Origin of the sequence: Arsukibacterium sp. (assembly GCF_036735525.1) — a bacterium.
GTDB lineage: Bacteria > Pseudomonadota > Gammaproteobacteria > Enterobacterales > Alteromonadaceae > Alishewanella.
The window spans coordinates 1-44308 of sequence record NZ_DAINOE010000021.1 but is presented as its reverse complement, the minus strand read 5'-3'; the positions used below and the strand labels follow the sequence as shown (position 1 = coordinate 44308).

Here is a 44308-nt window from a genome sequence, read left to right as displayed (position 1 = left end):
AAATGGGTGGCCGACTCATGCCGAAATCGCTGGCCGGATCATCCCGAAATACGCACCTTACGCGGGAATTCAGGTAATTCATCCAAAAACAAGATGCCATGATGTGCCAGAGAAATTTCACCGGGCCTTGGTACTGAGCCGCCGCCCACTAAGGCCACTGCTGAACTGGTATGGTGTGGGCTGCGAAAAGGCCTTTGCTGCCAGTCGGTCAGGTTGCGTTGTAAACCGGCAATAGAGTAAATGGCGGCGGTGGCCAGCGCCTCCTGTTCGGTCAAGGGAGGCAAAATACCAGGTAAGCGTTGTGCTAACATCGACTTGCCAGTACCGGCCGGCCCCAGCATTAACATATTGTGCTCACCCGCAGCCGCGATTTCCAGCACCCGCTTGGCTTGTGCCTGACCTTTGACATCGGCTAAATCGGGAAGATGTTGCAAAGGCCGCTCGGGCAGTGGCGGTATGGCCGGTAGCGCTTGCTGGGCTAATAAAAAACTGTGCACTTGCAGGATATGGGCTGCGCCATGGATACTGGCACTGGGTACTTGTTGCGCCTGCTGAGCATTAAGCATTGGCAGTACGGCGGCACGACCGGCATCGCGACAGGCAATGGCCACCGGAATTTCACCTAAAATTGGCCTGATGTCACCGGATAACGCCAGCTCGCCATAAAACTCATAACCATCAGTGCTGTGCTCTGTTAACTGACCGCTGGCGACAATGATACCCAGTGCAATGGGTAAATCGAACCTGCCGCCTTCTTTGGGTAAATCCGCCGGGGCCAGATTCACGGTGATTTTACGATCCGGAAAAGCAAAACCGCTGTTTACCATAGCGCTGCGCACCCTGTCCCTGGCTTCTTTAACCGAGGTTTCAGGCAAACCTACCAACTGAAACGCCGGTAAACCATTACTGATATGCACTTCAACAGTGACCAGGGGGGCATCCAAGCCATGGCGCGCCCGACTGTAAATAACGGCTAGTGACATCCTGTCTCCGAAATGCAATTAAAGATAATTAATAATTGCTCAAGTGTTAAATATTAGCAAGTTTTCACTGCTTTACGTTTTATCCTTGCTGACAATGGGCAGGGGTGATGAATTGTCTGTGTTGTTATAGCAAGACGCCGGTTCTGGTATACACTTGGTGAGCGAGCGGTCCGTTCGTAGCAGCGAGGAGGTGACATGAAGTCATTTTGGTTTGGGCTTACTATAGAGCGGCCATGGCGTGCCATAGTGCTCAGTTTTGTGCTGTTAGCGCTCTGTGCGACCGGGTTATCGCAGTTGTATTTTCGGGGCGACTACCGGATTTTTTTCTCGCCGGATAATCCGCAGCTGCTGGCGTTTGAGCAAATGCAGTACGACTTTAATAAAAGTGACAACATGCTAATTGGTATCGCACCACAGGATGGCGATATCTTTAGCCCAAAAATGCTGCGGTTGATTCAGCAATATACCGAAGCCGCCTGGCAAACACCTTACTCAACCCGAATTGATTCCATTACCAATTTTCAGCACACCGAGGCGATGGACGATGACTTGCTGGTGGCAGACTTGGTTGATGATGCCGCTGCACTGGATCAGGAGGCGGTTGAACGAGTACGTCGTATTGCCCTGGCTGAGCCGGCTCTCATTAACCGACTGGTTTCAGCTAGTGGCCAGGTTGCGGCAGTTAATATTACAGTGCAACTGCCTGAACTGAATCAAAATCAGGAGGTGTTGGATGTTTGGCAATTTGTCTCGCAGCTGTCTGCAGACTTTTCTGCCCGCTATCCTGAGGTAACGTTTCATCACACCGGGGTTATTGCCATGAATTATGCCTTTGCTTCAGAGGCGGAAAACGATGCAAAAACCCTTATCCCTATAATGTTTCTGGCTATTTTGCTGATGTTAGCCTGGTTGTTACGCTCGGTGGTTGGCTCATTAGCTACGCTGGTGATTATTGTTGCCACCGTACTGTGTACCTTGGGTTTAGCCGGCTGGGCCGGTATTTTTCTTAGTACCGCTACGGTGAACGTACCCACAATTTTAATGACGCTGGCGGTTGCCGATTCCGTTCACGTGATTGCCTCCATGCAATTTGCGTTGCGCCGTGGCGATGAAAAAGCAGCAGCCATTCGCTATAGCCTGGAACGTAATGCTATGCCGGTCATTATTACCAGCGTCACCACCGCCATTGGCTTTTTAACTTTGAATTTCTCTGAAGTGCCGATATTACGTGATTTGGGTAACCTTACGGCTTTGGGGGTGATGCTGGCTTGTGGCTTTTCCTTGCTGCTCCTGCCGGCCTTATTAACTGTACTACCGGTAAAAGCCCCGCAAGCGGTAAACCGGGGTACTACTGCGATGGATAGCCTGGCAGATTGGGTGATCCGCTGGCAAAAGTGGATCTTACCCCTGGGTACCTTGCTGATTGTGGCTTGTGCTGCGCTGATTAGTCTGAATAAGGTCAATGACGAAGCCATTAAATATTTTTCTCCCGCCACTGATTTCAGGCAGTCAAACGATTTTCTGGAACAAAACCTCAGTGGTTTTACATTAATCGATTTTGCGTTAGATGGTCAGCAGCCAGGGGCTATTAACAATCCAGCGTTTTTGCAAGCAGTCGCCAATGTTAGTGACTGGCTGTTGCAACAACCTGAGATCACCCATGTCAACAGCATCAGCGACGTATACAAGCGTCTGAATAAAAACATGCATGGTGATGATGAGGACTATTACCGACTTCCAGAGCAACAAGATGAAGCCGCGCAATATTTACTGATGTATGAAATGTCACTGCCTTATGGTTTGGATTTAAATAATCAGCTAAACATTGATCGTAGCGCCACCCGCATCTCTACAACCTTGTATAATTTAGGCAGCAAGCAATTGACGGCGGTTGAACAGCGGGCAGCTGATTTTGTCGCTGAACATTATCCTGACTACCGGCTTAGTGCCGCCAGTGCGGCGTTAATGTTTGCCCATATTGGCGAGCGCAACATGGCGTCTATGCTGAAAACGCTGCCGCTGGCACTGCTATTAATCTCTTTATTACTGGTGCTGTGCCTGCGCTCGTGGCGCCTTGGCGTGTTAAGCCTTATTCCGAATATTGCGCCTGCTTTGGTGGGCTTTGGTTTGTGGGGGGTGATCAGTGGAGAGATTAATCTGGCGTTGTCGGTTGTAGCAGGCATGAGCCTGGGTATTATAGTTGATGATACCGTGCACTTTTTGAGCAAATACCGGCATGCCCGTCAGGAAGGGCGCAATGCTGAAGGGGCAGTACGATACGCATTTCACAGTGTTGGCCGGGCGCTGTGGATTACAACCATGGTTCTGGTTATAGGCTTTGGGGTATTAATGTTGTCCGGCTTCCGGTTAAACTCGGACATGGGGATGTTAACCGCGCTGATTATCTTTGTCGCCCTGGTTATTGATTTTCTGTATCTGCCGGCCTGCTTGTTACGTTTTGATCGAACGCTGGTACCTGTACCAGAAAAAAAGGAGACATCTGATGCTTTATCACCGCGCTAGTCTAACCAGCCTGCTACTGAGTATTAGCCTGTTGGGCTGGTCAGTCTGCAGCGCAGCAAACGATGAGGCAAGTGCCGCCGCACGCGGTCTTGAAATCGCAACTGAGCAGAAGCGCCGTGATAGCGGCTGGGGTGACAGCGAAAGCCAGGTGTTAATGGTATTACGAAATGCGCAGGGTCGTGAGAGCACCCGTCGTATGCGTACGCTGGCGCTGGAAGTGCAAGGTGATGGCGACAGGGCGCTGACCGTCTTTGACGAACCAGGCGATGTGCGTGGCTCGGCATTTTTAACCCATACCCATACTAAGGTAGAAGATGATCAATGGTTGTTTTTACCCAGTGTGCGGCGTACCAGACGAATTGCGACCCGTAACAAGTCAGGCCCTTTTATGGCCAGTGAGTTTGCCTATGAAGATATGGCTTCGTTTGAGTTGGAAAAGTTTGATTTCCGATATCTGCGTAGTGAGGAATTAAATGGCTTGCAAACCTATGTAGTGGAACAAATTCCAACGGATAATTTTTCTGGTTATAGCCGTGTAGTGGCCTGGGTTGATCAACAACATTACCGCTTGCAGCAGGTTGAGTATTACGACAAACGAAACAGCTTATTAAAGACGCTGAGCTTGCATGACTATCAGCTATTTCTGGAGCAATTCTGGCGACCGATGAAGCTGAGTATGCTTAATCATCAAACGGGCAAGAGCACAGATTTAATTATTGAAACTATGCGTTTCAGAACTGGCCGCACCGAGGCAGACTTTGATGTGTCAGCCTTAGAACGTGCAAGGTAAGGAAATATTGATGGCCTGTCGCGTGCAGTTCGCACAAGTTTTTACACTAAGCGGTGTGTTACTGACATCCTGCCTGGCAAGAGCCGGGGACAGCATAGGACCTGTTGATGCCAATACCACACTTTGGCGCCTGGCACTATCGGCCCGGCCTGACGCGCAAGTGACCATGCCTCAGGTGATCTATGCCTTGTGGCATCACAACCCCGCCGCTTTTCGCGAACAAAATGTGCATTATTTATTGCAAGGCGCTGTGCTGCAGCTGCCCAGTCGTGAGCGCATGTTAGCGGTGTCTGCACAAGATGCGGAGCAATGGTATTACCACGAGCTGGCTCAGCAATCTCTGCCAGCAAAAATAGTACAACGCAGCATCAGCACCGCCGCAGACGATGTAACAACAGCGTCATCTTTGCCACAAAGGGAGCATGGCTCTGCAGCGCCAGAGCCAGAGCCGGGACCAGTGCCAGAGCCAGAGCCAGAGCCAGAGCGTACAGCCCAGAGCATGCCAATAGTTGCAGCGCCAGCCGAACCCACTGCGCCAAGTGCGCCAGTGGCTCAGCCGGCGAGTTTGCCCGCGGCGGCTACAGACAGCTTGCCCGTTGTTGCCCGCGGCAGTTACCGCTGGCAACAGCAATTGGCCTTAGAACAACGGTGGTTTGCGCACAGAGCAGAGCAACCAGCAGCACGTTTACACCATATAGTCAGCTACCGGGCGCTGTGGTCTTATGAAAATGCTAATCGCAACCATCAGTTTACTGCCGAACCTTTTTTAAGATGGCATCAACATGACAGCGACAGCAAGCTGCTCGATTTGCCCCAGGCGAACTGGCGTTATTTTGGCGATGGTTGGCAACTGACAGCGGGGGTCGATACGGTATTTTGGGGGGTAACGGAATCTCAGCAACTGGTTAATGTGATTAATCAGACGGATTTAACCGCCAATGTTGAGCAGGACGCTAAATTAGGTCAGCCGTTAATACAACTTCGCCGCAGTGGCAATGCGGGTACCTTGGATCTGTTTGTTATGCCCTATTTTCGCGAACGGCAGTTTCCGTCGCCTGCGGGCCGTCTTGGTCCGCCACTGCCGGTAAATCATGATGTGGCCTGGTATCAATCCAGTGACGGTAAACAGAATCTTGATCTGGCGCTGCGTTACAGTCAGCGTTTTTCTGGTGTTGATGCCGGGCTGAGCTTTTTTAGTGGTAACAATCGCGAGCCGACATTCAGACCCTTGCCCAGTGGTGAATTGCAGCCGCTGTATTGGCAGATGGAGCAATATGGGTTAGATCTGCTATGGATTAGCGGTGACTGGTTGTGGAAATTTGAGAGCATCTATCGCCGCAGTAGTCCGGCAGAGTTCGTCGCGGCAACAGCGGGTTTTGAGTATACCCAAATTGGCGTCTGGCAACAGGTCTGGGACTTGGGCTGGATTGCGGAGTACCAGTATGACAGCCGTGGTCAGGCTGCCACCTCGCCTGGGCAAAACGATCTCTTTGTCGGCTGGCGTCTGGCGTTAAATGATGTAGCAGGAACAGAGTTTTTATTGGGTGTGTTACAAGATCTTGATTATAAAAATAGCCGTAGTATCAAGCTAGAAGGTGCATTACGTTTAACTGATTCATTAAGGCTGAGTATTAATGGCTGGGTGTTTAGCAGTCAACAACCAGCAGAGCCGTTATACCTGCTGCGACGTGATGATTATCTGGCACTGCTACTGGATTACTATTTTTAAGCTACAGATGTCCTTAGTTGAACCCACAGCCTTGCAAAAGTTCTGATTGCAACAGGATATGCTTTGGTCTAGCACTGAATTGCGTTAGGATGGGGGTTTGCATGGCCGCTGCAGTAAAAGTAGCCGGCTGCTTCACTGCGACATTACATACAGGTTTGCCTAGCGTTGATAAGTCCGACAGAATCTTCCAGTACCAGCCATTTCCCGCTGTCTGAAGCCAACTTTCTACAATGGTTTGATATGGCCACGCTGCATCGTGCCAGAGCTTATTTGCAAGCGGGCAAAGTGGTTAAATTAGAATATCAGGATGACTTAAGTCAGATCAGCGCTCAGGTATGGGGTGCTGGCTTTTCGCCTTACAAGCAACAATTGTCCCTGACCGAGCATCATGGGCAATGGCAGTTAACGGGTCATTGCAGCTGCCCTGTGAATGGCAACTGCAAGCATATGCTGGCGGTGTTGCTGCGGTTAAGGCGTGATTATGCCCAGCAGCAACTGCGCATCAAACAATTGCCGATGTTACAACTGGATAACTGGTTTAACGAAGTTGAGCAGCAGCAACAACCTGTTGTCACAAACACCGACAGCATCTTGTATTTACTTAGCTACGGCCAGCAGGGGTTACAGCTTTATCCGCGTCGGGTGCGGCCAATGAAAAAAGGTGGCTATACCCGTGGTCAGCCTTTGGGCAAATATGATTTGGTCAACCCGCAAAAACCGTCCTGGTTAGATGAAGAAGATTTCCGCTTACTCACCTTGTTTCGTTCTCATAACAATGCCGATCAACACTTGCTTGAACATCGTTGGGGCTATGACATTCTGCAGCAGTTGCTGGCGACCGGGCGTTGTTTCTTCGGTGAAGCTCGTTATCTGTTAAGTGAACAGCCATCTTTGCCGTTACAGCTATATTGGCAGGTAAAAGCAGAGGGGCAGAAACTGGCCTGGCGCATTGGTGAGGATGAAAATATACAGCTTATTTTTACCGAGCCGCTGTTATATCTGGATACGGATCGGTACGTGTTTGGCCCTGTAGAGACGGCGTTGACCAGCCAGCAATTAAAATTATTGGCAAAAATGCCGATGATCCCAACCAATATGTTGATGGCACGGCTGGGTAAGTTACAGCAGTTATTTAAACAAATCAGCCTGCCAATACCTGACGGGCTTGCTGTCAGACAAATCAGTGTAGCACCGGTACCGGTATTGCAGCTGACCATGTATAAAAGTAAGCCAGGCGCTGTAGCTAAACCTTTGGCACTGCTAAATTTTGACTATGCAGGCCAGCTGCTGCCCTATAGCGCAACCGAGGCACAGAGCGAGGTCACGAGTCCCGAGGGTACCTTGTTTATCCGTCGCGACCGCCATGCCGAAATTGCGGTGATTGAACGTTTACTAGGGCTGGATTTGGTTGAGGCGGCACAGCGGCCTGAAGCCGATCAGCAGCTGTCAGCCTTTGATGTTGGGTCAGGGCCAGATAATCCAGAACTATGGCAACCGCTGCTCGATGCCCAGGAAGAGTTGAGAGGTGCGGGCTGGCGCATTGAGCAGTCAGCTGACTTTAACCTGGACATCTTATCCGCCACGCCATATTTACAAGTACAAGATAGCCAGCAATCGGGCTTTGAACTGGGTATCCAGGTGGATATTGAGGGCCAGCAGGTCCCCTTGTTACCGCTGATAAGCCAATGGTTACGCCAGCATGGCCTACCTCAGGCCGGTCAAACCATCTGGCTGGGCTTGCCGCAAGGCCGTATTGCGCTGCCGATGAGTTTAATTCAGCCGTTAATCGATACCATTGTTGAGCTGCTGAACATGCAAAAATCAGCCTTAACCTTGCATTTGCCTGACTTTAAAGCCGCTATTTTACCGCCTCCTGGCGCGGCCGAAATTCAATATCTGAATGCCAACCGGCTCAGCCAACTGACTAGTCAGTTGCATCAATTCAGCGGCATTACTACTGTTGAGGTGCCCGATGGCTTGCAGGCGCAATTACGGCCATATCAGCAACAGGGGTTAAACTGGTTAGCCTTTTTAAAACGTTTCGGCCTGGGTGGTATTCTGGCTGACGATATGGGTTTGGGTAAAACCTTGCAAACTCTGGCTTTTGTGCTGCATGAAAAACAGCAGGGTCGGCTGCAACAGCCGGTGTTAATTGTTTGCCCCACCAGCTTACTGGGTAACTGGCAGCAAGAAGCGGCCCGTTTTACGCCGCAGCTGAGTTTGTTGCAAATATATGGGCCCAAGCGGCGGCCGCTTTTTGAACAGGTGCAGCAGTTTGATCTGATCGTCACCAGCTACCCTTTACTGGTGCGCGATTTGCCCCTGTATCGCAGCCGTAACTTCAGTATGGTGGTGCTGGATGAAGCCCAGCACATCAAAAACTCGGGCAGTCAGGCGGCGCAAAGTGTGCGGGCGCTGCAGCGTGATTTTAGCCTGGCGCTCAGTGGCACCCCGTTGGAAAATCATCTGGGCGAATTAAAGTCGCTGTTTGATTTTGTGTTACCCGGCTTGCTGGGCACTGAGCAGCATTTTTCGCAGGTATATCGCAAGCCAATCGAAAAACATGCCGATACTGAGCGGGCGGCGGTACTTAGACAAAAAATTGCGCCCTTTATGCTCAGACGTACCAAAAATCAGGTAGCCACTGAGCTGCCCGCTAAAACCGAAATGGTGCAGTTACTGGAACTGGCGGCCGATCAGCGTAACCTGTATGAAAGCATCCGGCTGATTATGGAAACCAAGGTACGCGAGCTCTTTGTTAAAAAAGGCGTGGCGGCCAGCCAGATTGAGTTTTTAGATGCGTTATTAAAGTTACGTCAGGTGTGCTGTGATGCCAGGCTGGTGCCGATAGAGCAAGCGCAAAGTGTACGCAATAACGCCAAGCTGGCCTGGTTGCGCGATACGCTGCCTGAAATGCTGGAAGAGGGGCGTCGCATTTTGTTATTCAGTCAGTTTGCCAGCATGCTGCATCTGATTGAAGATGAGCTGCAGCACCTTGGCGTTAGCTATAGCAAGTTAACCGGCCAGACCAAAAATCGTCAGCAGCAAATTGATGCCTTTCAGCGAGGCGATACAGAAATTTTTTTAATCAGCTTAAAAGCCGGTGGCACAGGCCTGAATTTAACCGCGGCTGATACCGTTATTCATTATGATCCCTGGTGGAACCCGGCCGCAGAGAATCAGGCAACGGACAGAGCGCACCGCATTGGCCAGGACAAGCCGGTGTTCGTCTATAAGCTGATAGCCAGACGTACCGTTGAAGAAAAAGTGCAGCAGCTGCAAAGCTTTAAGCAAGGGTTGGCTGACCAATTACTGGGCGGTAGTAAAGGCCAGGTTTGGCAAGGTGAAGCTGCCGATTTACTGGCCTTGTTTGCCAGCGACTAAGTCACTGTGCCTGCAATCTTATTGTTCAGCCGGACGCCCTAATAAAAAATAGTATTCTGCCAACAGCGCTATATCCTGATCAGACAACCCCCGCGCTTGAGGGCTCATTAGCGCATGCTTGCGTTCGCCATCGCGGTAGGCGGTTAACTGTTGGGTGAAATACTGTGGTTCCAGCCCGGCTAAACTCGGATACATGGCCTGACGCGAAATACCGGCAGGGCCATGACAAGCGGCACAACTATGCGCCCTGACTCTGGCTTGTTGTATTATGGCTAGTTCTTGCTCGTTGTACTGGCTGCCGGTCAGTGGTGCAGCCGGTTCACTACAACCGCTAAGCAGAATGCTAATGCCGCTACTGAGCAGTGCGGCGAGTGTGACTACTTTATGTCTCATCAGTACCTCCGAAAACAGAGTCTAAGCCTGACATAAAGTGCGGCAAAATCCCAGCATAATCAGGGGGTATCTATATAGGTATAGCCTACCCCCTTGCACTGCTGCGGCTTAATCGGCATACCACATTCTGGCCTGACGTGCCGGAATGCTGAAGCTGTGATTGCTGTTGTTAATACTAAAGGTGGCGCCGCCAGTTAAGGCATCACGGTAGGTACGATACCAGTAGAATCGCTGGTTGGTATTAACGTTAAAGCTGACCTGACTCCCGCATTTGTTAATGCCGACCACACCTTGCTGGCCACGACGGAACAAAATAGCGCAATTACTGGATGCCAGGACTTCCATACCCTGGCCCTGCATACGGTTATGAAAATTAATCATCCGCTGCATAAAGGTGGCACGATAGGCGTTGACCCAACGATTATTGTCGGTGCCGGTACTGTCGCTAAATACCAAGGGTTTGCCACCGTCACGCCCCATGACATAAGAATAGGCCAGATATTCATCGGTCGGATTCATAATCAGGTAGCGAAAGCCATCATTGGTCGGGATATCATGGGTAATGGTAAAGGTAACCGCTCTGTTGTTAGCCAGCGCCTGACCATAGGCCAGTGGGTTAACCAGTTCATTCATACTGCCATTAAAACTAAAAGCCCGGCGCAGGCTTTCAAATAACGGGAAATCATAGGCTTTGTGATCAGTATATTGCAAATAGGGTGCTAAAAAGCTGTTGTATTCATTGTTACCTGCCCCACCACTGGTGATGATTTCGCCAAACACGTACATGCCATTTTTAATATCACTGGTAAAGATTTGGTTGATATGCCAGATAGTCATATGCTTGGCAGCATCTACCCTAAAGCCTTTGACACCCATATTTTTAAGGGCTTGCAAATAAGCACGCTGTTGCTGAATAACCCAGCTGTTCGGGTTTAAATCCGGTAAGCCCAGATCACCGCCACCGCCGCACAAGCGCCAGTTTTGTACCTGCCAGACATCATTGTAATTTTGAATACAATTAGCCGGGTTAAAATCCCATGAGCTGAATAAGCCCTGGCTCAAATTGCCAAATAAGCGTTGGTTATTCCAGTAAGTCGGGTTGCTGGCATAAGCATTTAACGCCGCCTGACCTGGAAAGTCAGTGGCACCGTTGCGTTCATTGGCCATATGATTCAACACGATATCGGCGTATACCGCTACCCTGCGTGCCGGATTACTGTCATTGAGGGCATTAATCATCGCCTGAAACGATTGTTTATTGCCTTTGCAGTGGTCAATCACCCTGATATCCTGCGGTTGGTAGCGTTGCCACCAGGCGCAATTACCGGCATTAGATTTTAGCGGTGGTGCCACTAAGACTGCTTTGTAACCGAGGTTTTTGATTTCATTGGCCCGTTGTGCCACTTCGTTATAATGCCAGTCGAAGGCGTGTAATATGACATCTGCCAGTGCGGCCGGGCTAAGCAGGCACAGCGTTAGCAGTAAGCCAGTGCTTTTTAGTTTTAGTATGTTTAACATCTATCTGTCCTTTCGGTGTTTTTTATAGTTTGCCATCCCTGAAAGGAGCAATGCTGTAAGGTTTTATAAGGGCCTTGCATCGCAGTGTTAATAACAACCAGGCTCCGTTAACACCAAATCAGCATAGCCGAGCAGTCTGTACAAATATTGTCCAGTTACGCCAGAATGATATTTTTGTTACACTTCGTTAAAACAGGGACGGCTGCCAGCATTGCTGGCAGCCGTTATGTGACGCGCATCAGGGTAGGCGATTAATCCGGATCGCGGATATCCTGACGGATACTGTTTTCCAATAGCATTGAACGATAACGTGCATCCAGCTGCCATAATGGCTGTTGATCATCCACGGTTATTTCAGGTTGTTGCCAGCTTAAGCTTTGCGACATCATGCCCGCCGGACAGCTGTCATTGGCGATGTAGTGCAGTGCCGTACTTAATAAACGTTCCTGTGGGTCGCCCAGGGCTTTGCTGAAATCATCAGCAGCAACACAACCTTTAACGTCAGCTTGAAATACCGGAGCTGGCGTTGGCCGGAAGCCATCGGCAAAATCGCCAAAGCCTTTAGCGTTTTCACCACTAAACTGGATGGTGAAATAAGTGGTGCCGCAGTTATCAGTAGGATAAAAACCATAGGGTTTGCCACAGGTGTTGCCACCAATCAAAATAACCTCTACATCAATACCGCGTAAACCATTAATAAAGGCTTCACTGGCAGAGCAGGTATTGCCGGTGCTGAGCACATAAATGCGGCTTAAACCGAGTGATGGCAAGCTGGTGCCTGTTGTTACACCGCGCTCGTAATCAATTTGTACGCCATAAAATGGCATTGGCGTTAAGGGACTGCCGGTAACAGGGTTGGTGTTCGGGTGCTTATCATTAAAACGGGTGCGTTCAAAGAAACGGCTTTGAATGATATTCGGGCCGCTGACCATATAGGCAAATTGCGAGGCCAATGCCAGCAAACCACCGCCGTTGTAGCGTAAATCGATCACCAGCTCCTGCACGTTTTCGGTAGAGAATTGTTGGATAGCATTAATAAGTTGCGGCTGCGCCAATGCAATATGCGTATTAAATTGCATATAGCCTACTTTACCTTGGGCAGTATCCAGAACAGTGACATTTTGTACCGGCGAGGTGCTGACGTTTGCAGATGTCAGGCTAAGGCTTTTATCAGTGCCGCTGGCTGGGCGCAGAGTAAATTGATTTGTCTGCCCGGTACTGCTTGGGAACAAGGCGTTGTTTAACACTGTTACCCCGGCATTGCTGTTGTCATTGACAAAATCAACCCCATTAACGGTAATAACTTGATCGCCTCTGGCCACTCCTTGTTGAGCGGCGGGAGAGTTAGGTTCTACATAAGCCACAGTTAACAGCCGCGGTGGCGTGTTACGACCAAATGACCAGCGAATGCCATAGCCTGAGCTGACGCCGCCTTGCGTTTCCTGCCGGTATTCAGCAGTGTTTTGGGCAAAATGAAAATCGTCTTTCAGCGCTCCTGAGTCAGTCAGTGCTGTGGTTTTTAACTGATCAAAATAAGCTAAAACACCAAAGTTAGCCGGATTAGGATCTGGCAGTTCGCGGTACCATAAATAGGTATTGTTACTCCAGGAGCGTAGCCACATTTTTTCATGCATGGCCGTGCCGGCACGATCCGGAAAAGGGGCGTTATTATTAAAAGGGTCGTTGCCAGTACGCGGGGTGGCGCAAAAATTTTTAAAGTTACTTTCGGCTGGGAATACCCCGGCTGTCCAGGTTGGCGCCGTGACACCGGTGCCGCCACTGCTACCTCCACCACCGCCACATCCGGCTAACCCCAGACAGACTATAGAAAAAAGAATGGAATGTTTAAACATGTGTCTCCCTGCCTGTTGGCGACGACTAAAAGTTGTTGTGTTAATGTTAGCAAATATGCTCGCAAAAGGTAACAGAAGTGGGCTCTTCAGACAAGGGCGATGCTATGTCCAGCTGTAACAAAATGTTGCCCGAACTGAATGATATCGCCGCCGTTCCAATTGTTTCTTAAAATGACGGCTTAACAATTTATTACGATATCTGTTGATTAAGCACACTACACTGAAGCTGATAAAACAGTGGCTGAAGTGACATTACAGCCCACCCTAAAACGGAGGAAACACGATGAGAGCATTACTTGGAGCACTATCTTTTTGCGTGCTGACTGCATGTAATGGTGGCAGCTCTGCACCAGAGCAACAATTGCCGCCGCCGGTGGCTGCTGACCCGAATTTTACTATTGTGCGCTCAGCCTTACCGCGCAATATGGCCCCTGCAGCCTCTGATAATCAATTGGAGCAATTTGTTCAGCACAATAACCAGTTTGGCTGGCAGTTATACCATCAACAAGCGGCACAGAGCGATAATGTGTTTTTTTCACCTTACAGTATCTCGACCACGCTGGCGATGTTGTATGCCGGAGCGGCTGGTCATACTGCCACTGAGATTGCCACCGCCATGCAGTTCAGTTTAGCGCCGGCGCAATTGCATCAAGCTTTTAATTTGCAAGCCTTACGCTTACAACAGGAGTTGGCAGGGCATCAGGCACCCTTTGAGTTACACAGTCTGAACGGGGCATTTGTTGAGAGGACCCGGTCATTTTTACCCGCTTATCTGGACCTGTTGGCGCAACAATACGACGCAGGTTTATATGGCACCGATTTTAAACAGCAGCCAGAGCTTAGTCGCAGCCAGATTAATCAGTGGATAGCCAAAAATACTGCAGGGCGTATCAGTGAATTACTGCCTGTAGGCAGTGTTACTGCAGATACTGCTTTGGCATTGGTGAATACCCTGTACTTTAAGGCGCGCTGGTATCAGGTTTTTGCTGAGTCTCAGACCACTCAGGCCCCTTTTTATTTAATGGATGGTAGCAGCCAGCCAGTGCCTCTAATGTATCAGACGGGGATGCGGCTGCCTTTTGTCATTACGGAAAGTTATGCCGCACTAAGCCTACCCTATGAAAACCCCGCCATTGAGATGCTGGTGGTGGTGCCTGAAACCGGCAACTTTGCAGCAGTTGAGGCGGCACTGGATGCCAGCAGCATACAAAGTATGCGTTCGGCTATGCAGGAGCGACTGGTTGATTTACATCTGCCTAGATTTAACTTATCCGCACAGCTACCGCTGGGCAGTGCTTTACAGCAGCTAGGCATGCGTGAGGCATTTATGCCAGGCACGGCAGATTTTTCAGCGATGGACGGTAGTCAGCAATTATTTTTAAGTTCAGTGCAGCATCAGGCCGTGATTAGTGTTGATGAAACCGGCACCGAGGCAGCTGCCGCTACCGGCGCTGTTGTAGGGGTGATTTCCAGCCCACAATATGCAGCACTCCGTATAGACCGCCCCTTTATTTTTATTATTCAGCAGCGTAGTACTGGTGCTATGTTGTTTATGGGCAGGGTGTTACAGCCATAAGGTCACAGCTTATTAGTGATGACGGACACAATGCTGGCAGCAGAGTTGGGGTTTTTCCGCTTTTCGCTTTGTGTTATAAAAGTGGTTACTGAACAACCTGACACACGAAAATAAAGGAATTCTGTAGTGCCGACATCATTTATCGTGGTAGATGACTTTTTGGATAATGCGCATCAGGTGCGTGATGCAGCGCTTGGCTTAACTTATCCTGATGTGCAAGGGCCTTACCCTGGCAGAAACTCAGCGCAGAGGTTAAATATTGAAGGGCTGAACAATGAAGTGTCCAGGTTGGTGGGGGAGCAGCTGATGCCAATGGCCCATAACCAGGCGCATGGTAAATTCCGCATTGCTTCAGCCAATGATATAGGTACTGCAAAAGTGCATGTTGATGCGTCACATTGGTCTGGTATTTTATACTTGTCGCGGCCGGAAGATTGCAAAGGTGGTACAGAGTTTTTTCGTCATAAAGCCACTAATACAGAGCGGGTACCTTACAATGATCAAGAGTCGATGCAGAAATTTGCGGCCCCTTCAGCTAAACAGTGGGTTACAGATCTGCTGGATAAGGATTCCAACGACGATTCCAAGTGGGAGATGACGTTACGGATCCCGATGAGATTTAACCGACTGGTGTTACTGCGGCCATGGCTGTGGCACTCAGCAGGAGAGTCCTTCGGTACCACCCTGGAAGACTCCAGGCTTATCTATCTGATGTTTTTTGCCTCTGCGCAAGCGGCCAGGCGTTAAAAGCGCCAGGCCACTAACTGGCTACTTTTTTGACCTTGCTGCATATTAATTTGTTTAATTTCAACGGCGCCCACCTGACGTGCTTTAGCCGTTAAGGCCGGCAAATGGCGCTGTTGTGATACCAAGCTGGTAAACCAGCCGACTTGCCGGGCAAAGTGTACGCTTTCTGTAATCATGTTGCTGATAAACGCCAGCTCGCCACCCAGGCACCACAATTCATGTTGCTGACCAGCAAAATTACGGGGCGTGTCACTGCTGCCCAGTTTTAAATTTTGCCGTTTACGCTGGTTGGCTGCCGTCGCTTCAGCGGCTGAACCATAAAAGGGTGGATTACATACCGTTAGCTGAAAGAACTCTTCTGCTTGAATAATACCGTCAAATATTTTACTGCTATCCGTTTGTTGACGCAGGCTTATCTGGCGGTTTAACACCGGGTTACTCTTTACAATAAGCTTGGCTGCGTTAAGTGCTGTAGCATCAATATCAGTGCCGACACAGTGCCAACCATAACTACGACTGGCAATAATCGGGTATATTAAATTGGCTCCACAGCCAATATCCAACAAGTTAATCTGTTTACCCTTAGGGATTTCTGCAGCCTTTGCGCCTCCCGTGCCAGCCAGTAAATCTGCTGCATAGTGAATATAATCAGCGCGGCCTGGAATGGGCGGGCACAAATAGCCATCAGGTAACTGCCAGTAATCTACCTGATAATAATGTTTTAATAGCGCCGCATTTAATCCCTGCACCGCAGCAGGGTCGCTAAAGTCAATACTTTGCCCGGCGCCCGGCGTCAATATCAGAAAAGCCTGCAGCGGCAGGTAGCTGGCGCTGAGTGTGGCTAAGTCATACCGGCCCTGATGGCGGTTACGGGGATGTAGTGTGGCTGATTTTTTCATAACGGCAATACAAAATGTTAATACCTGCAGTTTACGTGATCCCGCCCGGCATGTATAAAAATTCTGTGCTTGCTGTTAACATCATAGCTGTTTTGGTTGTGTCACTGATATTTGTGGTAGTGAATGAAAATATTCTTGCTGTTGTTATTGTTATGCCTGTCATTGGGCGCTCAGGCGGCACCTGCCAACTTTGAACAGGCTAAACGCTTGTCGCAACGTATTCATGCCCCTGATGCCAGGAGCTTTTACTGCGATTGTGCTATTCGCTGGCAGGGTAATAAAGGTATCCCTGATTTGCAGGCGTGCGGTTATCAGGTGCGCAAAAATGGCCCGCGCGCTAATCGTATTGAATGGGAACACGTTATGCCTGCCCACCATTTTGGTCATCAGCGCCAGTGCTGGCAGCAAGGTGGTCGCAAAAACTGTGGCAGAACCGATGCAGTGTTTCGGCGCATGGAGGCCGATTTATACAACCTGGTGCCTACAGTGGGAGAGGTAAATGGCGATCGCAGTAATTACCGTTTTGGCATGTTACCCAGTAGTGCTGCCCAGCATGGCAGTTGTCCGGTTGGGTTGATTTTAAACAGCAGGTGTTTGAGTCGGCGCTAGCTGTGTGCGGGGATATTGCCCGTATTTACTTTTATATGGCCGATAAATACAACCTTAACCTATCGCGTGCTCAGCAGCAGTTATTTATGGCCTGGCACAAACAAGATCCGGTCAGTGCAAGAGAGCGTGAGCTGAACCAGCGTATTCGCCAGCACATGGGGCACGATAACCCCTTTGTCAGCGGCGAGCAGCAATGGGTGCTGGGTTATACGCCCACCGGCTATGGTTTACATTAAACTAATGCTGTGGCGAAAAGGCCGTTAAAGCGCGCCACAGCAGGCTATCTAAAGGTGATACTGCCTGCTATTATAGCCGTCTTTACGTCTTTTGGTGCGCTACTGTGCTGTGGATCCCATTTACCTTGCTAGCCGCTTTTATGCAGGCCTGGCGTAATGCCTTTCAAAAACAACTCAGTAAAGAGGTCTCCGTTGCCGGCGTTACTCTGGCCCGCTTTATCTGGGCTTCGCCGCTGGCCTTGCTGTACCTGTTAGGGTTGTACCACTGGCAACCGGTAGACATCCCTGACTTTAGCGGCCATTTTAGTGTGTTTGTTATCGCCGCGGCACTGGCACAAATTGTGGCTACAGCATTGATGGTAAAGTTGTTTAAGCTGCGCAATTATGCCATCGGTGCCGGCCTTGCAAAAAGTGAAGCGATACTGGCGGCGATACTGGGCGTGGCTTTTTTTAGTGAATCCTTAAGCCTGCTTGGCTGGCTGGGGGTGCTGTTGGGTGCCATAGCGGTGCTGTTACTTAGTGGCGCCAGCCTAAGGCAATTATCCTGGCAAGTGTTGTTGCTGGGCTTGGCCAGTGGCGGTTGTTTTGCGTTAACCTCACTGTGGGTGCGCCAGGCCAGTTTAGTGCTGGATTTACCCTTTCCACATGGTGCCGCCTGGGTATTGTTGCTGGTCATAGTGTTGCAGACCTTATTGTTGAGTTTATATTTACTGCTACGAGAGCGCGCGACCTTAGTCGCCTTGTGGCGCCGGCCGGGCTTAACCTTAGCGGTCAGCGTCTGCAGTTGCGTCGGCTCCATTGGCTGGTTTACCGCAATGAGTCTGGAATCGGTGGCGCTGGTGAAAACCCTGGGTCAGGTAGAAGTGCTGTTTATGCTTCTGATTTCGGCTTTTGTGTTTAAAGAAAAACTGCTAAAAACCGATCATACCGGTATGGCACTGATAGTGTTGGCGGCCATAGCAGTAATGTGGGCTTAAGGCAGTGCCGTAGCCACCTGTTGCAGTGTAGCTTGCTTTAGTTGCTCAAGTTGCTGCAGCCGTTGCCGGTAGTCAGCATAAGCTGGCGACGAGCCCGCCAGCATCAGCTTGCCGGCCGGGTTGCGCAGCCAGCTGTACCAGGGGTGATTAGCCTGTTCATCGTGCTGCAATAGCTGCTGTGCATGAAAATTCTTGGTGTCTTGCAGCAGAAACAGTGGGCGAGCCAGCTTGACGAACACCGTCTCGACAACGCTTAGGTTCTCATCAGGATCACTCAGCCAGTCATTATCTAAAATATCAGCGCCAAAATGCCATTCACCCGCCATCACCAACTCAAGACTTAATACTTGATCCGTTAAGGCAGTGCTCCAGACTTCTGGCAGCGCATGAGGGCGTTGCTCCGGCGGCAGTTGTTTAATTATCTCGGCCCCAAACTGAAAATGCCATTTTAGCGCGTTGGTACTGACCATCTTGCTAATCAGACTATTGCTATTAGCCATGACAGTCGTCCAGAACTGGTAATCAGTATTAAGGGCGCTGCTAACCTCATAAACATTGCTGCCTTGAGCATTCAGCCAGGCTTGCCATAACAGTAATCGTTGCCCATGCATTAAACTCTGATAGCGAGGGATGTTCTGCAGGGTCGGTGCGGGTTCTTGCCACTGTGAGTATTGGAGTAATTGCCAATAAAATGTCTGCAGCGGTTGCTGCTCTGCCAAGAGCGCAGTTAGGTTATCTTGCTTTATCAGAAGCGAACTGCATGCATCTGCATGGTGGCATTGCTGATTCAGCTCCATTAAAGAGCCGGTTAGCAGTAGCTCATTATGAGTATTGTGAGCAATAAAATACTGATAACCATTTTGCTCTGCTGGGATCTGCTGTGGTTGCAGCAGGCTTTGCATATGCAAACTGGCGGTATTAGGCTTTGCATCCTGCCAGTTGATAATAAGCAGCAGCAAATAGCAGCTGATAATAAATAGCACTATTGCCAGCAGCGATTTACCAATAATGCGGGTGCAGGTCTTCAATAATGCCATGCGGTTTACTGGTTCCGTTGATTATAACGTGACGATCATTTTATTTTTTATTGTGGAAAGTAAAAGCGGCGACTTTGCACCGCTTTATGCTACTAACATCTTTAGTGGTTTATCATGCAGTTGCTTTTGGATTTGGTCCGTATTCGTTATCAGCCGTGCTGTCCATCACCAGAAACACGATCAGCACAATGGCACCAATGAGCGGTATCAAAGCAATCAGTTGCCACCAACCACTACGACCTGTGTCATGCAGGCGTCTAGCGGCAATAGCGATACTTGGGACCAACAAGGCAAGAGAAAAAATGAGTGCGATAAAAAAAGTACCCAGGACCGCATCAAGAATTAATGTGCCAATATAAAAAATGATATAAAACAAAAAAACATCCAGTATTGTTTGCGGCGGGCACGCCCGGTAAAGTCGGCATAGCGTTTTAACGCATCAATAAAGTATTCCATCTTTAACTCCATGATTTAATTTTTATTATCCCTGCTACAGGGCGATGATAAGGACTGCGTTAGCCTAGCTGAAAATGCAGATGCCTTGTTGCTAATTTATGGCAAGGCCACATATTTTGCAAACAGGAATATGAATAAATGCTGTATTTAACCGCAGCCTGAAAGCCGATAACTATTTTTCGGATCAGGTTTGCGGGGGCAAACGCCATGATATCCGATTATTTCTGTAATGAAGCTGTCTGCAGATATTCCCAGCCGTGGTGATCTGAGGTATAACGGCGCTATGAAAATACCGAAACGTATTCAGCCACTGGTCGATGAAGGCTTAGTGGATGAAGTGATCCGGCCGCTGATGAGTGGCAAAGAAGCTGCCGTGTATATCGTTCGTTGTGGCGAGGATATCCGCTGCGCGAAAGTCTATAAAGAAGCAGATAAGCGCAGCTTTAAGCAGGCCGTGCTGTATCAGGAGGGCCGTAAAGTGCGCAGCAGCCGGCGGGCGCGGGCCATGGAAAAAGGCTCTAAGTTTGGCCGGGCACAGCAAGAAGAAAGCTGGCAGAACGCCGAAGTAGAGGCATTATTTAAACTGGCGAAAGCCGGTGTACGGGTGCCGCAGCCCTTTGGCTGTTATGAAGGTGTGCTGTTGATGGAGCTGGTGTGTGATGATGAAGGCATGGTGGCACCGCGCTTAGCAGATGTGGCCATGGATGCGGACATTGCGCTGGCCGACCATGGCACCATGTTGCATTATATTGTGCTGATGCTGTGTGAAGGCCTGGTCCATGGTGACTTATCTGAGTTTAACGTGCTGGTGGATTCCGCCGGACCGGTAGTGATTGACTTGCCCCAGGCAGTAGATGCCGCGGCCAATAATAATGCTAAATGGATGTTTTGCCGTGACGTCAATAACATGCGTGACTATTACGGTTTGTATGCTCCTGAATTATTACACACTAACTATGCTGAAGAAATCTGGGCACTGTATGAGGCCGGTGAGCTAACGCCTGACGTAGAGCTCACCGGTGAATTTGTTGCGGATGACAGTGCTGCAGATGTTGACTCAGTACTGGAGCAAATTAAAGCCGCCTTCGCTGAAGCGGAAGATCGCAAGGCACGGATACAGGCGGCAAACGAAGACTAAAACAGGGTTAGCTAGCCAGTGTTAGTAACGGGCGCTCAAGCGTTGTACATTGCGCTGGTGATCGGCATGTGCCTGCTCGGCTAAGCGCTGTAATTCTGGCAATCTGGCGTAAGCTTCTGTGATAGCAATGTGTAACAGGTTAATTTGCTCACGGATTTTTATACGCTCTTCCCGGCTGTAGCCATCGGCAATCAGCATCTCATCCTGTTGTGCCAGCTCCAGCTCCAGTGACTGTATCTGCCGTTCCGCTTTTTGCACTTCTGCCTGGCGTTGTTGTAACTCACGGTTAGATCGGTGAAGTTGCATACCATCCGCATGGGCGGCTAAAAACGCTGGCTCTAATGCTTGCGGGCAGCTGTTTTGATAGGCGCTACCCCCCTGGCCCAACCGGAAGCCATTACTAGCAGTGCAAAACCGCTCTGAGCCTTCCTGATGACCGGCGCGATAAGCCGTTAAATCGGGTGTGACGCCATGTTTAGCACAGTTTTTACGGTACTCACTGATAGACGCTTCATGTTTGCCGCGGCTGCCATCTTCAAAGCCAATAGTACGCCAGTCTGCGGTCAGGCAGGCCGATTTGTCCATAGTGGCGCAGCTACTGAGTAGCAGCAGGCCAGGCAGTGCCAGTAACACAAGCTTTTTCATAGTGGTCATCCAGAGTAGACTTTGCAAATGCGACTATGTTTTAACATGAAGTGGCGTTACTGTCAGCTGCTAAACTCAGTAGTTTGCGTGGATGAGATTTTTGCCTTAGGAGTAACAAGATGCCGACATTGCCATGGCAAGCCAGCCTGAAACTGCTGTTGCTGATCAGTTTTACGAGCTTGGCCGATGATAGCGCGAGCCAATTACCCGGCTGTACTGAGCAGGTCGCATTGGCAACCGAGGCCGCACAGTTCTGGTGGCCACAGGGCTATCCGTTTAATCTGGCCGCCGCTAAGCAGGGGCTGCTACCAGACAGTAGCAGTTACCAGCTAATGGCGCTGGCCTATCAGTTGCTGGCACAGCGTCAGACTGAGCCGCGGATCCGCCAGCTGTTACAGCAGCGTTGCCAGCAATTTAGCCACAGTGATTTAAGCCAGCCGCAGTCATTTTTTGCCAGCAGCGGGCAAACGGCTGCCAATCTATTGGTGTGTGCCGAGCTGACCAGTGCGTTGGTGGCCAGCTTTAGACAGCTTGATAGCCAGCCAATAACTCTGCCTGGCCTGATGCGGGTCTTTGCCGGTGAAGAGCCCAAACCGGCTATAGCCGAGTTGGCGCAGCAGGCGGTGGCGCTGGCGCAGCAACGTCAGCCTGCCACCCTTATTCTGGAGCAGGTGTTTGCTTACTGTGACGACCAGCCTTTGGCATTCAAACACCAGTTGACGGCAGAGTATGGACACTAATCCTATCAACGAGCCTTGGCGTATGTTAACGGTATTAGCTGCTAAAGGCGGTGTCGATGATCCGCTCTCTGTTGTGTCTTTACCTGCTGTTACCCCTGACATGCCTGCTGATTACTTAATAGCCTTAGTGATTGCTGTTATTGGCTCTGTGCTGATTCATTTGTCGCAAGGGCTAATGAAGTTAGCTATTTTGCGCCGGCAACAAGGCGATAAATCACCTGGCCAGCGTTACCTGTACCTCAGTGGCATGCTGTTGAATTTTTCGGCCCCTTTATGGGTTATCCTGGCGAACCGCTTTGCCCCGACCGTCATTTTTACCTCTGTTTATGCGATTGGCTTGCTGGCATTATTGTGGTTTTCTTGCTGGAAACTGGGGTTGGCGCTGCGTAAGCGGGATCTACTGGGGGCGCTGTTATTAACACTCGGCGCCATCTTACTGGCCATTGGTAACATTCAAAATGGCTTAATCCACATGAGTCAGCTGAATATTGTGCCAATGTGGTGGATGCTGGCTATGCTCTGCCTGCTGGTATGGCCGGTTTCCTGGCTGTGTAAACAGTTTAGTTGGCTGCCGCAGGGGCTATTATTTGGGTTTTTAGGCGGCGCTTTTCTGGCAGTAGACTCCTTATTAAAAGGCATAGCCCAATCAGATAGCGGTGTGTCGGCTTTTTTACCCTCAACCTTGGCCGGTATGGCTATTTTTGCGCTGAGCTTTGTGGGTGCTGCAATGGCGTTTGGTATGACACAATGGGCACATGCCCGCGGCGCACCGCCATCTGCCACTATTGCCGGCTACGATGCCGCTTATATGTTAACCCCTTTACTTCTTATTTCACTTGCCTTGCCGGGCGGGCATCTGCTCAATTGGATGTGTCTGCTTGGCTTAGGCTGCACCTTGCTGTCTTTAGTGCTGTTGCATCGCCCCGCTACAGAAAAAGAAAAAAAGGGGGCTTGATACACTGGGTTTGGCGGTGTATTTGCAGCAACAACGCCTGTTGTCTGCCATTAGTCAGCAGCGTTATCAGCGAGATATCAGCAATATTCAAATTCGCGATGACTTGGTTCAACGTTTTGAGTTTACTTATGAAATCAGTCATAAAATGCTCAAGCGTTATCTTGAGCATAGTTCGGCTTCACCCGAGCAGTTTGATCAAATGCCGTTTGCTGATCTGATACGCAGCGATAATGAGCAAGGGCTATTGCAAAGTGACTGGCCTGTCTGGCGCGGATATCGGGATATGCGCCTGGCTTATTGGTTGATAACGATACGGCAGCGTTTAACTATCTGGCTCGTATTGGTTATTACCGGTTAAGCGGTTATTGGTACCCACTGCGCGTTATCGACACAGAAACATCGCTACAGCAAAACCAGCCAGTGCGCTTTGACCACTTTATGCCCGAAAGTCATTTTGAAGATGTGGTAAAGCTGTATGTGTTTGATAAAAAGCTACGTTTATTAGCACTGGATGCGCTTGAGCGGATTGAAATGGCGCTGCGGGTGGATGTTGCCCATCTGTTGGGAGCAAAAGAGCCCTGTGCGCATTTAAACCCAAATTGCTTACACGGTAATTTTGCCAAAAAAGCCATAAAAAAAGGGCCGAATAAAGGTAAGACTGAGCATCAGGTATGGTTGGAAAAATACGACACTATGCTCAATCGTTCACGACGCGAACCTTTTATTGTTCACCACCGCGAAAAATATAATGGCGGATTGCCAGTATGGGTAGCTATTGAGGTGTGGGACTTTGGGTCGTTATCAAGATTATTTGAAGGTATGCAGTACGCAGATAAAAACCGCATTGCCCAAAAGTATGGGCTTAGTGATGGCGAACAGTTAGCAAAATGGCTGAAGAGTTTGAACTTTGTGCGTAATGTATCAGCGCACCATAGCCGACTTTGGAATATCAATATATTAGAGTTATCGGCACGTCCAGCTGGCTGGCCACTAATAAACCATAGCCGCCCATTTATGTACTTTGCCATTATGGCGCATCTGCTTGCAGTAATTTGTCCCAATTCAAGCTGGACACAGCGCCTAATTACACTGATTCATTCGTTTCCAAGCTTCAAGAATGGCATACTATCTCTTCAGGATTTTGGCGTCGTTGAGGGAGCGATTGAGTGGCTAGGTCAGTTTCAGAAATGAGAACCGACGCGTACATAAATGCAGAGGCGCCGGTCATATTGTTGACAAGTTTAGGTCTTCGGCATGAGCCTGTCAATCAAGATTTATATAATGCTCCGCAAAGCCCAAACTACCAATAATTTTAGCATTAAGCGTATATCGCCACATCAACGAGTTAAAATGGGTTTAAGCTGCATGCCCTGCATATTCTGCTGTCTGAACCCCGTTAATTGCTCGCAGAGCAGCTGCGCGTAAGGTAGAAATTCGTGGCTGACGATCTTGGTTTTTATACCCGCAATAAACTGCAGCTGCTGATCCGGCAGCATAGCCGGGCTGGCCTGCTGTTGCAGTATGGCAATATCGGGCAACAGCATGGCGCTGTAGCCTTCGTTTAGGGCGATACTGACGCCTTTAGCATCAAAGTCGCCAAAGTAAAGGGTGGGCTTGCTCTGCTCAAGACAGGCTGCTTTCAAGGCTTTGCAACCTTTGCTGTATAAGGTATCACCACGATAGATAATCAGCGGCTGCTGGTAGGGTAGGTCGAGATTGAAACGCTCAAGCTGATAAAAACAATCGAGGTTTTCAACCACCAGCAGCGCATCGTAGTGCTGTAGCGGCACATGTTGCCAGTCGCTATCGATAAATTCCGCTGTTACACCCGTGCTGCTTTGGGCTGGGGTATTCAATTTAAGCAGCACCCTGTGCTGGCGCGGTGTCAGACCAATGCTTTTTAGCTCTTGCTGGTTGATAGCGGCATTATCCAGCCTGCTGTTATGGGTGATGTCATCCTGAAAACAGGCTTGTTGCAAACTACGTTGCACCGCGGCTATCTGGTTTAACAGGGCCGGGTTAAAGGTAAACTGTGGTAATTGCCGGCTGTTAGCGGGCACCAACTCATGTTCACTACACCATTGCAGCACATCCTGTACTGCTGGGGTGTGGGTTTTTACCCGCTCGCTGCCACTGGCTTTTAGCCGCTGCTGCAGTTGCTGTAAGTAGCGCAATGCCCGGGCATTAAGCGGCGGGTATAACATCAGGCCGCCTTTAAGCCAATGCTGATATCGCGGATCAGCAGCAGCTGGTTAACCTTGCTGGCCTGGGTTTCTTCGCGCGTGATGCTGAGCATGTGCTTTTCATCCAACGGCAGCGCCTGATATTCGGCGAGGATCTGATACAGCCAGATCTCGCTGTCCCACTGCAGGGCCTGCTGCTCAAGATACTCCAGCGCACTGAGTTTGCCGCCTTGATCAATCACCCGCAGGTAAAAATTCTCGACATCGGTTTTTAAGGCCTGCTGGCGTGCGGTTATGTCGTCATCCAGCGGTAAGGCACTAAAACTGGCGCTTTGCGTATCGACAAGGTTAACGGCTTTGGGGCGCGGCAGGGCCCGCACCAACTCGGCCAATACCTGACGCTCACTGGCTTTGTCCAGTGCGATGGCGGCTTGGGGCTTAATGGCGGCAGATTGATTAAACAACCCGGGCAGCTCAGAGCGATTTGGGTAATCGGCCGGCTGGTATTTCGGGTGCTGGCGTAAAAACGCCGCCATATTGCTAATTAGCATCGAACGCGATTGCTGCTGGCGGAATTTGGCTAACAGCTCAACTAAGCGTTTTTGCACCTCTAACAAGCTACTATGATGTGAGCTTAGCTGACTTTGCAACTGGCTGACTAACAGCTTACGTAAGTGGTTATTGCCTTCTGATAGCTCAATTAATTCATTAAAATCGAGTAAATCCAGGCCATCTAGCAGGCGGCGTAATTGCTTTTGCGCCCGTTCGTTTTCACGAATTTTATCATCTAAGCTACTGACAAAACCAAAGTCGCTATTTAAGCGGTGCCATAAGCTGTCGATTGCCTCTTCAAACTGGCCGCTTAAATCATGCACATGCTCAGTTAAGCGTTGCAGCTGCAGCTCGGCCACGCTGTAATCGCCTTTGTACTGGGCATCACGGTAGGCCTGCACCCGGTTGCGGATCTGCTCCAGCTTTTCGGCTACATCCGCGTTAATCTGCCGACGGTTTTCATCGGCCACCATACTGGCGATCAGCTCGCTTAGTAAAGGCCGCAGCGCCAGCGGTTGCTGCTCATCTGGCCGCCACAAAATGCGCGCGCTGATCAGCTTTTTCAGTGCCCCTTCGCTAAAGGCGTTTTCATCAATAAAGCCATCGATATAGCCCTGCATCAGCTGTTTATGGTGCTTGCCAATTAAGGCTAAACGCTCGGCGCCGATGCTAAACAGGTTAGAGGCGGTAGCATGGAGATCTGCCATCAGAGCAGCGCCTCCTGCGTTGGGGTATCGTCAACCGGCAGATGCTCCTCATCGCGGATAAAGCGGATCACATCAATCAGGTAATCAATTTTTCCGGTGACAATATAGTATTGGCGCTCGGCATGCGGCTGCAGTAAATAGCCATGCTCTTTCAGGCGGCGGAAAATCTGCTTCACCTGGCTGTCGAGCTGCTCACTCTGGCTGTTAAAAAAGCGATCGCTGGCTAACTGACTGAGCCGCTGGCGCAAGCTCTGGTTATCTTCAGTGCGCAGCACAAACTCCTGCAGCTTGATGGTATCGCCGGCGGTCAGGGCGCTGTCACGGCCCAGGGTTTCCTGTACCAGTTGCAGCCATTCCAGCAGCGGTAATAACGACTGTACTGTTAAAGCAAACTGGCTGCTTAAATGCTCGCGCGCGTCTTTATTCAGATCAAAGTAGCCCAGAAAATACACGCTGTTATCATCATTACTGACCAGCCGGCGGTTCAGCGGCCGCAGGTAATGGTTAATGTCCTGCTGAGTTTGCTCCAGGCTTAAATGGCGATAGGCATCTTCATCGGTGATCTTGCAAATAAAGTCACCGGCCAGCAGGCGCTCGAGTAAAGGTCCGTGTTGTAACATCAGCTGGCCTCCTGTTGTTTCTGGGCTAAGCGCTCGGCTAAGCGGCTGACTTTAGGCTGGATGCGCTTTAAGCGTCGCTGGTTCTGCTGATCCGGCTCAATTAAATAGCGGTGCTGAAACAGCATTAACACATCCGATTCCGGGTTCGGGAAGGCGCCGACAATAACAATATTATTACTGCTACAGGCATTAAACAGTTTTTCGACGTTGTGATAGGCCAGGGTGCCAATTTCGTCAATCGGCCAGTGAATGGTCACTTTGGCTTCACCACGCAATAAGCGGGTAAAGGCCAGTAAGTACTTACATAAAATCAAGTAAGCCATACCGTGGCTGGACGACTCCAGCAACTGGCGGTCATTTTTAATCACCAGCTCAGAGCCGCCTTCACTTAGATGTAGCTCTAAGCGTAACAGTGATTCGATACTGTATTGCTCATCGGCACGCAGTAAGTCGACCACATCGGCCAGCGCATTCAGGTATTGCTCAGACGGTAAGGCTTTACCGGAGGCGCCCCAATCATCATACAGCTTGGCAAAGTGCTTCAGCGGTTGCCAGAAGCCCAGCTCGTCGATGGTCGATAAAATGCGCACTTCCGAGCGGCTGATGCCTTCCAGTACCAGATCGTCGGCTACCGCTTCGCTTAAACGGCGGCTTTGCAGCGCTATGCGGCGGTTAATGTCGCTGAATACGGTAAAGAATTTCTTTAAATCGCCGCCGATATTTTCGCCCATTTCCAGCAGTTGTTGCTGCGCATCTTTTAAAATTTGCAGCAGGTTGTGCAAAATGGGCAATTGCTGGCGCTGGCCGGCTTGCTCGGGCAATTTGCGTTTTTCGTGCTCAAGTCGGTCTAAAAATTCCGGGCCGGCGTCTTTACTCAGTACGCTTTCAAACTGCTCCAGCGCCAGTTTTAAGGCATTATCCAGTTTACTGCGTTGCTCCAGCGCTTCATTAGCACGCGACAGCCGCTCAATGCTATCGGCTGAGCCACTTACCGTCACGGCCGTGCTGGCCAGTAAATGTAGCTCCTGTAATTTGGCCAACACCGGTTTTAATTGCAGCAGCAATTGCTCGGCCTGGCTCATCAACTCCTGTTGCTGGCGTTTGTGCTCGTCCAGCTTTTTCTGGCTGCTGCTGTAATCGGTTTTTAACTGCTCCAGCGCCTGCTTAATGCTGCGTTGCTGCTGTTTCAGCTCGGTTTCCCGCGCCAGTAATTGCGGCCGTAACTGTTGCCAGTCCAGTGCGACAAACTGCTGCCAGGCGCTCAGCTCATCCTGGCGGTTTTCGGTGGCTTTAATGTCGGTTTTCAGCTGCTCCTGCTTCTGTTTCAGCTCGATCAGGCGCCGTGGATCTATGCCTTTGGCCGACAACTCTTCATTAAAGGCCTGTTGCAGCTCTTTGATCTGGCTTTTATTGTCTTCAAGCTTATGCGCTAACTGCCGCTCCAGCTCATCTATTTGCTCATCAAACACCTGCAGCTCAGCCTGCCAGTCGGCTTTGAGTTCCATTTTCTGGCTGTGGTGGTCATCTTTTAGTGCCTGCAAATCCTGATGTTGCTGTGCTTTTAGCTTATCCAGTTGCTGCTGTTGACTGCTCAGTTCCTGACGCACGCTGCTCTGGCGTTGTTTTATCAGCTCGCGCTGCTGCGCCTGTAAACGGTTGCGGGCATCGCGGGCGTAGTCAATATTTTGCTCGGCTTGCGTCAGCTGCCATTCGGCTTGCTCGGTCTGGGCACGCAGCAGCTCGGCCTGCTCAAAGCGTTCTTTTAACTGTTTTTCGGCCTGGGCTTTATCGCTGGTCGCTTGTTGTAACTGCTGTTCGGCACTATGAATGCGGTGGCGGATGGCCGCTTCGTCCTGCGCATAGTCTGGGGTGTCTATGGCGTTCAGTTCCAGCGTTAAGCCATAAAGACTATTGGTTAAATCCAGCAGTTGCGGCTGCAAATCCTGCCGCTCCAGTAAGCGCTCATCCAGCACTTTGCCGAGCTTTTGCTCCCAGCCGTTATAGTGCAGCCGTAAAAAATGCCGCAGGCTGCCTTGCTCGGGTGTCAGCTGGCGGTGTAATTGTTGTAGCTGCTGCTCGGCACTGTGCAGCGCTTTGCGGCTTTGCTCCAGCTGCTGATCAGCCAGCTCACGCTGCTGGCGCGCCTGTTGGTACTGCTGTTGTAGTTGTTGCAGCAGCCGTGCCTGTAGCTGAGCCTGTTGCTGCGCCTGTTCTAAACGTAATTCTGCGGCGCGCAGCTCATCATGCTCGGCTTCAGTTAATGGTGAGGCACTAAGCTGGCTTTGTAATACGGCAATAGCACTGCTTAACTGGCTCAGCTGCTCAGCAAATTGCTGTTGGGCTTGTTGTAAGCGGCTTTGAAAGGCGTGCTCCAGCACCGCCAGCTTACTGTCTTGTTGTTCGCGTGTAGCATCTTTTTGTTGCTGCAACTGCCGCGCTTTAGCACGGTGTTGCTCACTTAAGCGGTTAAAGGCTTCGGCCAGCTTGGCCTTGCGCTGCTCAAGCTGGCGCTCTAAATCGCCATGCTGCTCGACCATCAGCTGGTATTGCTCGATGATCTCCTGCAAAGTATCGCGCCATAGCGGCAGCGCATCGGTATCGCGTTGCAGTTTTGGCATATCTTTGGCGTCGTAGTCGTCAAAACGTTGTTGCAGCAGATCTAAACGGGCGCTGGTTTCGTGTAAATCGGCTTCGGCCTTGCTTAGTTGGCCATTATGCTCCAGTTGCTGGGCGTTAAACTGCTCTTTTAGCGCCAGTAACTGGCCGCGCAGGGCATTGACCTGCTGCTCGGCATCGGCTTTTCGCAGCTTTTGGCTTTGTTCGTCTTGTTGTAATAAGGGCAATAAGGCGGCTAACTGCGCTTCGGCCCCTTCTAATTGCTGTGCCAGCTGCTTTAAGCGCTCAAAGTCCTGCTGCAGTTTATCCAGCCGCATCGACTGGCGCATTTGTTGGATCCACTCGCGTGCCTTGGTGTTTTTCACCTTGGTGGTGGGCAGGGTGACACCGTCTTCTTCAAAAATGGCGGCCAGCATGGCTTTGAGCGTGTCCATTTTGCCTTCTTTGGCATGTACGGCACTGACCAGTTTTTCAATATGACGCAGTTTGTGGCCACTGCTGACTAAACTAAAGCTGGCCGCCAGGCGGCGCAACTTAACGCTGTCGGCATTGTTACCGCGCAGCGCCGCGGCATCATTTTGAATAATGCTACGGTACTCACTGGTGGCACTGATTTTCGCCGACACCTGCACATCAGGCAGGCTGCGCATCTTGCTGGCCCAGTCGCTGTAACTGAGGGCTTTTACGCCTTCATCACTTTGCGTCAGGTAACAATCGCTGTGATAGGGCGCACTGACAAAACGGTAATCGACACCGCCATCACTTTTGCGGGTGAGTACCACCTGGCAAATATCACCGCTTTCGCGCTGGTACTCGTAAATTAAATAGCTGTTGGAAAACGGCAGGTAAAACTCATCAAATTTTTTGCGGGTTTTCGGTACCACCCGGTTCGGCTGCTCGCCATAAAACACCGGTACCAGCCGCTGCAAGGTGGTTTTGCCTGAGGCATTGGTGCCGCATATATTGGTATGTTGATCCAGCTGTAATTCGACTACACCCGGCAGGTGAGTGTGCAACAGCACAATACGGAGTAATTGAGACATAGCGCATCCTGTCGGCGACGCTTTCACACAGCGTCGCTAGCTTTTTTATAGGGGCTTATTATCCATGGAATGGCCGGAATTGCCAGTTTGAAATCACTAGCGGTGAAACTACACTCAGGCCAGCTCAGACGGGTGTTGTGCTAAGGTTATCCCGGCGCTGCCAGCGCTGATGTTTTGCAGCTGGCGACTGAATTCACTGAGGGCGGCCAGCGGCAGTTGCACGCTAAGCAGTACCTGCTGCTGGTAGTCTGTTGTCAGTAATTGGCCAGCAAATTCATTAAGTAATTGACGCGCTCTGGCTTCCAGTGCAAAGGCTACACAGAGTTGCAGTAGCACCTGAGGTTGCACTACTGAGGTTAGCGCCAGTTGCGCCGCTTGCGACACCGCAGCCGAATAGGCCCTGACCAGGCCGCTGGCGCCGAGTTTTACCCCGCCAAAGTAGCGCACCACTACCGCCAGGCTGTTACCCAGCTCCTGCTCTGTCAGTACATGTAGCATGGGTTTGCCAGCGGTGCCTGCCGGCTCGCCATCGTCGCTAAAGGCCTGCGTTGCAGGCTGGCGGGTGTTGCCAATAATGTAGGCCCAACAGACATGGTTGGCATCCCGGTACTGCTCGCGGTACTGGTTAACCCAGTTCATCGCCTCATCGCGGCTGGCCACTGGCTGCAGAAAGGTCAAGAATTCACTATTCTTCTCTGTTAGCTGATATGCAATCGGCGCGGCCAGTTCGGTATAGGGGCTCATATTTTCCAATCTTTGTTAGTTGTGCCTGAGTGGGCGCAGCTGAAAATGTTATCAGATCAAAACTGCACACCCACCATAACATTAAACTGACTGGCCGTTTTTTTAGCATCCTGCCAGCGCAGCTGCGAACTCACCAGTTCAGTTTGCAGTATAAAGTGTTGGCCTAAATTAAATTGCAATGCCAGATTGGCGCCCAACTGCTGGCCTGAACTCTTCAGGTCAAAGATACGTTGAGTTTGTCCATTATCTACGGCTATGGTTAGAATCTGCTCGCCTTTTAGTGCGCCTTTATATAAATAGGGGCCGCCGTAGATCAGCAAGCTGGGGCTGGCACGATAGCCCAGAACATAACCAATATCATAGCCGGTGGTTTTTTGCTGCCAGCTATTAGTTTGTACGCCATTGCTGCTGCCGCCGGTCGGACTTATCAACTCAAACCTTAATTCGTCGGCAAAGTCTGCTTGCTGCCAGTTGTATCCAGCCACCACCGCTTGCGACCAGTTACCTGAGCCCGCCGCTTCTCTATACTGACCAGCAAACTGATGTTTGACAGACACCCGGTGAGTGGCATGTTTGGTATAAGTGAATTCCAGCCCCGGCGCGACGGCCACCGCCCCCCGGTAAACGTTATATTCTTGTTTACACTGATTATAGGTGGCAGGGCGTGTTGCTGAGGCCGGCCTGTAACTACAGCCATATGTCACTTCTGGTTCTGCATTATTACTCAAGGTGAATTGACGTTCTTCAGAGACGCTGAAATGCAATTGTGTTGTGAGTGGCTTTTCGCTTAATTCCGGGCTTTCAAAGCGCATCAGGCTCATAGAAGTATAAGGAGGATTATTGACGCTGCAGCCTGAAATGCCGATAACGACGAGTAGCGTAAACAGCCTGAAAAACAAAAGATATGACATAAAACACCATGTTGATTTCAAAAAGTGGGACTAAAGTACAAGCGGAGTTGCTTATTTGCAAGTTTCAGGTGACGGCATGGTTAAATATTGGCCAATATTGATGAAGAAAACCCTTTATTGTCATTATGTGAAAAGCCTTTAGGGCATCTAATACCAACCTTTTTTGTCAGATATCTTTACATATTGTTTTTTGATGTGCTTGCTTAATACTTAATATATTGTTTTATATTGGTTTTTATGGGTGTTTCGACTTGGCCTGATATTTGCTATGCTTGTCGCTTTGTTAAATAGGAGTGTCATTGTTGAAAAAAATTATTACAACGCTATCTATGCTTGCCGCAGCTGCGCTTGCTTGTCATACACATGCTTCTGTTATTATAAATACCAGTACCAGTTGCTCACCTTTGAGTGGTTCCGGCTCTGGTACTTGGCAGGACCTGGAAACTAACGGTACTGTTTCCAGTAACTGCAATGCATCTTCAGCCTGGGCCAGTGTCGACAGTGATAGCGCCACCATGAAACTGTATACCAACGTGGTAACGACCCCAGACTCCGTTTATAACGCTGCTTGGGCAAATGCAGCCATTTACGACACTATCACTTTGTTGTCAGATCAGGATTATGCGCAGGTAGCACTGAACCTGTATTTTCATTTTGACGCTACTATGGCTTACAGTTTTCCAGCCAGTTCTGCGGTAACAACAGCCCCAAACGCGCGTCACTTAAGCCTGGGGGCATTAAGCAGAGTAATGGGCGCGTTTTTGATTGAAGGAGACGATTACAACGCAGAGCCGGATAATTATGAAGAGCTCTATGGCCGCTACCGTTTTAATGCAGAGTATGATTTTAATTTTCAGGCAGGACCTTTCGTTTCTGTAAATCACCCATCGGCACACTGGCTAACCGAATGGTTTAACGAAAGCAGGTTTGAAAGCTATGAATTACCAGATGGTCGCTCAAGTGGTTTTAGTGTTAGCCAAATACTGACTTTACCTACTAATTCAGCATTAAGTCTGGTGTATAGCATTAATATGAGTTCAATTTGTTCTCTGGCGGCACTGTGCGATCTGACTAACGACGGTAGTAACACTTTTACTATCGGTCTGAGCGCATTAGATGGCACCCTGGTTTCCGGAAATGGTTACGGCTATTTACCTGCATCGGGGGCGCCCACTGTGGTGTCAGCACCTGCCACACTGGGCATCTTTGCGGTTGGTTTATTGTTGTTGGGAGTTAGGCGGGTGAGTCGCTAACCGATAAGCTTAAACAAAAAGCCGGTGATATAATCCGGCTTTTTTAACGTTACTATTTTAACGGTAAAATCGCTATGATTGCTCAAGCTGTTGAGCTGGCGAAACCTCAGCAACAGGCTGCTTACTCAACCTGCGCCACAGCCACTCCAGTGGCCCTTGTTGGAAATGCCTGAAGTACCAGCGGCAAAACAGCAATTGCAGCAAAATCATACCAAGCGCTATGCCAAGTACTGGCAGGCGATCCAAAGTGGCAAACCATTCTGGTTTAAGCACTCTGAACAGCAGCACCATTATGACACTTTGGCTTAAATACAGCGTAAAGGCCATACGGCCACAGGGCGCCAGCCACTGCTGCAACAAGTGGCTCGGGTGTCGGATCACTAAGCTGGCATAGGCCAGCGCCATCAATAAAGCCGTAATGTAGCTGACAGGTAAGGTGACATTTAATGCCAGCTGATAGCCGGTATTGGCATCAACAAGCTGCACCGCTGCGCTGATAATGGCGCCTGCCAACAGCAGGCTTACCGTTACTTTGCCGGAGTAGCCCTGACTAAACCAGCCACTTTTATACAAGCCGGCACCCAGTAACATTAACCCCAGAGTCATCCATAAACTGCATAATATAAAGCCCAGCAGCATGTACAAGTTGAGGATTAACATCTGTTGCCATTGTCCAGCCAGCGGTCCGGTCCACAGTGCGATTTCATGAGCAAGTTGTTCAGTATCAAGAATACCAATGGGATGTGCATTGCTAATCAACACAAAAAGCGTGGTCAGGGTGGGTAGAATCAAACCAATAGCAAAAAAGGTTAGCCCTTTGCGCAGCAGTTGCCTGCTATCCAGTTGCAGGTAGCCGCGCCAGATGAAAAACAGGCCTGTTAATGCATACCACAGCAATATATCACCATCCCATATCAGGCTGATGTGGATGACGCCAAACAGTACCAACCAATACAGCCTGCGCTTCAAATAGTCCATGCCATAACGCTCGGCGATTAACAGCATACCGACGCCAAAAAGTAGCGAAAAAAGCGTTATAAAGCGGCCCATGATGAAAACCTGGTTAAGGTTAAACAGCCACTCATCCAGTGTGCTGAAGCCGCCTTCATGCCACAACAATAAATGGCCAAATTGTGCGGGTCTGGAGAAGGCGTAGATATTCATTAACAAAATGCCGAGGATCGCTAAACCGCGAATCACATCGAGTTGCTTTAAACGTGGTGCAGACATTAAAACAGTCCTTGTTAGGGTGTGACTATTAAGGTTCATTCAGTTCGTGATGGTGCTTACCAAATACCGGGATAGTAATATGCCATTTAATCGCCGCTAAACGCAGCAGCAACAGGCCACTGATGCCAGCCAGCATGGCATAAAGTTGTGCCAGCCCTAGCGCTAACAGGCTGGTGTAGATCAGGCCGCCTACTATACAGGTCACTGCATACAGTTCGCCTCTGAACACCATCGGGATCTCCCGGCACAGTACATCGCGGATCATGCCACCGCAGACACCGCTCATGGTGCCCAGCATAATCGCCACCAGGGTGGACGTGCCGTGATCCAGTGCCTTTTGTGTACCCATAATGACAAAAAACGCCAGGCCGATGGCATCCAGTATTTGCAGGGTATTATTAGGTATAGTCAGGCGGTTGCGTACCAGTAAAATAGTGGCGGCGGCGGCAATAAAAATAGTATAAAAATAGCTGTTATTGTTCATCCAGATAACGGGTACATCTAAAATCAGATCACGCAGGGTACCACCGCCGATAGCAGTAACACTGGCCAAAACAATAACACCAAAGCCATCCATATGATTGCGCCAGGCCGCCAGCGTGCCGGAAATGGCAAAAACGGCAATGCCTAACAAATCAAACCATTGAAAATACGTCATAACGGCCTCTGAATTGATACCTGCTGCGCTGCGGCAAAATTAACAGGCTTTGACCAGTAGGTAAATCTTTTATAAAAAATCTGCTTCAACCGTTTAGCTGGCAAATAGCTTGTGATAGCATTTAGCCGTTATAAACAACATCAATTAAAGGATTAGTATGAATAAGGTGATAGTGGTTGCTGCAGTGGTAGCGGTAGCGGCTGTAGGTGGCGTGATTTATGCGAACAAGCATGCTGAAGGCGTCATTATTGAGCAAATTGAGCTGGCGAATAAATCTTACGCTGAAATGGCAGGAAATGGCCTGATGCCGGCAATCAACCTGGGTTACCAGTCGGTATCGGCTAATGTATTGCGCTCAACTTACACTATTAGCGGCATGGACGTCAGTGTTGATGGCTTAGGACAGGTAGCGACTATTGAAAGTGTTGTTGCTAAAGGTATCCCCTTAAATGGTGGTCTGGCGGATAAAGCCAGTGCGCAAATACAAGGGGTGAAACTGGCGGGGCCAGTATTACAGTTACTGCCACCTGACATCAGTGTTTTTGTGCAGGGTTTGGCATTACATGCCGATTATCAATACCGTTATACGCCAGCAAGTGGTGAGTTGCTGTTTGAACAAGATACCCGCATTAACGACGAGTTGAGTTTGTCATACCGTTTTACGCTGAGTCAGATGCAGCAGTTATGGGCCTACGCTAAAGAGTTAAGTGAATTAAGCCCGGCTGAGCAGCAAGAGTTAAGCATGCAAGATAGTTATATTGCTGATGTTACCGCAAAACTGATGACGGCAGCCATTAATGACGGTCAGTTAGTGATTAACAACAACGGCTTTATTGAGCGGATGGTTGATATGGGCAGCCAGGCAGGCATGATGCCGCCGCTTGACGCTTTACGTGGTATGGCGCTGATGGGGTTGGCTGCTGATGAAACCTTACCTCTGAGCTTTAAAGAAAGTCTGGTGAATTTTGTTAATCAACCAAACAAGCTGACGTTAAGCTTTGGTTTTACTGAACCTCTGGCACTGACTGCCATTGAAAGTGGCGAGTTACTGCCAGTGATGCAAACACCAGAGCAAATGATTGAGTTTGCTAATGTGAAGCTGCTAGCTGAATAAGCTAACGCCTGACAAACAAAAACGCCTCTGGTTACAGAGGCGTTTTTGTTTTATCGACAGAGCCATTTAGTTGTCTGGCTCGGTTTCGTTTGCTGCAGCAGCTTCAGTCTGCTGCTGGGCCTTGGCAAAGATATTGCCACTATCTTGCAGAAACTGCTCCATCTCGGTAGGGCTGCGCCACAGCCAGCCAGCCGGTAACAGTTGAGATTGATACTGCGGCGCCATCTGTGGTGTGGCCGACTGCAGATAGGGCATTAGCCAGAATAGCGAGCTCAGTGACAAAGTGAGCAAGCCCTGCAGCCAACGTTTTTTCATGCTCATCAGGCTAAAGCCCAGCCAGAAAAAACTCAGTAGCAGTATCGCCGGTACCAACTGATGCAACACCAGATTGATGCCGCTGTTGTTAACGTTAAAATTCAGCCAGGAGCTGAGCATATCCCATAACACCCAAAGCAAGATCAGGCTATAGGTTAAGGCCACTTGCTGGCGTAATCGGGGTTCATGCGCGCTGAAGCGGGCCCATAACGCCAAAAAAGCAGGCCAGATAGCACAGGCCAGCAAAATGATGGGGATCAGTAACAATTGGCGATGCCAGTTGTTCGCCTGCTCGCCAATAGCGCCCAACCAGAAATCGAAGGCCATACTCAGGCTGATTAGCAGTATCAACAGCAGTAAATAAGGTACTGAGCTTAATAAGCGCAATGCCTCTACGCTTTTGGATAATGGCTGGGTGGCCGCTACCGGCTGATCACTGAAGATCACCCGCAAGCGTTGTTTACCCAGCGTAAACTCCTGGCCGGACTGGCTGATGGCTTGCGTATTCACCCGCTGGCCCTGACTATTGCGGGTGCCATTAACCGAATCCAGATCAGACAGCTGCCATTGGCCTTCGTCGTCTAGCGTTAACAATGCATGTTCCGCGCAGCTGTGGGGGTCAAGTAAGATCACATCGTTATCATAAGCCCGGCCAATACGGATCTGTGACTGAGTAAATTTATGCAGGCCGATAACCTTACCATGGGCATTAAGCAGCTCTACTAGTATTGCCATACCACTGCCTCCATAAATTTACGGGCAAAGGCGTTCGCGTTATCCGCGCTGACCCCGGCCAGGGTAAAATGGCTGATAAAGCCCTGTTGTTCGCGGGCGACAGTGGCCGCCAGGTAGAGTGCATCAAACAAGCCGGGGTAAGCTTTATAAGCGCGCACGCAAAAAATCACCCGGGTGGCCTGCTGGTTTAGGCCAACAATATCACTGTGGCAACTAAACTCAGTGACATCACGCTGGCCGGCGCGGTTATCGGCATTGGCATAGCCAATTTTAGCCATGTAGTGCTGGTTAAATTTCAGTGCAGGCAGGCTGCTGCCATCTACCCATTCAAACTGCATTTGAATTTTGCCGGTATTCAGCTGTGAGCTCAGAAAAATTTCTTCACGCTGGCCACAAAAGGCGGTAGCGGTGTTCAGACCTTCATTTTGTTGTGGCGGGTTGGCGCGGCCCCAGCACTGAATAAAAGGCGCAATATTTTCCGGCACCCGGCCTTTACCCAGGGCCTGCATTTGCCAGTCGGCGCTGAGCAAAGGGCTGAGCATTTGCTGCTGATTATGCAGCAGCTGCGCTAACATCTGGGTTTTAAGTTCGCTGATCGCAGGCAGTTGCTCGGGTACTTGTTGCAGCAAGCTGGCCACTTCGGCCATAGGTACCACAAATCCCAGCTGGTTACCGCCGGTGGCGACATTGACGCCTATCACTTCACCCAGCGCATTAACACTGGGGCCACCACTCATGCCCGGGTTAATCGAGCCGGTTACATGTAAGCGTGGGTAAAAACTCTGCTGTTTATAACCGTTGTAGGTGCCAGGCACCACCACCATACCTAAATCATGCGGGTTGCCCAGGCTGAACACCTGCTCACCCTGCAACGGCAAGGCCGCGGCCAGCCTGAACGGTTGCGAGCTTAGCTGGCTGGTACGTAGCAAGGCTAAGTCATTCACCACATCCAGCGCTACTATATCCAGCTCTACCATGGCATTGGTCTGTTGCGACTGGCCATTAACACTGGCCATCAGTTGATATTGCTGCTCAGACAGTACCCGGTTGGCAATGACATGATAATTGGTGATCAGTAAATCTTCGCTGACATAAAAGCCACTGCCGATTGAGGATTTACGCTGGGTTTGTTTTTCAATCACCTGCACCTGAATCAGTGCATCCTGATAATGACTAAACACATTTTGCGCCGTGTCTGCCGCCACTGGCAGCGTTAGCAGCACACTCAGCAGCACACTCAGCAGCAAACCAGGCCCGGTAAATATTTTGTACAACATAAGGGGCATCCTTGTTAAATGAGCTATCAAAATAACGGCTGGCGGGCAAAATTACCAGTAGCAGCTGCTGATCGCTTGGTTATTTAACGGCGTAGTTACTAAGATAGATTTAAATGCAGTTTGGATGTTGTTATGTTTCGGTCAAATAGTGGCTCTGTCACCTTAGGCTACACTATTATTGCTGTTGTTGTTGCTGGTCTGGCTGCTGCATTGTGGTTGGTGGCTGGTGGTGTTGGGCAATCCGCTGTAACTGCTCAGGCCTTTGTTGATTTACAACAAGGCGATAAGGTGCATGCGGGCTTTCGCCGTGCTCATGCTAAAGGCTTTTGTATTGCCGGTGACTTTGTCAGTTCTGGTGAGTTGGCGTCCTTGACTAAGGCTCAGCTATTTTCGGAAGGCGTGACACCCTTTATCGGCCGCATTTCTGTTGCTGGCAATAATCCGACAGCGCCTGACTTAGCAGCACCAGTGCGTAGCCTGGCGCTGAGTATCGGCGAAGGGCGGCAACGCTGGCACACTGCTATGAATACTCCGCCGGTAATGCCGGTGCGCACAGCGGAAGCCTTTTATCAGCAGTTACAAGTATTAGCGCCTGATCCACTAACAGGCCAGCGCGATGCGCAGAAGATTGCGGCTTTTTTTGCCTCTCACCCGGAAACCGCGACTTTTCGGCAATGGCAAGCAGGTTATCAGCCCAGCAGCAGCTTTGCCACTGAGCGTTACCACAGCATTAATGCCTTTTACTTAGTGAATCAGCAGGGCGAGCAGCAAGCGGTACGTTGGGCTGCGGTCCCTGTGGCAGAGCCACTCAGTGTGGCTGTGCTGGGTGAGGAACTGGCTGCGGATGTGCTGCAGCAGGAATTTACCCGTCGTGTAGCACAACAACCGGTGCGCTTTAATCTGAGTTTTACTTTGGCACAGCCTCAGGATGATGCTGCTGATCCTACGGTATTGTGGCCGGCTGAGCGGCAACAGCTGATTGCCGGGCAGTTGCTTATCCGCGAAGTCCTCACCACAGATAACAGTTCTTGTGATGCGATTAACTTCGACCCCTTAATCTTACCGCTTGGCATGCAAGCATCTGCCGACCCTATTTTACGTGCGCGTTCAGCCGCTTATGCCGAGTCTTACCGGCGGCGGGCCCGCGAGCAGTTACTTAACACCACTGTGGGGGCCCGGCCATGACAGACGTTGTTCGCTATCACAAGCTATTGCGGCTGATACATTGGGCCATGGCGTTATTGTTGCTGTCTTTACTGTTTGCGGGTCTGGCCATGGTGCAAAGCCTGGCGGCATGGCAACTCACCTTGCTTGGGCTGCATAAATCTTTTGGTGTGCTGGCATTATTACTGGTGATCATCCGGCTGACGATCAGGCTTAATAGCGAGACGCCGGCGTTGCCCTCCAGCATCCCACCGATACAACAGCGCATTGCCCGTGTGTCGCATGTACTGCTATATGCGGCGATGTTTGCGATGCCGTTATCCGGTTATTTAATGCAAAATGCGGCAGGCCGGCCGGTGGTGGTGTTTGAGCTGTTTGCTTTGCCATCTTTGTTGCCAGTGAGTTTGCCGCTCTATGGGCTGTTTCGGGAGCTCCACGGACTTATTGCCTGGGGGTTAATTGCGCTGGTATTAGTGCATATTGCTGCAGCATTGCATCATGGTTTGATTAAACGAGATGGCGTGTTGCAAAGCATGACCGGCGGCAAATAACCGTTAAAGCCAGCGTCGTACCTGTGTTTTGTACTGGCTGAACTGGGCAGCAAACTTTTGTTGCATAAAGCGCTCTTCCGGCAAAATCTGAAAGCGATTCATATAGAGCACAAATAACGGCAGCCAGACAAAGGCCAGCGCATGCGCCAGAAAACAGGCTACCGCCAGCAATATCAGCAAAAAACCCAGGTACATAGGGTTGCGGCTATAGCGGTAAATACCACTAACAACCAGACTGGCCGATTTTTCTGGATAGCGTGGGTCTACCGTGGTGTTGGCGCGGCGAAATGTCAACACGCCCAGCAAGGCCACTACTACGCCGAAGAGCAAAAAGCTCAATGCCAGCCAGTGGCCAAAAGGCAGGGTAAAGTGAAACATTGGCCAGCTTTGCACCATCAGCACCATGAACAGCGCTACGGCCATCATCAGCAGTAATGGCGGAATACGTAATTCCAGTTTTTGCACCTTTATCTCCAATGGTAGCATTTCACGGTGATTGTAAATGTTTAGCATAGAGTGGTTAATTGCACTTAACTGACCACGTCTTTGCAAGTGAGCTTAACCACAGGTTACAAATACACTACACCATTAATTTCACGCTGAGTACTACTTCGTCGATCGTCACTTTGTGTCAAATGCAGATATTTACCTTGCCAAGCACTAATTATCGTTTTGCGCACTAAGCAGGCAATACCTCGTCCAGTATCAAGCCCGGTCTGTTGTTTTTAATTGCTCAATCATACTAACCAGCATTTGACCGGAAATAATTAGCGAGGACTTTACCGAGTTTATGGTTTTCATCTTGCATTGCCTTTTGCCTCCCGACCAGAAAGTCAAAAAATCAACAGCTGACCCCAAAAAAATGATGCTGATCTTCAGCAATTACCCGCTAAACTGAAGCAACAACTTAAGTGTATTTAACCTATCGCCAAGCAGCAGGGATGCCCAATGACCGACAAAAATCAGGCCGAATGGCTGTTAGTCCAACAAAGTTACGACAAACAAGAGCAACAGGCGCTGTGGCTGAAAGTAGCTACTATTCTGGTATGGCTCTGGCTACTGAAAAACGCCGCCGGCATTGAGCTGATACTAGGGGTTATCGGCTTTTTCTGGCTTCATGAAGCCTTGCTGAAAACCTGGCAGCAGCGGGCAGCCGACCGATTGTTGCAGCTAGAGCAAGCCATCTTACAAGCGCAGGACATCGGCTGCCAGTGGCACAGCCAATGGCAATACCAGCGGCAGGGCCCGCTGCAGCTGATCCTGGGTTATGCCCGCCAAGCGGTAAAGCCCACTGTCGCCGTGACTTACCTGGCGTTAATTGCTGCCAGCCTGCTGCGGCTTTGGTGGTAGTGCCAAGCGGCGGTGTTGTCACTTAATGAGATGGTGAAAACTGTGGTTATCGAATAAGACACCGCTAGCAAGATAAAGTTAACGAGGAATGATGCCATGCCCGATTTTGCTTCAACCTTCGCTGCATTGTCTAAAATACTTCGCAAGCACACCACTGGCTTTTCGGTAAAGACAGATGAGCCAGGCAACTTCTACATTGAGCTAGCTACCACCACCCCCAAGGCCAAGCCTCAGTTCTTCGGTGCCGCCCAGGTAAAAAAGTCTTATGTGAGCTATCACCTGATGCCAGTCTATGAAGATCCCACTCTGCTAAATGAGATCAGTGATGCCCTGCGCAAAAAAATGCAGGGCAAGTCATGCTTTAACTTCACGGCAGAGGATACTGAGCTTTTTAAAGAACTTGATGCCCTTACCAAAAAATGCGCAGCGGCAGTTAAATAAGTAACGCCAACTGATAGTTGTCATACTGAACCAATGATTTCACGATTTAATTCGTGCCGGTTTGTGCCAATTACGGATATTCCTAACCTTTGCCAGACTTTAAATATTGTAAAAATATCCTGTTCGCATCTCCATGCACTCAGCGCTTGTTAGACGGATTAATCCGTATTTGTTGAATCTTATTATCAGTTATACCTACAAGTTATTGTAACTCCAAAAGAAGAGATGTAGTGTTAAATACAATAAATTTACAAGTGCGGAAAAGTCCGTATTTAATCACGGATTTTTCCGCCGAATAAGTGTTAGGCAGTGGAGGCAGAGTGCCGAATAAATACCTTTTGATAGCAATCGCTTGCCTACTTTTACAAGGCTGCATCATGGTCACAAAAAGTATCACTGTGCCTCACGCAAACTATAAGATCGAGGCGGCAAATGACAAGCTAGCTGCGTTAGAGAATATTGATCTCGCCTTGGCATCGCTTGGCTTCAGCTTGAAAGAAAACGATTGGGAAACGTGGAAACCAATACTTGAGGCGGATAGAGTGGTTGAGAAAAGGCAAGAGCGCAGATATAGCAAAGGCGATTTCGAAGTGTTTTATGGCGTTCTATATCAATCGGGAAACATGGGCTATATCCGCTTGAGCTTCTATGAGCATGATAAAAGGCAATTCTCTAAAGAAGGAATCGCTCTTTATTACCAGCTAAAGAATGAACTCTCTAACCGTGGGTTAGTTCATCTTCCAGAAACGCCTGAAGATGTGAAGGCTGCTCGTCCCGTAGTAAGCCCAGAGGAATTTAACAAGCAACATCCTCTACCGTCATTGAATGAAAAAGCGGGCTACTTGGCATTGATAGCCCTGAGTTTTCTGATATATGCAGTAGTCATAATCGTCCCAGGTTGGCTTTTGATAAGAAAGGTAGCTGCGATATTTTCCATAAACACTAATGGCAGGCGCTGTGTTTTTATACTCTTGGCCGCTTTAGTCCTATTTCCAGCCCCCATGCCGATGTCTATGTTTGGCCCAGTGTTCTTGGTTCCTGGAGTTTTGATGTTACCTTTTGTGTTCGGGTTGCCTGAGCAATTCATACACTTTATTACCTTGTCAGTCGGCTTCACTTTAGTTTTGTCGTGTGTGGCTGCATTGTGGCTGATTAAACCAAGCCCTAACAATGCGTTGCACCGGACAAGCCGGTGAACGCGGCGTTATATGGCGGAAAAATTATGAACCTGCTCTTCGTATGCAGTGAGAACAGATTGCGGAGTCCTACCGGAGAAGAAGTCTTCTCTCAGTACGAAGGGATTAATGCAATAGGAGCAGGAACGAATGCTGACGCCGAGACGGTCGTAAGCGGAGATTTGGTTGAGTGGGCGGACGTTATATTCGTCATGGAAAAGACCCACAGGAATAAGATCTCAAAGAAATTCCAAGACTTGCTTCATGGGAAAAAGCTTGTGTGCCTAGATATACCAGACAACTATGACCGAATGGACCCCGAGCTCATCCGGTTACTACAAAACAGAGTGGCCAAACATGTTCGCTTTCGATAGGCCATATAACAAGAAATTGTAGCCGACCGCTACGCGTCGGTTGAGTTAAGCGTTAAATGCCGGTAACCAGAAAGTCTATCGCAGCGATAATGTCATCTCGACTGTCA

General features: G+C 49.7%; 41 protein-coding genes. 21 read left to right on the top strand and 20 right to left on the bottom strand.

All coding sequences use genetic code 11. The annotated features are described in order from the left end of the window. Positions 1 to 38: 38 nt before the first annotated feature. On the bottom strand, positions 39 to 983 hold the full coding sequence (locus tag V7D78_RS06225; protein ID WP_333607574.1) for a YifB family Mg chelatase-like AAA ATPase: 945 nt from the start codon (positions 981 to 983) through the stop codon (positions 39 to 41). Between the two features lie 195 nt (positions 984 to 1178). Between V7D78_RS06225 and V7D78_RS06220 the strand changes: the two genes are divergently transcribed. The 4 genes from V7D78_RS06220 (at position 1179) to V7D78_RS06205 (ending at position 9409) form a co-directional block, all read left to right on the top strand. Beyond that, complete coding sequence (locus tag V7D78_RS06220) at positions 1179 to 3506, top strand: efflux RND transporter permease subunit (protein ID WP_333607573.1); 2328 nt, start codon at positions 1179 to 1181, stop codon at positions 3504 to 3506. Then, positions 3487 to 4296 carry an outer membrane lipoprotein-sorting protein gene (locus V7D78_RS06215; protein WP_333607572.1) on the top strand — a complete coding sequence of 270 codons (810 nt, stop codon included), beginning with the start codon at positions 3487 to 3489 and terminating at the stop codon, positions 4294 to 4296. The genes V7D78_RS06220 and V7D78_RS06215 overlap by 20 nt, the downstream gene beginning before the upstream one ends. Before the next feature lie 10 nt (positions 4297 to 4306). Next, positions 4307 to 6025: a FimV/HubP family polar landmark protein gene (locus V7D78_RS06210; RefSeq protein ID WP_333607571.1), complete on the top strand. Its 1719-nt coding sequence runs from the start codon at positions 4307 to 4309 to the stop codon at positions 6023 to 6025. 165 nt (positions 6026 to 6190) lie between these two features. Next, positions 6191 to 9409, top strand: a complete 3219-nt coding sequence (locus V7D78_RS06205) for a DEAD/DEAH box helicase (RefSeq protein WP_333607570.1) — start codon at positions 6191 to 6193, stop codon at positions 9407 to 9409. A gap of 18 nt (positions 9410 to 9427) precedes the next feature. Here the strand turns inward: V7D78_RS06205 and V7D78_RS06200 are convergent, their stop codons facing one another. From V7D78_RS06200 to V7D78_RS06190, 3 genes are all read right to left on the bottom strand, one after another. Continuing rightward, on the bottom strand, positions 9428 to 9802 hold the full coding sequence (locus V7D78_RS06200; protein WP_333607569.1) for a c-type cytochrome: 375 nt from the start codon (positions 9800 to 9802) through the stop codon (positions 9428 to 9430). 108 nt (positions 9803 to 9910) lie between these two features. Next, complete coding sequence (locus V7D78_RS06195; protein ID WP_333607568.1) at positions 9911 to 11320, bottom strand: alpha-amylase family protein; 1410 nt, start codon at positions 11318 to 11320, stop codon at positions 9911 to 9913. Between the two features lie 251 nt (positions 11321 to 11571). Further along, on the bottom strand, positions 11572 to 13173 hold the full coding sequence (locus V7D78_RS06190) for a S41 family peptidase (RefSeq protein WP_333607567.1): 1602 nt from the start codon (positions 13171 to 13173) through the stop codon (positions 11572 to 11574). A 283-nt stretch (positions 13174 to 13456) separates the two neighbouring features. Here V7D78_RS06190 and V7D78_RS06185 point away from each other — a divergent pair, with 283 nt between their 5' ends. Both V7D78_RS06185 and V7D78_RS06180 read left to right on the top strand, forming a co-directional pair. Then, a complete protein-coding gene (locus tag V7D78_RS06185; protein WP_333607566.1) occupies positions 13457 to 14749 on the top strand; it encodes a serpin family protein in 1293 nt (430 codons plus the stop codon). 126 nt (positions 14750 to 14875) lie between these two features. Further along, a complete protein-coding gene (locus tag V7D78_RS06180) occupies positions 14876 to 15496 on the top strand; it encodes a DUF6445 family protein (protein ID WP_333607565.1) in 621 nt (206 codons plus the stop codon). Here V7D78_RS06180 and rlmF read toward each other — a convergent pair. Next, positions 15493 to 16395 (bottom strand): 23S rRNA (adenine(1618)-N(6))-methyltransferase RlmF, encoded by a 903-nt coding sequence (rlmF, locus tag V7D78_RS06175; RefSeq protein ID WP_333607564.1) that lies wholly within the window; start codon positions 16393 to 16395, stop codon positions 15493 to 15495. The two genes, V7D78_RS06180 and rlmF, sit on opposite strands and share 4 nt — an antisense overlap. 123 nt (positions 16396 to 16518) lie before the next feature. On the opposite strand from rlmF, the gene V7D78_RS06170 reads away from it, so the two are divergent. The 3 genes from V7D78_RS06170 (at position 16519) to V7D78_RS06160 (ending at position 18217) form a co-directional block, all read left to right on the top strand. Continuing rightward, on the top strand, positions 16519 to 17004 hold the full coding sequence (locus tag V7D78_RS06170) for an endonuclease (RefSeq protein WP_333607563.1): 486 nt from the start codon (positions 16519 to 16521) through the stop codon (positions 17002 to 17004). A gap of 2 nt (positions 17005 to 17006) precedes the next feature. Continuing rightward, the gene (locus V7D78_RS06165; RefSeq protein WP_333607562.1) at positions 17007 to 17240 is read left to right on the top strand and encodes an endonuclease; all 234 of its coding nucleotides are present in this window, start codon (positions 17007 to 17009) and stop codon (positions 17238 to 17240) included. Between the two features lie 104 nt (positions 17241 to 17344). Next, positions 17345 to 18217: an EamA family transporter gene (locus tag V7D78_RS06160; RefSeq protein WP_333607561.1), complete on the top strand. Its 873-nt coding sequence runs from the start codon at positions 17345 to 17347 to the stop codon at positions 18215 to 18217. Here V7D78_RS06160 and V7D78_RS06155 read toward each other — a convergent pair. From V7D78_RS06155 to V7D78_RS17405, 3 genes are all read right to left on the bottom strand, one after another. After that, positions 18214 to 19254, bottom strand: a complete 1041-nt coding sequence (locus tag V7D78_RS06155; RefSeq protein ID WP_333607560.1) for a hypothetical protein — start codon at positions 19252 to 19254, stop codon at positions 18214 to 18216. The two genes, V7D78_RS06160 and V7D78_RS06155, sit on opposite strands and share 4 nt — an antisense overlap. A 112-nt stretch (positions 19255 to 19366) precedes the next feature. After that, positions 19367 to 19630, bottom strand: coding sequence for a DUF805 domain-containing protein (locus V7D78_RS06150; RefSeq protein WP_333607559.1), 264 nt, complete (start codon positions 19628 to 19630; stop codon positions 19367 to 19369). After that, positions 19597 to 19710 (bottom strand): DUF805 domain-containing protein, encoded by a 114-nt coding sequence (locus V7D78_RS17405; protein ID WP_442886504.1) that lies wholly within the window; start codon positions 19708 to 19710, stop codon positions 19597 to 19599. Before V7D78_RS17405 ends, V7D78_RS06150 begins: the two co-directional genes overlap by 34 nt. 283 nt (positions 19711 to 19993) lie before the next feature. Here V7D78_RS17405 and V7D78_RS06145 point away from each other — a divergent pair, with 283 nt between their 5' ends. Further along, positions 19994 to 20848, top strand: a complete 855-nt coding sequence (locus V7D78_RS06145; RefSeq protein WP_333607558.1) for a PA4780 family RIO1-like protein kinase — start codon at positions 19994 to 19996, stop codon at positions 20846 to 20848. 21 nt (positions 20849 to 20869) lie between these two features. On the opposite strand, the gene V7D78_RS06140 is transcribed toward V7D78_RS06145, so the two are convergent. Continuing rightward, positions 20870 to 21493, bottom strand: coding sequence for a DUF2799 domain-containing protein (locus V7D78_RS06140; protein WP_333607557.1), 624 nt, complete (start codon positions 21491 to 21493; stop codon positions 20870 to 20872). Positions 21494 to 21612: 119 nt separating this feature from the next. Here V7D78_RS06140 and V7D78_RS06135 point away from each other — a divergent pair, with 119 nt between their 5' ends. Genes V7D78_RS06135 through V7D78_RS06120 form a run of 4 tightly spaced genes read left to right on the top strand, consistent with a single transcriptional unit; the run spans position 21613 to position 24379 of the window. Beyond that, entirely contained in the window at positions 21613 to 22233 is a 621-nt protein-coding gene (locus V7D78_RS06135) for a hypothetical protein (protein ID WP_333607556.1), read from the top strand. Beyond that, positions 22223 to 23188: a hypothetical protein gene (locus tag V7D78_RS06130; RefSeq protein ID WP_333607555.1), complete on the top strand. Its 966-nt coding sequence runs from the start codon at positions 22223 to 22225 to the stop codon at positions 23186 to 23188. Before V7D78_RS06135 ends, V7D78_RS06130 begins: the two co-directional genes overlap by 11 nt. Before the next feature lie 22 nt (positions 23189 to 23210). After that, on the top strand, positions 23211 to 23546 hold the full coding sequence (locus V7D78_RS06125; RefSeq protein ID WP_333607554.1) for a nucleotidyltransferase substrate binding protein: 336 nt from the start codon (positions 23211 to 23213) through the stop codon (positions 23544 to 23546). Beyond that, positions 23486 to 24379 (top strand): Abi family protein, encoded by an 894-nt coding sequence (locus V7D78_RS06120; RefSeq protein ID WP_333607553.1) that lies wholly within the window; start codon positions 23486 to 23488, stop codon positions 24377 to 24379. Before V7D78_RS06125 ends, V7D78_RS06120 begins: the two co-directional genes overlap by 61 nt. A gap of 146 nt (positions 24380 to 24525) precedes the next feature. Here the strand turns inward: V7D78_RS06120 and V7D78_RS06115 are convergent, their stop codons facing one another. The 6 genes from V7D78_RS06115 to V7D78_RS06090 all read right to left on the bottom strand — a co-directional run bounded on the left by V7D78_RS06115 (position 24526) and on the right by V7D78_RS06090 (position 32564). Next, entirely contained in the window at positions 24526 to 25392 is an 867-nt protein-coding gene (locus tag V7D78_RS06115; protein ID WP_333607552.1) for a DUF7281 domain-containing protein, read from the bottom strand. Beyond that, positions 25392 to 26630, bottom strand: coding sequence for a hypothetical protein (locus tag V7D78_RS06110; protein ID WP_333607551.1), 1239 nt, complete (start codon positions 26628 to 26630; stop codon positions 25392 to 25394). The genes V7D78_RS06115 and V7D78_RS06110 overlap by 1 nt, the downstream gene beginning before the upstream one ends. Next, on the bottom strand, positions 26630 to 27250 hold the full coding sequence (locus V7D78_RS06105) for a condensin complex protein MksE (protein WP_333607550.1): 621 nt from the start codon (positions 27248 to 27250) through the stop codon (positions 26630 to 26632). The genes V7D78_RS06110 and V7D78_RS06105 overlap by 1 nt, the downstream gene beginning before the upstream one ends. Next, positions 27250 to 30909, bottom strand: coding sequence for an ATP-binding protein (locus V7D78_RS06100; RefSeq protein WP_333607549.1), 3660 nt, complete (start codon positions 30907 to 30909; stop codon positions 27250 to 27252). The genes V7D78_RS06105 and V7D78_RS06100 overlap by 1 nt, the downstream gene beginning before the upstream one ends. Before the next feature lie 114 nt (positions 30910 to 31023). After that, positions 31024 to 31653 (bottom strand): YigZ family protein, encoded by a 630-nt coding sequence (locus V7D78_RS06095; RefSeq protein WP_333607548.1) that lies wholly within the window; start codon positions 31651 to 31653, stop codon positions 31024 to 31026. 56 nt (positions 31654 to 31709) lie between these two features. Next, positions 31710 to 32564 carry a hypothetical protein gene (locus tag V7D78_RS06090; RefSeq protein WP_333607547.1) on the bottom strand — a complete coding sequence of 285 codons (855 nt, stop codon included), beginning with the start codon at positions 32562 to 32564 and terminating at the stop codon, positions 31710 to 31712. Positions 32565 to 33079: 515 nt separating this feature from the next. On the opposite strand from V7D78_RS06090, the gene V7D78_RS06085 reads away from it, so the two are divergent. Further along, entirely contained in the window at positions 33080 to 33817 is a 738-nt protein-coding gene (locus V7D78_RS06085; RefSeq protein WP_333607546.1) for a hypothetical protein, read from the top strand. Positions 33818 to 33889: 72 nt separating this feature from the next. Here the strand turns inward: V7D78_RS06085 and V7D78_RS06080 are convergent, their stop codons facing one another. Further along, complete coding sequence (locus V7D78_RS06080) at positions 33890 to 35047, bottom strand: DUF418 domain-containing protein (RefSeq protein WP_333607545.1); 1158 nt, start codon at positions 35045 to 35047, stop codon at positions 33890 to 33892. Between the two features lie 28 nt (positions 35048 to 35075). Further along, positions 35076 to 35705 (bottom strand): trimeric intracellular cation channel family protein, encoded by a 630-nt coding sequence (locus V7D78_RS06075; protein WP_333607544.1) that lies wholly within the window; start codon positions 35703 to 35705, stop codon positions 35076 to 35078. A gap of 157 nt (positions 35706 to 35862) precedes the next feature. Between V7D78_RS06075 and V7D78_RS06070 the strand changes: the two genes are divergently transcribed. Further along, complete coding sequence (locus tag V7D78_RS06070; protein ID WP_333607543.1) at positions 35863 to 36819, top strand: hypothetical protein; 957 nt, start codon at positions 35863 to 35865, stop codon at positions 36817 to 36819. A 66-nt stretch (positions 36820 to 36885) separates the two neighbouring features. Here the strand turns inward: V7D78_RS06070 and V7D78_RS06065 are convergent, their stop codons facing one another. Both V7D78_RS06065 and V7D78_RS06060 read right to left on the bottom strand, forming a co-directional pair. Further along, positions 36886 to 37869, bottom strand: a complete 984-nt coding sequence (locus V7D78_RS06065; protein WP_333607542.1) for an FHA domain-containing protein — start codon at positions 37867 to 37869, stop codon at positions 36886 to 36888. Beyond that, a complete protein-coding gene (locus V7D78_RS06060; protein ID WP_333607541.1) occupies positions 37857 to 39146 on the bottom strand; it encodes a S1C family serine protease in 1290 nt (429 codons plus the stop codon). The genes V7D78_RS06065 and V7D78_RS06060 overlap by 13 nt, the downstream gene beginning before the upstream one ends. Before the next feature lie 132 nt (positions 39147 to 39278). On the opposite strand from V7D78_RS06060, the gene V7D78_RS06055 reads away from it, so the two are divergent. Both V7D78_RS06055 and V7D78_RS06050 read left to right on the top strand, forming a co-directional pair. Next, a complete protein-coding gene (locus tag V7D78_RS06055; protein ID WP_333607540.1) occupies positions 39279 to 40331 on the top strand; it encodes a catalase family peroxidase in 1053 nt (350 codons plus the stop codon). After that, entirely contained in the window at positions 40328 to 40861 is a 534-nt protein-coding gene (locus V7D78_RS06050) for a cytochrome b (RefSeq protein WP_333607539.1), read from the top strand. Before V7D78_RS06055 ends, V7D78_RS06050 begins: the two co-directional genes overlap by 4 nt. A 3-nt stretch (positions 40862 to 40864) precedes the next feature. On the opposite strand, the gene V7D78_RS06045 is transcribed toward V7D78_RS06050, so the two are convergent. Next, the gene (locus tag V7D78_RS06045; RefSeq protein ID WP_333607538.1) at positions 40865 to 41326 is read right to left on the bottom strand and encodes a methyltransferase family protein; all 462 of its coding nucleotides are present in this window, start codon (positions 41324 to 41326) and stop codon (positions 40865 to 40867) included. A gap of 483 nt (positions 41327 to 41809) precedes the next feature. Between V7D78_RS06045 and V7D78_RS06040 the strand changes: the two genes are divergently transcribed. The 3 genes from V7D78_RS06040 to V7D78_RS06030 all read left to right on the top strand — a co-directional run bounded on the left by V7D78_RS06040 (position 41810) and on the right by V7D78_RS06030 (position 43848). Beyond that, the gene (locus V7D78_RS06040; protein ID WP_333607537.1) at positions 41810 to 42211 is read left to right on the top strand and encodes a hypothetical protein; all 402 of its coding nucleotides are present in this window, start codon (positions 41810 to 41812) and stop codon (positions 42209 to 42211) included. 96 nt (positions 42212 to 42307) lie between these two features. After that, entirely contained in the window at positions 42308 to 42652 is a 345-nt protein-coding gene (locus V7D78_RS06035) for a hypothetical protein (RefSeq protein ID WP_333607536.1), read from the top strand. A gap of 377 nt (positions 42653 to 43029) precedes the next feature. Then, entirely contained in the window at positions 43030 to 43848 is an 819-nt protein-coding gene (locus V7D78_RS06030) for a hypothetical protein (protein ID WP_333607535.1), read from the top strand. The last annotated feature ends 460 nt before the right edge of the window (positions 43849 to 44308 follow it).

What these genes read in the sequence shown, in the direction of transcription:
- V7D78_RS06050 (WP_333607539.1), top strand. Translation starts at nt 40,328, where the DNA reads ATGACAGACGTTGTTCGCTATCACAAGCTATTGCGGCTGATACATTGG.
- V7D78_RS06170 (WP_333607563.1), top strand. Translation starts at nt 16,519, where the DNA reads ATGAAAATATTCTTGCTGTTGTTATTGTTATGCCTGTCATTGGGCGCT.
- V7D78_RS06215 (WP_333607572.1), top strand. Translation starts at nt 3,487, where the DNA reads ATGCTTTATCACCGCGCTAGTCTAACCAGCCTGCTACTGAGTATTAGC.
- V7D78_RS06105 (WP_333607550.1), bottom strand. Translation starts at nt 27,250, where the DNA reads ATGTTACAACACGGACCTTTACTCGAGCGCCTGCTGGCCGGTGACTTT.
- V7D78_RS06140 (WP_333607557.1), bottom strand. Translation starts at nt 21,493, where the DNA reads ATGAAAAAGCTTGTGTTACTGGCACTGCCTGGCCTGCTGCTACTCAGT.
- V7D78_RS06090 (WP_333607547.1), bottom strand. Translation starts at nt 32,564, where the DNA reads ATGTCATATCTTTTGTTTTTCAGGCTGTTTACGCTACTCGTCGTTATC.
- V7D78_RS06130 (WP_333607555.1), top strand. Translation starts at nt 22,223, where the DNA reads ATGGACACTAATCCTATCAACGAGCCTTGGCGTATGTTAACGGTATTA.
- V7D78_RS06100 (WP_333607549.1), bottom strand. Translation starts at nt 30,909, where the DNA reads ATGTCTCAATTACTCCGTATTGTGCTGTTGCACACTCACCTGCCGGGT.
- V7D78_RS06210 (WP_333607571.1), top strand. Translation starts at nt 4,307, where the DNA reads ATGGCCTGTCGCGTGCAGTTCGCACAAGTTTTTACACTAAGCGGTGTG.
- V7D78_RS06135 (WP_333607556.1), top strand. Translation starts at nt 21,613, where the DNA reads ATGCCGACATTGCCATGGCAAGCCAGCCTGAAACTGCTGTTGCTGATC.
- V7D78_RS06070 (WP_333607543.1), top strand. Translation starts at nt 35,863, where the DNA reads ATGAATAAGGTGATAGTGGTTGCTGCAGTGGTAGCGGTAGCGGCTGTA.
- V7D78_RS06110 (WP_333607551.1), bottom strand. Translation starts at nt 26,630, where the DNA reads ATGGCAGATCTCCATGCTACCGCCTCTAACCTGTTTAGCATCGGCGCC.
- V7D78_RS06065 (WP_333607542.1), bottom strand. Translation starts at nt 37,869, where the DNA reads ATGGCAATACTAGTAGAGCTGCTTAATGCCCATGGTAAGGTTATCGGC.
- V7D78_RS06155 (WP_333607560.1), bottom strand. Translation starts at nt 19,254, where the DNA reads ATGGCATTATTGAAGACCTGCACCCGCATTATTGGTAAATCGCTGCTG.
- V7D78_RS06220 (WP_333607573.1), top strand. Translation starts at nt 1,179, where the DNA reads ATGAAGTCATTTTGGTTTGGGCTTACTATAGAGCGGCCATGGCGTGCC.
- V7D78_RS06080 (WP_333607545.1), bottom strand. Translation starts at nt 35,047, where the DNA reads ATGTCTGCACCACGTTTAAAGCAACTCGATGTGATTCGCGGTTTAGCG.
- V7D78_RS06200 (WP_333607569.1), bottom strand. Translation starts at nt 9,802, where the DNA reads ATGAGACATAAAGTAGTCACACTCGCCGCACTGCTCAGTAGCGGCATT.
- V7D78_RS06085 (WP_333607546.1), top strand. Translation starts at nt 33,080, where the DNA reads ATGAAACTGTATACCAACGTGGTAACGACCCCAGACTCCGTTTATAAC.
- V7D78_RS06060 (WP_333607541.1), bottom strand. Translation starts at nt 39,146, where the DNA reads ATGTTGTACAAAATATTTACCGGGCCTGGTTTGCTGCTGAGTGTGCTG.
- V7D78_RS06185 (WP_333607566.1), top strand. Translation starts at nt 13,457, where the DNA reads ATGAGAGCATTACTTGGAGCACTATCTTTTTGCGTGCTGACTGCATGT.
- V7D78_RS06195 (WP_333607568.1), bottom strand. Translation starts at nt 11,320, where the DNA reads ATGTTAAACATACTAAAACTAAAAAGCACTGGCTTACTGCTAACGCTG.
- V7D78_RS06075 (WP_333607544.1), bottom strand. Translation starts at nt 35,705, where the DNA reads ATGACGTATTTTCAATGGTTTGATTTGTTAGGCATTGCCGTTTTTGCC.
- V7D78_RS06190 (WP_333607567.1), bottom strand. Translation starts at nt 13,173, where the DNA reads ATGTTTAAACATTCCATTCTTTTTTCTATAGTCTGTCTGGGGTTAGCC.
- V7D78_RS06225 (WP_333607574.1), bottom strand. Translation starts at nt 983, where the DNA reads ATGTCACTAGCCGTTATTTACAGTCGGGCGCGCCATGGCTTGGATGCC.
- V7D78_RS06035 (WP_333607536.1), top strand. Translation starts at nt 42,308, where the DNA reads ATGCCCGATTTTGCTTCAACCTTCGCTGCATTGTCTAAAATACTTCGC.
- V7D78_RS06145 (WP_333607558.1), top strand. Translation starts at nt 19,994, where the DNA reads ATGAAAATACCGAAACGTATTCAGCCACTGGTCGATGAAGGCTTAGTG.
- V7D78_RS06055 (WP_333607540.1), top strand. Translation starts at nt 39,279, where the DNA reads ATGTTTCGGTCAAATAGTGGCTCTGTCACCTTAGGCTACACTATTATT.
- V7D78_RS06095 (WP_333607548.1), bottom strand. Translation starts at nt 31,653, where the DNA reads ATGAGCCCCTATACCGAACTGGCCGCGCCGATTGCATATCAGCTAACA.
- V7D78_RS17405 (WP_442886504.1), bottom strand. Translation starts at nt 19,710, where the DNA reads ATGGAATACTTTATTGATGCGTTAAAACGCTATGCCGACTTTACCGGG.
- V7D78_RS06115 (WP_333607552.1), bottom strand. Translation starts at nt 25,392, where the DNA reads ATGTTATACCCGCCGCTTAATGCCCGGGCATTGCGCTACTTACAGCAA.
- V7D78_RS06030 (WP_333607535.1), top strand. Translation starts at nt 43,030, where the DNA reads ATGGTCACAAAAAGTATCACTGTGCCTCACGCAAACTATAAGATCGAG.
- V7D78_RS06040 (WP_333607537.1), top strand. Translation starts at nt 41,810, where the DNA reads ATGACCGACAAAAATCAGGCCGAATGGCTGTTAGTCCAACAAAGTTAC.
- rlmF (WP_333607564.1), bottom strand. Translation starts at nt 16,395, where the DNA reads ATGAAAAAATCAGCCACACTACATCCCCGTAACCGCCATCAGGGCCGG.